The organism is Microbispora sp. H11081 (assembly GCF_012999535.1).
GTDB lineage: Bacteria > Actinomycetota > Actinomycetes > Streptosporangiales > Streptosporangiaceae > Microbispora.
Map to the genome: position 1 here is coordinate 57,672 of NZ_JABBWV010000016.1, position 56,905 is coordinate 114,576.

Annotated in this window: 48 protein-coding genes (2 of these 48 only partly in view); 23 read left to right on the forward strand and 25 right to left on the reverse strand. The window is 72.6% G+C overall.

Annotation, left to right across the window (positions count from 1 at the left end):
- Positions 1–385, reverse strand: partial view of a response regulator transcription factor gene (locus HHX31_RS28975; RefSeq protein ID WP_169952131.1) — the 5' portion only. It extends 305 nt beyond the left edge of the window; the window shows 385 of its 690 coding nt (coding positions 1–385); its start codon is at positions 383–385; the stop codon falls past the left edge of the window.
- Positions 386–618: 233 nt separating this feature from the next.
- On the opposite strand from HHX31_RS28975, the gene HHX31_RS28980 reads away from it, so the two are divergent.
- Entirely contained in the window at positions 619–1,212 is a 594-nt protein-coding gene (locus tag HHX31_RS28980; RefSeq protein ID WP_249346919.1) for a hemerythrin domain-containing protein, read from the forward strand.
- A gap of 113 nt (positions 1,213–1,325) precedes the next feature.
- Positions 1,326–1,520 (forward strand): hypothetical protein, encoded by a 195-nt coding sequence (locus HHX31_RS28985; RefSeq protein WP_169952133.1) that lies wholly within the window; start codon positions 1,326–1,328, stop codon positions 1,518–1,520.
- A 176-nt stretch (positions 1,521–1,696) separates the two neighbouring features.
- Here HHX31_RS28985 and HHX31_RS28990 read toward each other — a convergent pair whose 3' ends face one another.
- Positions 1,697–2,014: a DUF3817 domain-containing protein gene (locus HHX31_RS28990; protein ID WP_169952135.1), complete on the reverse strand. Its 318-nt coding sequence runs from the start codon at positions 2,012–2,014 to the stop codon at positions 1,697–1,699.
- 68 nt (positions 2,015–2,082) lie between these two features.
- A complete protein-coding gene (locus HHX31_RS28995; protein WP_169952137.1) occupies positions 2,083–2,886 on the reverse strand; it encodes an SURF1 family protein in 804 nt (267 codons plus the stop codon).
- A 150-nt stretch (positions 2,887–3,036) separates the two neighbouring features.
- Between HHX31_RS28995 and HHX31_RS29000 the strand changes: the two genes are divergently transcribed.
- Together HHX31_RS29000 and HHX31_RS29005 are read left to right on the forward strand one after the other, a co-directional pair.
- A complete protein-coding gene (locus HHX31_RS29000) occupies positions 3,037–3,210 on the forward strand; it encodes a hypothetical protein (RefSeq protein ID WP_169952139.1) in 174 nt (57 codons plus the stop codon).
- A gap of 155 nt (positions 3,211–3,365) precedes the next feature.
- Positions 3,366–4,829, forward strand: coding sequence for an NAD(P)/FAD-dependent oxidoreductase (locus HHX31_RS29005; RefSeq protein ID WP_169952141.1), 1,464 nt, complete (start codon positions 3,366–3,368; stop codon positions 4,827–4,829).
- A gap of 32 nt (positions 4,830–4,861) precedes the next feature.
- On the opposite strand, the gene ggt is transcribed toward HHX31_RS29005, so the two are convergent.
- On the reverse strand, positions 4,862–6,643 hold the full coding sequence (ggt, locus tag HHX31_RS29010; protein WP_169952143.1) for a gamma-glutamyltransferase: 1,782 nt from the start codon (positions 6,641–6,643) through the stop codon (positions 4,862–4,864).
- 173 nt (positions 6,644–6,816) lie between these two features.
- Here ggt and HHX31_RS29015 point away from each other — a divergent pair, with 173 nt between their 5' ends.
- Positions 6,817–7,974, forward strand: a complete 1,158-nt coding sequence (locus HHX31_RS29015) for a sensor histidine kinase (RefSeq protein ID WP_311932286.1) — start codon at positions 6,817–6,819, stop codon at positions 7,972–7,974.
- On the forward strand, positions 7,971–8,633 hold the full coding sequence (locus HHX31_RS29020) for a response regulator transcription factor (RefSeq protein WP_169952145.1): 663 nt from the start codon (positions 7,971–7,973) through the stop codon (positions 8,631–8,633). Before HHX31_RS29015 ends, HHX31_RS29020 begins: the two co-directional genes overlap by 4 nt.
- Here the strand turns inward: HHX31_RS29020 and HHX31_RS29025 are convergent.
- Positions 8,628–9,077 (reverse strand): MarR family winged helix-turn-helix transcriptional regulator, encoded by a 450-nt coding sequence (locus tag HHX31_RS29025; RefSeq protein ID WP_169952147.1) that lies wholly within the window; start codon positions 9,075–9,077, stop codon positions 8,628–8,630. The genes HHX31_RS29020 and HHX31_RS29025 overlap by 6 nt on opposite strands.
- A 115-nt stretch (positions 9,078–9,192) precedes the next feature.
- On the opposite strand from HHX31_RS29025, the gene HHX31_RS29030 reads away from it, so the two are divergent.
- Positions 9,193–10,098: an alpha/beta hydrolase gene (locus HHX31_RS29030; protein WP_169952149.1), complete on the forward strand. Its 906-nt coding sequence runs from the start codon at positions 9,193–9,195 to the stop codon at positions 10,096–10,098.
- Positions 10,099–10,155: 57 nt separating this feature from the next.
- Here the strand turns inward: HHX31_RS29030 and HHX31_RS29035 are convergent, their stop codons facing one another.
- From HHX31_RS29035 to HHX31_RS29055, 4 genes are all read right to left on the reverse strand, one after another.
- On the reverse strand, positions 10,156–10,971 hold the full coding sequence (locus tag HHX31_RS29035) for a MerR family transcriptional regulator (RefSeq protein WP_169952151.1): 816 nt from the start codon (positions 10,969–10,971) through the stop codon (positions 10,156–10,158).
- A gap of 20 nt (positions 10,972–10,991) precedes the next feature.
- Positions 10,992–12,164, reverse strand: coding sequence for an anhydro-N-acetylmuramic acid kinase (locus HHX31_RS29040; RefSeq protein WP_169952153.1), 1,173 nt, complete (start codon positions 12,162–12,164; stop codon positions 10,992–10,994).
- Positions 12,165–12,288: 124 nt separating this feature from the next.
- Entirely contained in the window at positions 12,289–15,279 is a 2,991-nt protein-coding gene (locus tag HHX31_RS33880; protein WP_211590476.1) for an MFS transporter, read from the reverse strand.
- Between the two features lie 91 nt (positions 15,280–15,370).
- Positions 15,371–15,934, reverse strand: a complete 564-nt coding sequence (locus HHX31_RS29055) for a TetR/AcrR family transcriptional regulator (RefSeq protein ID WP_169952155.1) — start codon at positions 15,932–15,934, stop codon at positions 15,371–15,373.
- Positions 15,935–16,230: 296 nt separating this feature from the next.
- Here HHX31_RS29055 and HHX31_RS29060 point away from each other — a divergent pair, with 296 nt between their 5' ends.
- From HHX31_RS29060 to HHX31_RS29075, 4 genes are all read left to right on the forward strand, one after another.
- Positions 16,231–17,130, forward strand: coding sequence for a MurR/RpiR family transcriptional regulator (locus HHX31_RS29060; protein WP_169952157.1), 900 nt, complete (start codon positions 16,231–16,233; stop codon positions 17,128–17,130).
- Positions 17,131–17,342: 212 nt separating this feature from the next.
- Complete coding sequence (locus HHX31_RS29065; protein ID WP_211590477.1) at positions 17,343–17,543, forward strand: hypothetical protein; 201 nt, start codon at positions 17,343–17,345, stop codon at positions 17,541–17,543.
- A gap of 3 nt (positions 17,544–17,546) precedes the next feature.
- A complete protein-coding gene (locus HHX31_RS29070; protein WP_169952159.1) occupies positions 17,547–18,683 on the forward strand; it encodes a sulfite exporter TauE/SafE family protein in 1,137 nt (378 codons plus the stop codon).
- Between the two features lie 59 nt (positions 18,684–18,742).
- Positions 18,743–20,200: a tetratricopeptide repeat protein gene (locus tag HHX31_RS29075; protein WP_169952160.1), complete on the forward strand. Its 1,458-nt coding sequence runs from the start codon at positions 18,743–18,745 to the stop codon at positions 20,198–20,200.
- Positions 20,201–20,301: 101 nt separating this feature from the next.
- On the opposite strand, the gene ald is transcribed toward HHX31_RS29075, so the two are convergent.
- Together ald and HHX31_RS29085 are read right to left on the reverse strand one after the other, a co-directional pair.
- Complete coding sequence (gene ald / locus HHX31_RS29080; protein WP_169952162.1) at positions 20,302–21,417, reverse strand: alanine dehydrogenase; 1,116 nt, start codon at positions 21,415–21,417, stop codon at positions 20,302–20,304.
- A 68-nt stretch (positions 21,418–21,485) separates the two neighbouring features.
- On the reverse strand, positions 21,486–22,868 hold the full coding sequence (locus HHX31_RS29085) for an aspartate aminotransferase family protein (RefSeq protein WP_169952164.1): 1,383 nt from the start codon (positions 22,866–22,868) through the stop codon (positions 21,486–21,488).
- Between the two features lie 247 nt (positions 22,869–23,115).
- On the opposite strand from HHX31_RS29085, the gene HHX31_RS29090 reads away from it, so the two are divergent.
- Positions 23,116–24,468, forward strand: coding sequence for a M20/M25/M40 family metallo-hydrolase (locus HHX31_RS29090; protein WP_169952166.1), 1,353 nt, complete (start codon positions 23,116–23,118; stop codon positions 24,466–24,468).
- Between the two features lie 114 nt (positions 24,469–24,582).
- Here the strand turns inward: HHX31_RS29090 and HHX31_RS29095 are convergent, their stop codons facing one another.
- Together HHX31_RS29095 and HHX31_RS29100 are read right to left on the reverse strand one after the other, a co-directional pair.
- A complete protein-coding gene (locus HHX31_RS29095; protein WP_211590478.1) occupies positions 24,583–25,950 on the reverse strand; it encodes a cellulose binding domain-containing protein in 1,368 nt (455 codons plus the stop codon).
- A gap of 398 nt (positions 25,951–26,348) precedes the next feature.
- Positions 26,349–27,290, reverse strand: a complete 942-nt coding sequence (locus HHX31_RS29100) for a hypothetical protein (protein WP_169952168.1) — start codon at positions 27,288–27,290, stop codon at positions 26,349–26,351.
- Positions 27,291–27,489: 199 nt separating this feature from the next.
- Between HHX31_RS29100 and HHX31_RS29105 the strand changes: the two genes are divergently transcribed.
- Together HHX31_RS29105 and HHX31_RS29110 are read left to right on the forward strand one after the other, a co-directional pair.
- On the forward strand, positions 27,490–29,274 hold the full coding sequence (locus HHX31_RS29105; RefSeq protein WP_169952170.1) for a substrate-binding and VWA domain-containing protein: 1,785 nt from the start codon (positions 27,490–27,492) through the stop codon (positions 29,272–29,274).
- 17 nt (positions 29,275–29,291) lie between these two features.
- Positions 29,292–30,044: a hypothetical protein gene (locus tag HHX31_RS29110; RefSeq protein ID WP_169952172.1), complete on the forward strand. Its 753-nt coding sequence runs from the start codon at positions 29,292–29,294 to the stop codon at positions 30,042–30,044.
- An 11-nt stretch (positions 30,045–30,055) separates the two neighbouring features.
- Here HHX31_RS29110 and HHX31_RS29115 read toward each other — a convergent pair whose 3' ends face one another.
- Genes HHX31_RS29115 through HHX31_RS29125 form a run of 3 tightly spaced genes read right to left on the reverse strand, consistent with a single transcriptional unit; the run spans position 30,056 to position 32,126 of the window.
- Positions 30,056–30,499, reverse strand: coding sequence for a thioesterase family protein (locus HHX31_RS29115; RefSeq protein ID WP_169952174.1), 444 nt, complete (start codon positions 30,497–30,499; stop codon positions 30,056–30,058).
- A 1-nt stretch (position 30,500) separates the two neighbouring features.
- Complete coding sequence (locus HHX31_RS29120) at positions 30,501–31,133, reverse strand: TetR/AcrR family transcriptional regulator (RefSeq protein ID WP_169952176.1); 633 nt, start codon at positions 31,131–31,133, stop codon at positions 30,501–30,503.
- 33 nt (positions 31,134–31,166) lie between these two features.
- Positions 31,167–32,126, reverse strand: a complete 960-nt coding sequence (locus tag HHX31_RS29125) for a threonine/serine dehydratase (RefSeq protein ID WP_169952178.1) — start codon at positions 32,124–32,126, stop codon at positions 31,167–31,169.
- 75 nt (positions 32,127–32,201) lie between these two features.
- Here HHX31_RS29125 and HHX31_RS29130 point away from each other — a divergent pair, with 75 nt between their 5' ends.
- Both HHX31_RS29130 and HHX31_RS29135 read left to right on the forward strand, forming a co-directional pair.
- Positions 32,202–33,080 carry a LysR family transcriptional regulator gene (locus HHX31_RS29130; RefSeq protein ID WP_169952180.1) on the forward strand — a complete coding sequence of 293 codons (879 nt, stop codon included), beginning with the start codon at positions 32,202–32,204 and terminating at the stop codon, positions 33,078–33,080.
- A gap of 88 nt (positions 33,081–33,168) precedes the next feature.
- Positions 33,169–34,275, forward strand: coding sequence for an ABC transporter substrate-binding protein (locus tag HHX31_RS29135; RefSeq protein ID WP_169952182.1), 1,107 nt, complete (start codon positions 33,169–33,171; stop codon positions 34,273–34,275).
- Positions 34,276–34,333: 58 nt separating this feature from the next.
- Here the strand turns inward: HHX31_RS29135 and HHX31_RS29140 are convergent, their stop codons facing one another.
- Together HHX31_RS29140 and HHX31_RS29145 are read right to left on the reverse strand one after the other, a co-directional pair.
- Positions 34,334–35,158 (reverse strand): cellulose binding domain-containing protein, encoded by an 825-nt coding sequence (locus tag HHX31_RS29140; RefSeq protein WP_169952183.1) that lies wholly within the window; start codon positions 35,156–35,158, stop codon positions 34,334–34,336.
- Between the two features lie 287 nt (positions 35,159–35,445).
- On the reverse strand, positions 35,446–35,721 hold the full coding sequence (locus HHX31_RS29145; protein WP_169952185.1) for a helix-turn-helix domain-containing protein: 276 nt from the start codon (positions 35,719–35,721) through the stop codon (positions 35,446–35,448).
- A 54-nt stretch (positions 35,722–35,775) separates the two neighbouring features.
- Here HHX31_RS29145 and map point away from each other — a divergent pair, with 54 nt between their 5' ends.
- The 3 genes from map to HHX31_RS29160 all read left to right on the forward strand — a co-directional run bounded on the left by map (position 35,776) and on the right by HHX31_RS29160 (position 38,043).
- Positions 35,776–36,543: a type I methionyl aminopeptidase gene (gene map / locus HHX31_RS29150; protein ID WP_169952187.1), complete on the forward strand. Its 768-nt coding sequence runs from the start codon at positions 35,776–35,778 to the stop codon at positions 36,541–36,543.
- 72 nt (positions 36,544–36,615) lie between these two features.
- Positions 36,616–37,254, forward strand: a complete 639-nt coding sequence (locus HHX31_RS29155; protein WP_169952189.1) for a LysE family translocator — start codon at positions 36,616–36,618, stop codon at positions 37,252–37,254.
- Between the two features lie 108 nt (positions 37,255–37,362).
- Positions 37,363–38,043, forward strand: a complete 681-nt coding sequence (locus tag HHX31_RS29160) for a VC0807 family protein (protein ID WP_211590480.1) — start codon at positions 37,363–37,365, stop codon at positions 38,041–38,043.
- A 19-nt stretch (positions 38,044–38,062) separates the two neighbouring features.
- On the opposite strand, the gene HHX31_RS29165 is transcribed toward HHX31_RS29160, so the two are convergent.
- Positions 38,063–39,262, reverse strand: a complete 1,200-nt coding sequence (locus tag HHX31_RS29165; RefSeq protein WP_169952191.1) for a damage-control phosphatase ARMT1 family protein — start codon at positions 39,260–39,262, stop codon at positions 38,063–38,065.
- 355 nt (positions 39,263–39,617) lie between these two features.
- Here HHX31_RS29165 and HHX31_RS29170 point away from each other — a divergent pair, with 355 nt between their 5' ends.
- Together HHX31_RS29170 and HHX31_RS29175 are read left to right on the forward strand one after the other, a co-directional pair.
- Positions 39,618–40,580, forward strand: a complete 963-nt coding sequence (locus HHX31_RS29170) for a LysR family transcriptional regulator (protein WP_169952193.1) — start codon at positions 39,618–39,620, stop codon at positions 40,578–40,580.
- 262 nt (positions 40,581–40,842) lie between these two features.
- Positions 40,843–41,997, forward strand: coding sequence for a S1 family peptidase (locus HHX31_RS29175; RefSeq protein ID WP_169952195.1), 1,155 nt, complete (start codon positions 40,843–40,845; stop codon positions 41,995–41,997).
- A gap of 271 nt (positions 41,998–42,268) precedes the next feature.
- On the opposite strand, the gene HHX31_RS29180 is transcribed toward HHX31_RS29175, so the two are convergent.
- The 4 genes from HHX31_RS29180 to HHX31_RS29195 form a co-directional block, all read right to left on the reverse strand.
- Entirely contained in the window at positions 42,269–43,018 is a 750-nt protein-coding gene (locus HHX31_RS29180; RefSeq protein WP_169952197.1) for a decaprenylphospho-beta-D-erythro-pentofuranosid-2-ulose 2-reductase, read from the reverse strand.
- Positions 43,019–43,028: 10 nt separating this feature from the next.
- On the reverse strand, positions 43,029–44,366 hold the full coding sequence (locus HHX31_RS29185; RefSeq protein WP_169952199.1) for an FAD-binding oxidoreductase: 1,338 nt from the start codon (positions 44,364–44,366) through the stop codon (positions 43,029–43,031).
- Positions 44,363–45,259, reverse strand: a complete 897-nt coding sequence (locus tag HHX31_RS29190) for a decaprenyl-phosphate phosphoribosyltransferase (protein ID WP_169952280.1) — start codon at positions 45,257–45,259, stop codon at positions 44,363–44,365. Before HHX31_RS29190 ends, HHX31_RS29185 begins: the two co-directional genes overlap by 4 nt.
- A gap of 70 nt (positions 45,260–45,329) precedes the next feature.
- Positions 45,330–46,250 carry a DUF3068 domain-containing protein gene (locus HHX31_RS29195; protein ID WP_311932287.1) on the reverse strand — a complete coding sequence of 307 codons (921 nt, stop codon included), beginning with the start codon at positions 46,248–46,250 and terminating at the stop codon, positions 45,330–45,332.
- A 200-nt stretch (positions 46,251–46,450) separates the two neighbouring features.
- Between HHX31_RS29195 and HHX31_RS29200 the strand changes: the two genes are divergently transcribed.
- A complete protein-coding gene (locus HHX31_RS29200) occupies positions 46,451–47,686 on the forward strand; it encodes an acyltransferase (RefSeq protein ID WP_311932288.1) in 1,236 nt (411 codons plus the stop codon).
- Positions 47,687–49,666: 1,980 nt separating this feature from the next.
- Positions 49,667–50,437, forward strand: coding sequence for a class I SAM-dependent methyltransferase (locus tag HHX31_RS29205; RefSeq protein WP_169952204.1), 771 nt, complete (start codon positions 49,667–49,669; stop codon positions 50,435–50,437).
- On the opposite strand, the gene HHX31_RS29210 is transcribed toward HHX31_RS29205, so the two are convergent.
- Positions 50,378–55,636: a porin PorA family protein gene (locus HHX31_RS29210; protein WP_169952206.1), complete on the reverse strand. Its 5,259-nt coding sequence runs from the start codon at positions 55,634–55,636 to the stop codon at positions 50,378–50,380. The genes HHX31_RS29205 and HHX31_RS29210 overlap by 60 nt on opposite strands.
- On the reverse strand, positions 55,626–56,905 hold the 3' portion of the coding sequence (locus HHX31_RS29215; RefSeq protein WP_311932289.1) for a glycosyltransferase family 4 protein. The gene runs 7 nt beyond the window's last position; the window shows 1,280 of its 1,287 coding nt (coding positions 8–1,287); its start codon lies off the right edge, out of view; it ends in the stop codon at positions 55,626–55,628. The genes HHX31_RS29210 and HHX31_RS29215 overlap by 11 nt, the downstream gene beginning before the upstream one ends.

The window sequence follows — 56,905 nt, forward strand, 5'->3', positions numbered from 1 at the left end:
GGTTGGCCCGATCCACCCGCCGCAGCAGCGCGTGGATCCTCGCGACGAGTTCTCTCATGCTGAACGGCTTGGTGAGGTAGTCGTCGGCCCCCACGGCCAGGCCGACCAGCACGTCGGTCTCCTCGCCGAGCGCGGTGAGCATGAGCACCGGCACCGGCCGGGCCGCCTGCATCCTGCGGCACACCTCGAGCCCGTCCAGGCCGGGCAGCAGCCGGTCGAGGACGACGATGTCGGGCTCCGCCTTGGCGTACGCCGCGAGCGCCCCCTCACCGTCGACGGCGACACGGACGTCGAAGCCCTCCGCCACGAGCCGGAGCCGTACGGCGTTGGCGATGGTGGCGTCGTCCTCCACCACGAGGACACGACGTTGCTGCGGAGTTGCCATGCACGGAAGCGTAAATCCCCGCTGTGCAGAGCTGTCGTCCCGGAATGTGCAGATCCCGTGCACCGGGAGAATCCCGCGGCCCGCGGGCCGCGCGCCACCCGGGCCGCCACGGCGTCCGCGCATCGCCCGGGAAGCGCGCCGGGCGGGAAGCGCACCGGGCGCCGAATCCGCTGGTCAGGGGGTTTCGCCCCCCGGTTGCGGGTAGCCACGATATGACCACGAAGGAGGCTCTGATGGACCGCCACTCAAGGCCGGAGACCATGCGGGAGAACGACGTGATCGATCTCCTGACGCACCAGCACGCCCACATCCGTGAGTTGTTCGACGAGGTCGACCGATGCCAGGGGGAGGAACGCAAGGAGGCGTTCAGCCGCCTCGTCCGCCTGCTAGCCGTCCACGAGACGGCGGAGGAGGAGATCGTCCACCCCTACGCGCGGCGCAAGCTGGTCGGCGGCGACGCGATCGTGGACAACCGTCTGCAGGAGGAGGAAGAGGCGAAGGAACTGCTCAGCCGTCTCGACGACATGGACGTGACGACTCCGGAGTTCTCCCATGAGCTCGACAGGCTGCGGGCCGCCGTGTTCGCCCACGCCGCCGCCGAGGAGCGCTACGAGTTCTCCGAGCTCAAGGCGTGCACGTCCGACGCGGAACGCAAGGCCATGGCCGTGGGCGTCAAGGCCGCGGAGGCGATCGCGCCCACGCATCCGCACCCCGGGATCGAGTCGGCGACCGGGAACATCCTGATGGGCCCGCCGATCGCGATCATGGACAGGGCCCGCGACGTGATCCGCAAGGCGATGGGCAAGCAGGAGTCCGGCGAGGGCTGAGTCTCCCGCGTTTCCGCCGCTGGGGGCGCGGCGGAACTCGGCCGGGACTTCGGACGTTCTCCCAGCGACGCGCGACGACGTTCCGCGCGGGACCCGACACGAAAGGCCTGACGATGTCGCCACTGGGCAAGTATTACGTTGGCGCGGCGGTGGTGGCCGTGCTGGTCTTCATCCTTCCGGTGCCGACGCTCCTGGCCTGGCTAATCACGATCGGCGCGCTGGGAGCGCCGGTCGTCGCCTATTTCATGCTCGACGAGTCGCAGCGCGCGCGGCTGCGGCGCATCCGCCGGCGCCAGATCGGCGGCTGAGCCGGCCTCACCGGCCGCGCGGCCTGTCCACAGCTCGCCCATAACGCACTCCGGCCGGGCGCCGTCATGGCGCCCGGCCGGAGTGCGTTCACGTGACGGCGCTCACCGGGCGGCCCTCACGAGCGGAGCGGCGCCTCACGAGCGGAGCGGCGCCTCACGAGCGGAGCGGCGCCTCACTAGGCGGCGGCGAGCCTCCTGCGGACCCGCTCGGTGACGTTCCGCTCCAGGACGAACGACAGGAACGGAATCGTGCCCGCGATGAGCACGAGCAGCAGGTAGCCGATCGGCCAGCGGGACTTGAGCAGGCCCAGGTTGATCGCGGTCACCAGATAGACCATGTACAGGAAGCCGTGGATCGGCCCGACGATCGCGACCATGGTGCTGTTGTCGAAGCCATACTTGACGATCATGCCGGCACACAGCAAGAGCAGCATCACGCCCACGATGTAGGCCACGACGCGGTAGTAGTTGAGCGCGGATTCCACGGCGATCATTACCTCTGCTGGGGAAACGGTCACCACACCATATCCGCGTGAGGAGGTGGTCCGGGCCGCAGGGCCCGTCAGACCTCCGCGCGCGCGGCGGGCTCGGCCGGCTCGGAATCCGGCCGCTCCTCTCCCTTGCGCCGCCTGCGCAGGTCGTCGCGGACGAAGTGGAACCACATGTACACGGCGAACAGCGCGAAGATCCACCACTGGAGTGCGTAGGCCAGGTTCTTCCAGTTGAATCCGCTGCCTATGGTCGGCGGGGGCGCGGCCACCGGCGTGACGCGAGACGGCGGCTCCTGCGCGCTCATGACGACGAACCCGTCCCGCAGCCGCGCGTCCGGCCACGTGTTGATCAGCTCCGCCGTCGACACGGTCGCCACCTGCCCGCGCGGCAGGTTGCCGTTGCGCATCACGTCGTCGGTCTGCTCGGCGGGCCGGAGCCGCCCGGTCACGGTGACGGAGCCCTCCGGCACGGCCGCGGCGGCGTCGGCCGCTGTCGCGACCCAGCCGCGTACGACGGGGATGGTCGTGCCGTCCGCGAGCCGCAGCGGGGTGAGCAGCCAGAAGCCGCTCCCCTTGGCCGCCCTGCCGCCGGGGGCGGCGACGTCCGCGACGCGGTCGGCCACCAGCAACTGGTTCGCGGCGTCGTAGGTCCCCGTGGCCGTCACTTGGCGGCTGATCGCGGCGCCGGTGAGGTGGCGGCCCACCTGGGCCAGCTCGGTGACGGAGACGGGCGCGGGGTCGGGGGCCCGTCGTGGGGCGCCCGACGCCTCGAAGACGCCGAGCTGCCAGCGGCCGAGGAAGGTGAAGGACACGAGCACCCCGATGACCAGCAGGTGCAGGACCACCAGCCGGGGAGCCAGGAGGGTGCGGAGCATGGACACAACGCTATCCGCAGGCCACGCCGGTCCGGTACTCGCGCCCGGGTCGCGGGCGGCGGCGAGGAGGAGCCCTCACGTCAGCGCCGCCGGAGGGTAAAATCCGACAAATCGCAGCCGGGGCACAGCCCGGGTCGCTAGAGTCGTGCCATGTCCGACCCTCAGATCGACCCGGCCGGAAACACTCAGGCTTTCCGTGCCTTCGCCCAGCAGCAGGACGCCACGGCTTCCAACGAGCAGCCGTCCCGCCTGCCGATTTGGATCGCCGTCGGCGCGGCGGTCGTCGTGGTCCTCGCTGTGGTGGCGTACCTCCTGGTTCGCTGACATACCCGTGCCAGCCGCCGACGACCGCGCCCGTCGGCGGCTTTGTCATGCCCGCGGCCCGTCCGGGCGGGCTCCGGATGACCGGACTTCGGCTCCTGGACCCGGCTGGGACGCGCGAATACGTTGGACTCGACTCCAATAGGACGGGAGGCCGCATGCCCGGTCCGGGCATCACGATCATCGGCTCCGGGTTCGCCGGACTCTGCATGGCCATCAAGCTCAAGGAAGCCGGCTACCACGACTTCGTGATCCTGGAGAAGGCCGGCGACCTCGGCGGCACCTGGCGCGACAACACCTATCCCGGCTGCGCCTGCGACGTCCCCTCGCCGCTGTACTCCTTCTCGTTCGAGCTCAACCCCGGATGGTCGCGGCTGTTCTCCCCCCAGGAGGAGATCTGGGACTACCTGCGGGCCTGCGCCCGGACGTACGGCCTGGAGCCCCACCTGCGGTTCGGCACGGAGGTCCGCGGGCTGGAGTACGACGACGAGCGCGCCGTGTGGCGCGTGTCGACCGGCGACGGGGAGACGTTCGAGACCCACGCCGTCGTGTCCGGCATCGGCGCCCTGCACGTGCCGTCGTTGCCCGAGATCCCCGGCCGCGACCGGTTCGCCGGCCCGGCGTTCCACTCCGCCCGGTGGGACCACTCCGCGGACCTGACCGGCAGGCGCGTCGCGGTCGTCGGCACCGGCGCGTCCGCCGTCCAGTTCGTCCCGGTCGTCGCCGAGCAGGCGAGCCGGCTCACCGTGTTCCAGCGCACCCCTCCGTGGATCCAGCCGAAGCCCGACGTGCCGATCGAGGGGCGGCTGAAGCGGGCGCTGGAGAAACCGGGAGCGGCCCGCCTGCTGCGTGACGCCGTCTACCTGCTGCTGGAGACCCGGGCCGTGGGCTTCACGATCGACCCGCGGCTGATGAGCGTCCACCGGGCCATGGCCGAGCGGCACCTCGCGCGGCAGGTGCCCGATCCCGGACTGCGCGCCAGGCTGACCCCGGACTACACGATCGGCTGCAAGCGCATCCTGCTGTCCAGCGACTACTATCCCGCTCTCACCAGGGACAACGTCGAGCTGGTGACCGACCGGATCACCGAGATCACGGAACACTCCGTCGTGGACGCCACGGGCCGCGAGCACGAGGCCGACGTGATCGTCTACGGCACGGGCTTCCGCGTGGCCGACTCCCTCGCCGAGCTGCCCATCACCGGCAGGAACGGCCTCAAGATCCAGGACGCGTGGCGCGACGGCATCGAGGCCTACCACGGCGTCACCACCGCGGGCTTCCCCAACCTGTTCTTCCTGCTCGGCCCCAACACCGGTCTCGGGCACAGCTCGGTCGTCTTCATGATCGAGTCGCAGGTCCGGTACGTCATGGAGTGCCTGCGGCTGCTGTCCAGGACCGGGGCGAGGGCCCTGGACGTACGGCCGTCGGCGCAGCGGGCCTACAACGACCGCCTGCAGCGGCGGCTCGAACGGCTGGTGTGGAGCGAGGGCGGCTGCACCAGCTGGTATCTGGACGAGCACGGCACGAACCGCACGCTCTGGCCCGGCTTCACCTTCGAATACTGGGCCCGCACCCGGAAGGTGAAGCCGGAGGCCTACGAGCTCATCGGCGCCCGATGCTGACCAGAGGGGCTGACCAGAGGGGCTGACCGGGGTCAGCGGCGGGTGCTGACCACGAGGGCGCTGCCGCCGCCCCGCCTGGCCGGCTCGGCGACCGCCTGGACGCGGCCGTCCCGCAGGAACTCCAGGCCGGTCGCCGCGCCGATCTCGCCCGCCGGCGGCCCGGGGACGTCCGTCAGCGTGTGACCGAGCGCGGTCAGCTCCGCGCCGTACCGCTCGACGAACCCGGGCTCGGCCTGGGTGGCGGCGGTGTTGCGCTGCGAGGCGCGCGGCGCGGCCACCGCCTCGGGCAGCGACATGCCGAAGTCGAGCCGGTTCAGCAGGATCTGCAGCACGGTCGTGATGATCGTCGCGCCGCCGGGAGAGCCGACGGCGAGCAGCGGCTTGCCGCCCTTGAGCACGATGGTGGGGGCCATGGACGACCTCGGGCGCTTGCCGGGCGCGGGCAGGTTCGGGTCGCCGGGCGCCGGGCCGAAGGTGAAGTCGGTCAGCTCGTTGTTGAGCAGGATGCCCCGGCCGGGCACCACGATCCCGCTGCCGCCGGTCTGCTCGATCGTGATGTTGTAGGCCGCCACGTCGCCCCAGCGGTCGGTGACCACGAGGTGGGTGGTCTCCGGCCCCTCGCTCTTCTCCTCGGGTACTGAGGCGGGGGCGGGCGATGAGCACGCGGAGTAGGACCCGTCGGGCGACCCGGGCGCGGCCGGATGCGCCATCGCCCGCGGGCCGATCAGGCAGGCGCGCTCCTTGGCGAACCCGTCGGACAGCAGCGCGCCGAGCGGCACGTCCGCGTGCGCCGGGTCGCCGACGTAGGCGTTGCGGTCGGCGAAGGCGAGCCTGGACGCCTCCAGGTATTCGTGTGTCCCGATCTTCGGCAGGGCCTCCAGGATGTTCAGCGCCTCCCCCACGGTCGAGCCGCCCGACGACGGCGGCGCCATGCCGTACACGTCGAGGCCCTTGTACGTGACCTTGGTGGGCGGCCGTTCCAGCGCCCGGTAGGCGGTGAGGTCGGACACCTCCATGAGCCCTGGCCTGACGTTCCTGGTGGCGCCCGCGCGCACCGGCGGCTTCTTCACGGTGGCGACGATCTCCCGGCCGAGCGCGCCACCGTACAACCAGGATGGGCCGCGGACGCCCAGTTCGCGGTACGTGCGCGCGAGGTCGGGGTTGCGGAAGACCGAGCCGACCGGCGGCGGCTGCCCGCCCGGCAGGTAGAGCGCGGCGGTCGAGGGGAAGTCGGCGAACCGGTCGGCGTTCTGCAGCGTCTGGTCGTGGAACGTCTGGTCGACGACGAAGCCCTTCTCGGCGATCTGGACGGCGGGGCGCAGCACCTCGCGCAGCGGCATGGTGCCGTACTTGCGCAGCGCCGTGTCCCAGTGGGCGACGCTGCCGGGCACGCCGACCGACAGCCCGCTGGTGACGGCCTCCGCGAACGGGATGCCCTCCAGCGTCGTCGGGGTCATCGCCTGCGGGGCGGTCTCCCGCCCGTCGATCGTGGTCACCTTTCGCTTGCGGGCGTCGTAGTAGACGATGAAGCCGCCTCCGGCGAGCCCGGCCGAGTAGGGCTCGGTCACGCCCAGCGCGGCCGCCGCCGCCACCGCCGCGTCCATGGCGTTGCCGCCCCGGCGCAGCACCGTGAGCGCGGCCTTGCTCGCGTCCAGGTCCACGGTCGCCACGGCCCCGCCGTAGCCCTCCGCGACCGGCCGCTTGACCTCATGCGGAGGCGGAGGTGGAGGAGGATGCACGCCCGCCCAGGCGGGCGGGACGAGGAACCCCGCCAGCGTGACCAGTCCCAGCGACGTCACGACGACATTCCTCATGCCCGGCACCTCCATCACATGCGCGATCGCTCCAGCATGACTCACGCGAGTCAGAATCGCTGCGGAAATGTCCGCATTCGGACGTGGGTCCTGCCGCTACTCCTCCCGGCGTACGGCGGACTGCGGCGGCGGAGGGATGCGGCGACCGGCGGCGATGGCCTAGCGTGCGGGATGTGCGCCCCGGTTCCACGTTGTATCGCCGCATTGATCCCGTTCTGCCGGTCGTCGTCGGGATCCTCGAGGTGTTCCTGTCGATGGGCGCCCAGTACGGTCAACTGCGTAACCCCGACCTCGGGCGGGTGCCGCTGACCTGGTGGGGTTACACGCTGCTGCTGGTCGGGGCGTTCTCGATCGCGCTGCGCCGCCGGTCCCCCGTCGGCGCGCTGGCCCTCACGCTGACGGCGACCTCGGTCTACATGCTGTTCGACTACGCGTACGGGCCCGTGTTCCTCAGCCCGATAATCGTGATCGTCAACGCGGTGCTGTCCGGGCACCGCCGCGCGGCGTGGCTGTCGACGGCGGCGTTCTTCCTGTTCGTGGTCGTCTACGCCACCTGGCTCATCCCCCACGGCGCGAGCCTCTTCCACCACACCGCCGTCGCGGCGTACCTGCTGCTCACGCTGACCGCCGCCGAGTTCTACCGCGTGCGCCGCGAGCGCCTCGCCGAGCGCAAGCGGGTCGAGCGGGAGGAGGCCAGGCGGCAGGCGAGCGAGGAACGGCTGACCATGGCCCAGGAACTGCACGACGTGCTCGCCCACAACATCTCGCTGATCCACGTCCAGGCGTCCACCGCGCTGCACCTGCTCGACGGCCACCCCGAGCAGGCCCGCACCGCGCTGAGCACGATCAAGCAGGCGTCCAAGAACGTGCTGACCGAGATGCGCGGCGTGCTCGACCTGCTCAGGGACGGCGCGCCGCGCTCCCCCACGGCCGGGATGGCCCACCTGGCCGACCTGACCGGGCGCAGCGGCCTGCCGGTCAGGCTGGAGGTCGCCGGACGGGAACGCCCGCTGCCCGCGAGCACCGACCGGGCCGGCTACCGGATCGTCCAGGAGTCGCTCACGAACGTCTCGCGGCACGCGCCCGGTTCGCGGGTGACCGTCCGCGTCGCGTACGCGCCGGAGGAACTGGTCGTGGCGGTCGAGGACGACGGCGCGGGCGCGGCGCGGGCCGAGACGGGCCTGGGCGGCGGCAACGGCATCCCGGGCATGCGGGAGCGCGCCGCCGCGCTCGGCGGGTCGCTGACGGCCGGTCCCCGGCCGGGCGGCGGCTTCCGGGTCGAGGCCCGGCTCCCTCTTCCCCTGTCCGACGGCCAGAAGGAGCCGATGTGATACGTGTCCTGCTCGCCGACGACCAGGCACTGGTCAGGGCCGGGTTCCGCGCCCTGCTCGACGCGCAGGAGGGCATGACCGTCGTGGGCGAGGCGGCGGACGGCGAGCAGGCCGTCCTGCTCTCCCGGGACCTGCGCCCCGACGTGGTGCTGATGGACATCCGCATGCCCGGCACCGACGGCCTGACGGCCACCCGCCGCATCGGGGAGGATCCCGCCCTCTCCGACGTCAAGATCATCATGCTGACGACGTTCGAGCTGGACGAGTACGTCTTCGCGGCCCTGCGCGGGGGCGCGAGCGGCTTCCTGGTCAAGGACACCGAGCCGGCCGAGCTGATCCAGGCTGTGCGGGTGGTGGCCTCCGGCGACGCCCTGCTGTCCCCCGGCGTGACGCGCAGGCTCATCGCCGAGTACGTCGCCCGCGCCAAGGAGCCGGGCATCACGACCAGCCTCGACGCGCTGACCGAGCGGGAGCGGGAGGTGCTCGCGCTCGTGGGCGCCGGCCTGACCAACGACGAGATCGCCACGCGGCTCTACATGTCCCCTGCGACGGCCAAGACCCACGTGAGCCGCACGATGACCAAGCTCCACGCTCGCGACCGGGCCCAACTCGTCGTCATCGCGTACGAGTCCGGCCTGGTCAGGCCCGGCTGGCTATGAGGCCGCCTCGTCCCGGCGGCACTCCTCCAGCTCCGCGCGCAGGGCGGCGAGCGTCGCGGCGGTCCTGGCGAGGTCCTCGGCGGGGAGGCGTGCCGTACGGGCGGCCAGTTCGTTCGCGACGGTGGGACGCGCGGCCTCCAGGATCCGCGAGCCCTCCGGCGTGAGGCTGAGCACGGAGGACCGCCGGTCCTCCGGATGTGCCGTGCGCACGCACAAGCCCGCCCCCTCCAGCCGGTCGACGGCCTTGCTCACGGCGCCGACCGTGATCCCCACCTCGCGCACGATGTCGAGCACGCGGCACCCGGGAATGCGGTCGATGATCTCCAGGAACTCGAACTGGCCCAGGCCGACTCCGTGCTCGGCGCGCAGCCGGTCGCTCACCGCGTTGTAAAGCCGGGTCTCGGCACGCACGAGGTCGACGAACAGGCGAGTGACGTCCGTCACAGTTTCCGCTCCTATAGATTCGGAGGAATCATCTTCCTTGGAATCGGGTTGAGGCTCACATAAGCGCATTCCAAGTAATACATTCTCGCATCCTCGATCCCATGGGAGGTCACCGATGACCCGCCTGCAGCGCGAGGCCGTCGACGCCCTGCACCGCAACGCCCCCGTTCACCCGAACCCGACGCTCGCACAGCAGCGCGCCGGGTTCGCCGCCGCCCTCACCCGGCCCGCCCCCGACGACGTCGCGGTGCGCGAGACGGCGCTCGGCGGTCTTCCCGCGCTCGATCTCACCCCGGACACCGCCACCGGCCGGGGGCAGCTGCTCTACCTCCACGGCGGCGGCTACGTCCTGGGGTCACCCGCCACGCACACGGGGATCGCGGGCCAACTGGCGTCCCGGGCCCGGCTGCGCACGATCTCGCCGGACTACCGGCTGGCCCCCGAGCACCCCTTCCCCGCCGCGGTGGACGACGGTCTCGCCGCCTACCGGGCACTGCTCGGCGAGGGCGTACGCCCGGACGAACTGGTGCTCGCCGGCGACTCCGCCGGTGGCGGGCTCGCCATCGCCACTCTCGTCGCGGCCCGCGACGCCGGGCTGCCACAGCCGGCCGGCGTCGTCGTCTTCTCCCCGTGGGTCGATCTGACACTCGCCGGGCAGAGCATGACCACCAAGAAGGACGCCGACCCGATCTTCACGCGCGAGGCGATCCAGGCGTTCGCCACCCCCTACCTGGCCGGCCAGGACCCCGCCCATCCACTGGCGAGCCCGATGTTCGCCGACCTGCGGGGCCTGCCGCCCTTACTGGTGCAGGCCGGCTCGAACGAACTCCTGCTGGACGACGCCGTCCGGCTCGCCGCACGCGCCGCGGCGGACGACGTCGACGTCACGCTGCGGGTCTGGGCGCAGGTGCCGCACGTGTTCCAGAACCACTTCGGCCATCTCGACGAGGCCGACGAGGCGCTCGACGAGGCCGCCCGCTTCCTGTCCGTACGGCTCCGGAGCGGGCTGATGTCCGGCTGACGGCATCCCCCGGCAGGGCCGGCGGCCGGCCCTGCCGGGGCGAGGAAGGCGACCCCTCTAGTCGGCGAGCGGCTCCTGGAGCTCGGTCACCCACCCGGCGGGGTCTCCCCCGGCCTCCAGGTAGAGCTCCCTCGCGTACCCGGCGGACCGGTGACCGCCGTCGGCGATCCACCGCGCCAGCGTCTGCGCGGTCGGCAGGACGTCGTCCATCGAACCCCGGTGCACGATCGTGGCCGCCCGTTCGATCGCGGGCAGGTCCACGACCGTGAGGGCGTCGTCCGCGGGCGCCACCGCGACCGGCATGGCGGCGTGCGCGAGGACGCCGTCGCCGCCCGGGGCGTCCTCGTAGTAGGCGATCCCCGGCCCCACGGGAGTCACCCCGGCATCGGCCAGCCTGCGGCACAGCTCGTCGAACAGCGGGCCGAGGACCGGGCTGATGTCCTCCGGCCCGTAGCTGCGCACCACGGCGCTCATCTCGGCCACCCGGACGGCCGGCACGCGCTTGACCACCACGTCGTCGGTTCTCATTCGTCCCTCACTCTCGATCGTCCGGAGCCTCGCCTCGACCTGGGCCAGCCGTGCCGTCGCCGCGGCCATCGCCGCCTCCAGCTCCGCCTGCCGCAGCCGCAGCATCCCGCGCAGTTCCTCCGCGCTCACCTGCTCGTCCAGGACCTCACGCACCTGCCTGAGGGTGAAGCCCAGGTCCTTGAGCGCGGTGATCCGGTTGAGCCGGGCGAGCTGGCCCGCCTCGTAGAAGCGGTAGCCGCTCGCGGGATCGACGTGGGCCGGGCGCAGCAGCCCGATCGCGTCGTAGTGGCGCAGCATGCGGACCGACACGCGGCCGTGCCTGGCGAAGTCTCCGATGGTGAACATGATGGGCCGATTCCAGCGCCTCACACGGTGTCAGGGTCAACGGCGCCCATGCGGACGCTCCGGGGCGGCGCGCCCAGCGGTTCTGGCAGCCGTAGCGGGCCGCGGCCGGGGGTGATCGTGCCGAGCACCCGAGGCCCGGCCGCGCCGGTGCAGGCGGGCACCGTGCCGGGCAGGCCGTGCGCGGTCAGCCAGCCGAGATAGGAGAACGCGATCGCCTCCTTGGCATCCGAGGGCACGCCGAGGTCGTCGCTCGGCAGCAGCCGCAACCCCGCGGCCCGCACGTGCAGGGCGCGCATCAGGGCCGGGTTGCGCACCCCGCCGCCGGACACGACCACCGTGCCGAGCCGGTGCCGCCGGATCTCGGCCGCGACCGTCTCGGCGGTGAGCGCCGCGAGCGTCGCCAGCAGGTCCGGGAGCCCCAGCGCGTACGGCACGGCCACCCGCTCCAGGTAGCCCGCGTGGAACAGCTCCTTGCCCGTCGTCTTGGGCGGCGGCCGGTGATAGTAGGGCTCGGCGAGCAGCTCGGCCAGCAGGCCCTCGTGGACCTTCCCCGCCGCGGCCAGCCTGCCGTCCTCGTCGTACGGCCTGCCGGTGGCGGCGAGCACGGCCGCGTCCAGCAGCGCCGAGGCCGGGCCGGTGTCGTAGGCGAGCGGCGGCTCGCCCACCGTGGAAGCCACGGTGAGGTTGGCGATGCCGCCGAGGTTGAGGGCGCCGGCCCGCCCCGCCGACGCGGGCAGCCGGGACAGCAGCGGCAGGTCGAAGGCGGACACGAGCGGCGCGCCCTGCCCTCCGGCCGCCACGTCGCGCACCCGCAGGTCCGACACGACCGGGACGCCGAGCCGTTCGGCGATCCAGGCGGACTGGCCGAGCTGGAGCGTCCCGCGCACACGCCCCTCCTCGACCCAGTGATACACCGTCTGCCCGTGTGAGCAGACGAGGTCGGCGGCCGGGCAGCGCGCCGCCGCATCGGCGAACGCCTGCCCGACGAGCGTGTCGAGACGGCAGACCTCGCCCATGTCCGTGCTGTTCGGCGGCAGCGCGGCGACGATCGCGGCCCTCAGGCCGGGCGGGTACGGCACCGTGCCGGTGTGCTCCACGACCCCGCTGAGCACGTCGCCGTCCGCCGACCAGCGGACGAGAGCGCAGTCGATCCCGTCGTGTGAGGTCCCCGAGATCAGTCCCAGCACGCGCATGGCCACCTCGCGAGAACCCGCTAGCCGGCGGGGACCATTGTACGAAGAGGTCACGTAGCGAACGGCGAAGATCGTGACCTACGCGAGGGGGGCGGCCCGGCGAGGGGCCGCCCCGCAGGATCGGCTACTGGTCGGTGTCGGGGATCCAGGAGCCGTGGATGCCGCCGGTGACGCGACGGGGCAGGTGGACGGTGGCGATCCGGCCGAGGCCGGTGGCGTCCAGGACCAGGAGCTGGGAGGCGTCCTGCTTGAGGTCGGAGACGACGGTGAGGAGATAGCCGTCGTCCTCGTTCACGGCGCCTTCTGCGGGGACGAAGACGGCCTCGCTGGGCAGGCGGGCGTCACCGGCCTGGTGGACGCGGCGAGCGCCGGTCGCGCGGTCGTACTTGACGACTCCGTAGCCGCCGAAGCCGTCCTGGTCGGGGAAGGAGACGGCGTAGGTGTAGCGGTTCTCGGTCCCGAGGTAGTCCTCGTTGAGAGTGGGAAACTCCACGGCGAGGTCGTCGATGGTCTGCTCGTCGACGCTGCCCTGGGCGAGGTCGACGACCCAGCGGCGGGTGTAGGAGCGGGTGACGGGTTCGGTGGAGCGGCCGGGCGCGCCGACCCACCAGTTCCAGGACAGCTGGAAGCCCTGGCGGTCGACGGTGGGGCCTTCCAGGACGATCCGGCCCCGGGCGTCCTCGTAGGCGTTGGCGGCGTGCAGCATGTTGCCGGGCTCGATGTCGAACCAGCGGATCTCGGCGGCGCCGTCGTCGGTTCTGGGCATGACGCCGATGCGGGAGGGCTGGGCGTCGCTCCAGCCGTAGGGGATGCCGGAGTGCTCGGCCGGGTCGAAGGTGACCGAGCCTTCGACGAAGACCACGTGGTGGCGGGTGATCGCGAAGTCGTGCTTGAGGGAGGCGGTCGCGCCGGGGATCTCGGCGCTGTGGACGATCCGGCCCTTGGCGTCGGCGATGTAGTAAAGGAGGTAGGGCGGGAACGGTGAGGAGCCGAAGAAGTGCAGCTCCCCGGTGACGGGGTCGGTCTTTGGGTGGGCGGTCATCGCGCTGCGCAGCTTGCCGTCGAAGTCGTAGGCGCCGACGGTCTCCAGCTCGGCGTCCAGCTCGAACGGGAAGTTCGCCTCGCACAGGGCGAGCAGGCGTCCGGCGTGCTCGATGACGTGGGTGCCGGCGGTGCTGGCGGTCATGTCCGGGCCGTGCTCGGTCATGTAGGGGGCGCCGTCCAGGGCGGGGGTGCGGACCCAGCGGTTGCGGTACCACTCGGCCCGGCCGTCCCCCAGCCGGATCCCGTGGACCATGCCGCTGCCCTTGAACCAGTGCGTCGGGGTGACGCCCGGCTTGGGGTTGTGGCTGTTGCGGATCAGCCGGCCGTTCAGCTCGGGCGGCAGGTGGCCCTCGACGGTCAGGCCGGTCGCGGTGATCTCGTCGACGGCGGGGGTGTAGTGGCCGATCAGGTAGGGCTTGGTGGCCATGGCGAATTCCTCTCCCTTGATGTGGTTCGGGTGTCCTGCGGCGAAGGGGGTCGTCATCAGGCGGTCTGCTCGGCGCGGGTCTTCAGGGCCGCGAGCCAGGATTGGAGCGAGGCGTGCAGGGCCTGGCCGAGTTGCTCGGCGGCGGCCTCGACAGGCGCCCCGGCCCACGACTCCTCGGTGCGCACGGTCACGCGGGGCGTCGATGGTGGTGGACAGGCGGACGATCACCGGGGCGGTCTCGTCGATGGTGCGCATCTCGGGGTTCCTCTCGGTCGGACGCGTCAGGCAGGCGGCCAGGACGGCCGTGGCGAGCAGGACGACGGCCGAGGCGGCGAACGCCGCGCGGTAGCCGTCGGTAAGGCCTTGGAGGTGAGGCTGGGAGGAACCGGCGGTGAGCGATCCGGCGAGGGTCGCCAGGACGGCCAGGCCCGCGGCCCCGCCGACCTGCCGGGTGGTGTTGATCAAGCCGCCCGCCGTGCCGGCGTCGGCCTTGGCGACGCCGTCCATGGACAGGGCGGTGAGCTGGACGAACGCGACGCTGAGACCGAACCCGACAGGGACGCTCGGGCCGAGCACGTCGGCGAGGTAGGAGCCGTCGGCGCTGATCCGCGACAGCCACAGCAGTCCGGCGGCTTCGACGACCAGGGCGGCGAGCAGCGCTCGGGACGCGCCGATCCGGGCGGTGATCCGGGGCGACAGGGCGGAGCCGAGCATGATCGCGCCGGCGAGGGGGAGTTGCCCGAGCCCGGTGAGCAGCGGCCCTTCCCCAAGGACCTCCTGCTGGTAGAGCGGCAGGAAGAAGAACAGCGCGATCCACACCGAACCGAACAGGGCCATCAGCGCGTTGGCCGCGGCCACCCGGCCGCCCTGGAACAGCCGCGGCGGGACCAGTGGGTCGGCGTGGCGGCGCTCGGCGAGGACGAACAGCGTGCCGAAGACGAGGGCGCCGGCGAGCGCGCCCAGGACGCGCGCGTCGGTCCAGCCCTGTTCACGTGCGGTGGCCAGCCCCCACACCAGACCCGTCAGGGACAGGGTGATCATGGCCGTGCCGAGCAGGTCGAAACGCCCGCCACCGCGCTCGGCGGACCGGGGAGCCGAGACCGCGACTGCTGCCAGCACGGCGAAGGCCCCCGCGGCGACGGCGAAGAACAGCGCCCGCCAGCCCCACGCCTGGGCGAGGAGCCCGCCCAGCAGGACTCCGGCCGCGCCTCCCGCGCCCGAGACCGCGCCCCACACCCCCAGCGCCCTGCCGCGCCCGGGGCCCGGCGGGAACAGGCCCATGACCACGGCCAGCGCCGCCGGGGCGACGGCCGCCGCGCCCACGCCCTGCACCGCTCGCGCGGCGATCAGCAGGCCCGCCGACGACGTCACCCCCGCCACCGCCGACGCGCCACCGAACACCGCCAGACCGCCCATCAGCACACGGCGGTGCCCCAGCAGGTCAGCGGCCCGGCCGCCGGCCAGCAGCAGCGCCCCGAAGGCCAGCCCATAGGCGTTGACGACCCACGTCGTGCCGCCGTCGGTCAGCCCGGCCCCCTCTCGGATCTGCGGTAGCGCCACATTGACGATCGAGTTGCCGAGCACGACGAGGAACTGTGCCGCCGCCAGGGCCGTGAGCACTGTGCCCGTGGCTGTCTTACGCATCTCCGACTCCAAGTGTGTGTGGTTGACCACTCAATTTCGTGGTGGAAAGAAAGGCGGGGCACGAGCCCCGCCGATGTCGCCCAGGAGGGGCTCAGTAGTGCGTGATGCCCGCCGAGAGGGTCCGCGCCCAAGGCGCCTCCACCTCGCCGGCGCCCGTGGACACCAGCAGGTGGCACAGCATGCCCCGAGCGAAGAAGTCCTGGACCTGGGCCTCGCCGCCGCCGGAGGCGCCGCGCACGTACTCCACCAGCCGGGCGTACCCCTGCCGGACCGCCTCGCGCACGGCCGGCTCGGACACCGCCGCCGCCTGGGCGTGCAACTGGATCAGCATCAGGTCGTTGTCGGTGATCAGGCGCGCATAGGCGTCGCCCATCGCGCGCAGGACCATCTCGGCCGAACCGCCGCCGTGGGTGGCCACAGCCTGCTCCAGCGCGCCGCGCACTTTCACGAAGCAGTGCTCGACGACGGCCACGAACAGGGACTCCTTGCTCGGGAACAGCCGGTAGACATAGGCCTGGGAGATCCCCGCGGCCTTGGCCACCTCCGTCGTGGTCGTGCCCCAGTAGCCGCGGGCCGCGAAGGCGCCGATGGCGGTGGCGAGGACCGTCTCCCGTCGTTCCTCGGCAGTGGACAGCCGCCGCGCTCGATTCGTCATGTGAGTAATAAACCACTCACACTGTTCGGTGTCAAAGTGGCCGCCCGCTCGCCGCGCAGCACGGGACCCGGGAATATGCGGTGATCACGTCACTGGCGGAAACTTACTTCCAGATCAATGCCGATAAAAGAAAGTGCCATAGACGTGTAATCTGCCCCAGGAGGTTCTCGCGTGAGACGGATGGTGCGTGCAGGTCACGTCGCACCTGTCTCGACATGTGGACTTCTGGTCCCCTTGCCCAACACCGGCGGGCGAGTGGATCAAAGCTGATCGCGCCACAGGAGAGGCTGCAGGTGATGAACGAGAACGAGGGCGCCGCACCGGTCAACCCGATCGCGACCGTGCGTGCGGTGCTGCCCTCGCTCACCCCCGCCGCCCGGACCATCGCGCGTCTCATCCTCGACGACCCCGCCATGGTGGCCCGCAGCACGATCACGGAGATCAGCGCGGTCTCGGGGATCAGCGAGGCGACGATCGTGCGGACCGCACGGGCGCTGGGCTTCGCCGGCTACTCGCAACTGCGGTTCGCGCTGGCCGCGGCCGTGGCCAGGGACGAGCCGGAACGGCTGGTGCCTGGCGACCTCGCGCCGGACGACCCCCTGACCGACGTCATCGCCAAGGTGACGCGGGCCGAGTCGCAGGCGCTCGCGGACACCGCGGCCCAGCTCGATCCCGCGGAGCTCGGCGCGGTGGTGGGCGCCGTCACCGCCGCCCGCCGCGTGGACGTCTACGGCGTGGGCGCCTCCGGCCTCGTCGCTGCCGACATGGCGCAGAAGCTCATGCGGATCGGGCTGCCCGGTCACTACTTCACCGACCCGCATCTCGCGCTCACCAGCGCCGCGCTGCTGCGCGAGGGGGACGTCGCCGTCGGGGTGAGCTGCACCGGCGAGACGCCCGACGTGCTCGGTCCGGCACGGGTCGCCCGCAAGGCCGGCGCGACGGTCGTGGCGATCACCAACAACCCGCGCTCGCCGCTGGCCGGGCTCGCCGACCACGTCCTGGTCTCCGCCGGGCGCGAGACGGCGTTCCGGCCCGGCGCGCTGGCCAGCCGGATCAGCCAGCTCCTCATCGTCGACTGCGTGTTCGTCGGCGTCGCGCAGCGCACGTTCGACACCTCGGACGCCGCCCTGCGCGCGACCCGCGACGCGCTCTCCGACTACATCGGCGACGCCCACCGCCGAGCCCGCAGCGCCTGACCACTCCCCGGGGCCTGTCCGTGAAGTCCCCCGCGCCGTAGCCGCCTCGATCGGACGCCCGGCCCGCTCCGGCGACGGCGACCCCGGGTCCCCCTCGACCCCCACCGGGAGTGTCGGTCTTCTCTCCGGCCGGTCAGCGAACTGTTACTGGCCGCCTCCACGCGATCACATTACGTTGCGAGCAAAGGCCCCGGCGTACGAGGAGGACCGGCGTGAAGTCCATCGCCCGATTCTGTGGCAACTGCGGCTGCGGCTGCCCCGAGCTGTTCGTGGACGCCGCCGCCCCGGCCGAGCGTCAGGTCGTCATCACCGACGACTTCGGCCAGAAGGTGGAGATGAGCCTCGACCAGCTCGGCTCGCTCGTGGAGGCGGCGAAGACCGGCGCACTGGACGACCTCGCGCTCACCGGCTGACCCGTGAACCCGGCCGCCCTATTCGCCGGGGGCCTCGCCGCCGGCCTGGCCGCGGGCACGGCGTCGTGCGCCGCCGTACAGGGCGGCCTCCTCATCGGCCTTGTCTCCCGAAAGGCCCCGGGGAACGCCACTGCGAACACCTCTGCGAACGCCTTTGAGAACGCATCCGGGAACGCGGGCCGCCCGTCCCGCGCCCTCCCGCCGGTGGTCGCGTTCCTGACCGGCAGGCTGGCCGCCCACACCGCACTCGGAGCGCTGCTCGGTCTGGCGGGCGCGGCCGTACGAATCGGCCCTGGCACCCGGGCGGCCTTGCTCGTCGCCGCGGGGACCGTCGTGGTCGTGCTCGCCGTACGGATGCTCCGCAGGCGTCGCGAGACGGGCTGCTCACCGGCGGGAGAAGGGCCCGCACGCGTCCCGATCGTCGGAGCCTTGCCAGGACGCGCCACCACAGACCTCGGGCGTGATCGCCCTCCGGCATGCGGCGCGGCCGGCGCGAAGGCCACGCGGGCCGGTGCGCGCTCCCCCACCGTCGTGCGGGCTGCCGGGCTGGGCATGGCCACGATCCTCGTTCCCTGTGGCGTCACGGTCGGCATGGAGGTCGTGGCCGTCTCCACGGGTTCGGCGGCCGGGGGCGCCGCCGCGCTCGCGGGGCTCGCCACCGGGACTACTCCCGCCCTCGCCGCCCTCGGACTGCTGGTGCGCAGGCTCGCCTCGACCAGGCTGGCCGCCCTGGCGGGGGTCGCGGCCCTGGCCGCCGGGCTCTTCACCATCGGCTCGGGACTGCGGCTCGGCGGCTGGCTGCCGGACCTCTCGCAGGCGCGGTTCGGCTCTCCCGCCGCCGCGGCGGGTCGCGCGCTCACCGGGGCCGACGGCGTACAGCGGCTCACGGTCTGGGCGACCGGACGGGGTTTCCGGCCAGGCGTCGCGGTCGCCGCCGCCGGCCGGCCCGTCGAGATCGTCTTCAGGACGAGGGACAACGGGGGCTGCACCCGCACGGTCGCGATCGACGACCACGACGTCGTGCTCCCCGTGAACGGCGAGCGCGTGGTGCGGCTCGCGGCCCGTCCCGAGGGGCGGCTGCGCTACGCCTGCGGCATGGGAATGTACGTGGGCTTCGTCAGGTTCGAGCGCGTCCCATGACCCCAACGTCTTGCCAATAACCCTCCGTGACAACTCGGTTACGTGCCACCCTGTCTCCCATGACACTAGTGGGAGCGACGGAGGCGGCGGCCTGGCCTGGGATACCGGTCCCGCGTGCCTCTGAACCCCTGGATCCGGCCGAGGCGAACCTGCTCGACAGGGCACGCGACGGCGACCGTGACGCGGCGCACCGGCTGGGCCGGCTGTGCGCGGAGCGCGACGACCGACTGGGCGCCCGGCACTGGTGGGAAAGGGCGGCGCGGGCTGGCAACGTCGACAGCGCCTACAACCTCGGGCTGTGGCACCGCACGCACGGCACGACCGAGGAGGCCATCGGCTGGTTCGAACTGGCCGCGGCCACCGGCGACGCGGACGCCGCGACGAACCTGGCCTCGCTGCTGCTCGAAAGGCGCGGCGACGCCGACGCGGCGCGTCAGTGGTTCGAGCGGGCGGCCGAGGACGGCTCGCGCCACGCGGCCCGGCGGCTTGCCCTGCTGTGCGAGGACCAGGGCGACGGCATGGGCGCCCGGCGCTGGCACTTCAGGGCGGCCCTGGACGGCGACCTGCGCTCGGCCCACGATCTGGGCTTCCTCGGCTACGCCGCGGGCGACGAGGCCGAGGCGCTGCACTGGTGGGAGTACGCGGCCCGCGGCGGACACGCCGAGGCCGCCTATCACATGGCCCTGCTCCTGCACACGGCCCGCGACGAGAAGGGCGCGGAGGCCTTCTACCGGCTGGCGGCCCGCACCGACCACCCCGGGGCGGCCTTCCGCCTCGGGGACCTCGCGCTGCGCCGGGGCGACTTACCCACCGCGCGCGCCTGCTTCGAACGCGCGGCGCGCACCGGGCGGCCAGACGCGCGGCGGATGGCCGGCCTCGTCAGCGCCCGGATGGACGACAAGCAGGCGGCGGCCTACTGGTACGGGCGAGCCGCCGCCGACGACCCCGAGGCCGCCTTCCGCCTGGCGCTGCTGCTCGTCGCGGAGCACAACGACCTGAGGGGCGGGCGCCAGTGGTTCAGGCGCGCGGCCGAGTTCGGGCACCACGGCGCGATGGTCGAACTGCGGACGCTGCTGCCCCTGCTCGGCGCGTCCCCGGAGGCCGAGGACTGCCTGCTCGACCCGCCCCCGCCCCACTGGAGCCGGCCCGCCGAACCCGGCCAGGCCGCGCGCGCCGAACTGGCCGTGGCGGCGGCGCGCAGGCGCGGCGACTCCGCGGCGGAGCCGGCGGACCTGGTCGAGATCCTCGGCACGTGGGATCTGGTCATCACGGAGATGGCGACCGGGAGCCTGGCCGCGGACGGCCTGCCGGGCGCGGACGAGACCGGTCCCGCGGACACCGTGGGACGGCTCGCCAGGGCGAGCGGACTGCACAGGGCCGCTGTCGAGCACCTCGCTCTGGTGCGCGCCACGCTGCTGCGGCCGGGCACCGCCCCCTTGCCCACCCCCGCCGAGGTCGATCACGTGCTCGGCACCGCGAGAGACCTGCGCAGACGCCTCGCGATCGGGCTCACCTGACCGATCACGCCCCCTGCCGCGCGGGCGCGGGCGGCGCGTCGCCGCCCCGCCCGCCGTCCATCCCCCCAGGTGCCCGATCAGGTGCCCGATCAGGTGCCCGATCAGGCGGCGAGGATCTCCGCGACCGGCGTGTACGACAGGTCGTGGGCCACCGCGACAGGCTCGTTGGTGAGCACGCCGGCGTGGGTGTTGAGGCCGAGGCCGAGCGCCTGGTCGGCGCGCAGCGCGTCCTTCCAGCCCTTGTCGGCGATCTTAACGACGTAGGGCAGGGTGGCGTTCGTCAGGGCGAAGGTGGAGGTGTTGGCCACCGAGCCCGGCATGTTGGCCACGCAGTAGAACACCGACTCGTGCACCAGGAACGTCGGGTCGTCGTGCGTGGTCGGGCGGGAGTCCTCGAAGCAGCCGCCCTGGTCGATGGCGATGTCGACCAGCACCGAGCCCGGCTTCATCCGGGAGACCAGGTCGTTGCCGACGAGCTTCGGGGCCTTGGCGCCCGGGATGAGCACCGCGCCGACGACCAGGTCGGCTTCCAGCACGGCCCGCTCGATCGCGTACGACGTGGAGACCAGCGTCTTCAGCCGGCCCTGGTAGATGGCGTCGATGGAGCGCAGCCGGTCGATGTTGACGTCGAGGATCGTCACGTCCGCGCCCATGCCGACGGCGATCTGCGCCGCGTTGAGGCCGGCGACGCCGCCGCCGATCACGACGATCTTGGCGGGGGCCACGCCGGGCACGCCGCCCGGGAGCACGCCGCGGCCACCGTTGAAGCGCATCAGGTTGTACGCCCCGACCTGGGGGGCGAGCCGCCCGGCGACCTCAGACATCGGGGCCAGCAGCGGCAGCCCGTTGCCGGCCTGGACGGTCTCGTACGCGATGGCGGTGGTGCCGGCGGCGAGCAGGGCGTCGGTGCACGGCCGGGACGCGGCCAGGTGGAGGTAGGTGAACAGGATCTGGTCCGCGCGGAGACGGTCGTACTCCTCGGCGACCGGCTCCTTGACCTTGAGGATCATCTCGGACTCGGCCCACACCTCGTCGGCGCTCTCGACGATCTTGGCGCCGGCCGCGAGGTACTCCTCGTCGGTGATGGAGGAGCCGAGGCCGGCGCCGCGCTGGACGTCGACCTCGTGACCGTGACGGACAAGCTCGTGGACGCCGGCCGGGGTGGCGGCGACACGGTATTCATGGTTTTTGACCTCGGCGGGCACGCCGATCTTCATGAGTGGTGTCCTTTCAGGTGGTCACTCGTCACGGTCGCCCCCTACCCCGGCCGCACGAGCGCCACGGTCTACAGGCGTGCCCACGCCTCCGTGAGCACCGCGCGGAGAATCGACTCGATCTCGTCGAACTCCTTCGGGCCGCAGATCAGCGGCGGGGCGAGCTGCACGACCGGGTCCCCACGGTCGTCCGCCCGGCAGTACAGGCCGGCGTCGTACAACGCCTTGGAGAGGAATCCGCGCAGCAGGCGCTCCGACTCCTCCTCGTTGAAGGTCTGCTTGGTGGACTTGTCCTTGACCAGCTCGATGCCGTAGAAGTAGCCCGAGCCGCGGACGTCGCCGACGATCGGCAGGTCACGCAGCCGGTCGAGAGTGGCCTTGAAGACCGGCTCGTTGGCCGTGACGTGCTCCAGCAGGCCCTCCCTCTCGAAGATGTCGAGGTTGGCCAGGGCGACGGCGGCCGACACCGGGTGGCCGCCGAAGGTGTAGCCGTGCGCGAAGGTCTCGGTGCTGCTCTTGAACGGCTCGAACAGCCGCTCCGATGCGATCATCGCCCCGATCGGCGAGTAACCGCTGGTCAGGCCCTTGGCGCAGGTGATGATGTCCGGCACGAAGTCGAACTTCTGGCCGCCGAACATCGTGCCGAGGCGGCCGAAGGCGCAGATGACCTCGTCCGACACGAGCAGCACGTCGTGGGCGTCGCAGATCTCACGCAGCCGCTGGAAGTATCCGGGGGGCGGCGGGAAGCAGCCGCCGGCGTTCTGCACCGGCTCGACGAAGACGGCGGCCACGGTCTCCGGGCCCTCCATCTCGATGGCCTTGCCGATCTGGTCGGCGGCCCAGCGGCCGAACGCCTCCGGGTCCTTCTCCAGGCCGGGGAACCCGGAGATCTCGTCGGCGCGGTAGAGGTTCGTGTTGGGAGCCTTGATCGCACCGGGCACCAGCGGCTCGAACACCTGCTTGAGCGCCGGGATGCCGGTGATCGACAGCGCGCCCTGCGGGGTGCCGTGGTAGGCGATGGACCGGCTGACGACCTTGGTCTTCAGCGGCTTGCCCTTGAGCTTGTAGTACTGCTTGGCCAGCTTCCAGGCCGACTCGACGGCCTCGCCGCCGCCGGTGGTGAAGAAGACGCGGTTGAGGTCGCCGGGGGTGAGCGACGCGAGCCGCGCGGCCAGCTCGGCCGCCTTGGGGTGCGCGTACGACCACAGCGGGAAGAACGCGAGCTCCTGGGCCTGCTTGGCGGCGGCCTCGGCCAGCTCGGCGCGGCCGTGGCCGACCTGGACCACGAACAGTCCGGCGAGTCCGTCGAGGTATCGCTTGCCGTGGATGTCGTAGATGTAGGCGCCCTCGCCGCGCACGATCATGGGCACCTCCCCTCCCGCGTAGGAGGAGTGGCGCGTGAAGTGCATCCAGAGATTGTCCTGTGCGGCCTTGAGACTGTCGGGGCGCGTCATCGCAACCTTCCCTCAGGTGATCCGTCGCTGGGGACAGTCTGCACGTCACTTCCACGGTTTGCCAAGTGATTACGTGGCTTCAGTGTGGAAGAAGTTCGAATTCCGCTACATCGACATGCCACAGCAACGAAATCCGTCAAGGTAGATTGGGGCCGTCCAGACGCGCGAGACGGGCCTCGCGGGCCGTGTGGTCAAATTGGGTCCACCGAACACCGGGAAGACCCACGCACATCCGGGGGAGAACGCCGTGACACCTGAGGAGATCGAGCGCGTCGTCGAAGAGGGCATGCCGCAGACGGTCGAGGATCTCAAGCGTCTGGCCGCCATCCCCTCCGTCGCGTTCCCCGGCCACCCCGAGGCCCCGGTGCTTGAGGCCGCGGCGCTCGTGGAGGGACTGCTGCGCGCCGCCGGCCTTCCCCACGTCCGGCAGATCCCCATCGAGGGCAGTTTCCCCGCCGTGTTCGCCGAGGCGCCCGCTCCCGAGGGAGCGCCGACCGTACTGCTCTACGCGCACTACGACGTGCAGCCCGCCGGCGACCTCGCCCTGTGGCGCACCCCGCCGTTCGACCCCACGGTCGTCGACGGGGTCATGTACGGCCGGGGCGCGGCCGACGACAAGAGCGGCGTCATCACCCACGTGGCCGCGCTGCGCGCCTTCGACGGCCGGTTCCCGGTCGGCGTCAAGGTCATCATCGAGGGCCAGGAGGAGTACGCGGGCGAGCGCCTGGAGTCGTTCGTCGAGGCCAACCCCGAACTGCTGCGCGCCGACGCCATGGTCATCGCCGACGTCGGCAACCCCCAGGTGGGCGACGCCTCGCTCACCACGTCGCTGCGCGGCATGGCCGCGTTCACCGTGGAGGTCCGCACGCTCGCCGAGGCCGTGCACAGCGGCGCGTTCGGCGGCGCCGCGCCCGACGCGCTGACCGCGCTCATGCGCATGCTGGCCTCCCTGCACGACGACCAGGGGAACGTACGGGTGCCCGGCCTCGAACCGGGGACCTTCCCCGGCGCGGCGCCGCCGGAGGAGGAGTTCCGCTCGCTCGCCGGGGTGCTCGACAACGTGTCGCTGGTCGGGACCGGCTCGCTCGCCGACCGGCTCTGGGCGTCGTACTCGATCACGGTGACCGGGCTGGACGTGCCGACCGTGAGCGGCGCGATCAACGCGGTCCAGGCGGTGGCCCGGGCCCGCGTCACCATCCGCGTCCCCGCGAGCGGGAACGCCAGGCAGGCGCTGGACGACGTGACGGCCTTCCTGGAGAAGGTCGCTCCGTGGGGAGCCGAGGTCTCGTTCAGCGACTTCGTCAGCGGCTCCGGCTTCCAGATCGAGCCGGGCGGCCCCGCCATGAACGCGGCCGAGCGGGCGATGGAACGCGCCTTCGGCCGGGCGCCGCGCCAGGTCGGCCAGGGCGGCTCGATCCCGCTGGTGGCGGCCCTCGCCCGGCAGTTCCCCGAGGCCGAGATCCTGCTGTACGGCGCCGAGGACGACGGCGCCTCGATCCACGCCCCGAACGAGCGGGTCGTCCTGGAGGAGTTGCGCCGCGTCATCACGACCGAGGCCCTCTTCCTCGCCGACTACGGCGGCTGGCACGGCGCGGCCTGACGCCGGTCGTGCGACGGGGAAGGGCCTGAGGCTCATCACGGCCCTCCCCCGCCGGCCGCCGCCGCGAGAGCGCGACGGCGGCCGGGGATCGTACGCCTGGCCGGACAGGGGTGCTCAGCGCGCGCCGGCGCCGCCAATGACGATCGACTTCACGCTCGACGGGGTGTCGAGGGCGTAGGAGTACGGAATGGACGCCACGCTGCCGCCGGTGTCGCCGCCTCCCGACCCGACCTTGTAGTTGTCGCGTGCCACGAGGTTGCCCGGAGGCGACGATCCCTCGCCCCGGTGGTAGGGGTCGCCGACGTTCTCGAAGTAGTTGCCCTCGACCAGCACGCCCGCCTCCTGCGTGGAGGCCACGCCGTACCCGCGGTTGTTGTTGTAGTAGTTGTTGAACACGTGCACGGGGTTGCCGAAGCGCACACGTGGATTGCGCTGGACGGTGCCGTCGAACCAGTTGTGGTGGTAGGTCACCCGCAGGTGCCCGCGGTCCTCCGCGCCGTTGTCGTCGCTGTGGCCGAGCAGCATCGTCTTGTCGTGGCTGAAGACCCGGTTCCACGACACGGTCACGTAGTCGCTCGCCCGCTTGACGTCGATCGCGCCGTCGTACCCGTTGGAGAGCGTGTTGTGGTCGATCCACACGTTGGTCGAGTACTGCACGTTGATGGCGTCGTCGTCCCAGTTCCGGAAGGTCAGGTTCCGGATGATCACGTTCTTCGCGTTGGACACGTTCAGGCCGCAGCCGACGAGCGCGGCGCCGGACGCGCCGACGATCGTCTTGTTCGAGCCGACCCTGAGCATTCCCGAGCACGAGATCGTGCCGGACACCCGGACCACCGAGGCGGTCGTCCCCTGGATCGCGCTGGTCAGGGCAGAGGCACTGCTCACCGAGACCGTGGCCGCGTTGCCGCCGCCGCTGGTGCCGCCGTTCATCGCGGCCCAGCCGACCAGGCCGCCGGTGTTACCACCGGGCGTCGGGGTCGGGCTGGGCGACGGACTACGCGTCGGGCTCGGGCTGGGCGACGGACTGCGTGGCGGGGATGGCGTGGCGGACGGGGACCCGCCGACCGAGCCCGTGCAGGCGGTCCCGTTCAGGACGAACGACGAGGGCACGGGATTCGACGACCCGAAGGTCCCCTGGAAGCCGATCGAGGTCGTGCCGCCGGTGCCGATCGAGCCGTTGTAGGAGACATTCGTGGCGGTCACCGCGGTGCCGCTCTGCGAGTACGTGGCGCCCCAGCCGCCGGTGATCTGCTGGTCGGCGCCGAACGACCACTTGAGGGTCCAGTCCGACAGCGGATCGCCGAGATTGGTGATCGCGATATCGGCGACGAAGCCGCCCTGCCACTGAGAGGCGATCGTGTAGGTCACACGGCACCCCTGGGCCGCGTTGGCCGCCGGCGCCAGGGCGGCGAACCCCGCCGACGCGACCGCCACCGCGGTGGCCGCCCCCAGCATCAGCTGGGGACGTCTGCGTAAGGACATCGCTTTCTCCCTTTCGTTGCATGGCTGATGAACACACCGGTCCGGGCGACCGGCGTACGAGCGGACAGCGGGGAGGCACGCACAGGAAGGAGCGGAGGCGTTCAGAAAGGTGAACAGCGTCCATGCCACTGACTGTTAGCGCAAACATACGAGCGCGCGCGATGGCGGTCAACGAAGCGGTTCGACGCCCCCGCCTTCACGCAGGTGAACCGGTATCGCCGCTGGCAGGGCGGCGGAGTTCGCTGAATGTTTCACTATCAAGGCGGCCGGGACGAGCGGCGCACGCCACGCCCGCGTCCGCCGCGGAGCACCAAGAATGCGTCGCCTGGGAGCATCACGGCCGCGCCCGCGCGGAACGGGCGCGACGCGTTCAGGTGGAGGGGAAGGGCCCGCGAGCCTCAGGAGAAAAGGTCGTCGACGGAGTTCACCGTGACCGCCCGGCGGATCCACTTACCCAGCATGTTGAGGTCGGAGCAGCGGCTGATCCGCTCACGCGCCTCGGAGGGGATCTCCAAGCCCCGGGCGTCGAGCACGGCGAGGATCGCCTCGATCTCACCCTCCGCACGGCCCTCTTCCCGGCCTTCTTCCCGCCCCTCTTCCCGGCCCTCTTCTCGTCCCTGCTGACGGCCCAACTCCCGGCCCTTGTTCACCCATTCGGCGAAGTAGCGGTCACCGATGACCTTCTCGTAGTCGGCTGACGCTGTCATCAGGAGCTCCTTAAGTCGCTCGCCCGCTACCGTGGGTATCTGGCCGAACACGTAGTTCAAATATAACGGGAAGCCCTCCTGGCTCGTCGCCTTGAGACCTTCCAGCATGGCTTCCAGCCCCTTGTCGATGTCGGGATGGTCGCCGTTCATGGCCACAGACAGCACGGCCAATTCGGGATGCGTGCGTGCCTCCTCCGGATCCGTGACCAGAGGCAGCCGGCCCGAATGAATCGCCACCGGTGTGACGATCCCGCTCGGGCCCATGGAGATGGGCTGCTCGCACCAGCGGCCCACCGCCCGGTCCAGGCAGATCACCAGCAGGGCGGTGTCGCACTTCAGCCGGGCGCGCAGCGCGGCGACGTACACGGGCCAGCTGAAGCGTTTCTGCGCGTCGCGGCGCGACTGCACCTCGACGATCACCGCGAGGCACGCCGCACCCGTGTCATCGCGGAGCACCACGACCGCGTCCGCGCGGTACTCCACGGGGGTCAGTTGCGTGGCGTCCGCCGCCTCCGCCGTGGCCATGGCGTACCGGGGCGGGTCGATGCCGCCGACCGCGCGCAGCAACTCCACGGCGGCGACGGGGCGGTCGTGGAAGAAGTCGACGGTCTGCTGGTGGACGAGCTTCGGCATGGAGCGGACTTTACTCAGCGTGACCGACAGATTACGGAGGATCATCGAACCATGTGATGAGGGAAAAGGGGTGGATGCGTTAGCGAGACGAGATGATCCGCAACTAAGGTGAACCGCCATTCGTCGGGATGAATGCAGGCATCCCGGAGCAATGGAGGAGACCGTGTACCCCCCACCGCAGCAGAAGCGCCGTCGCAGCATGGCTCCGTTCATCGTCGCGGTCGTCTTCGCGGGAGCGCTCATCGTCGGGTTGAGGCTGCTGTTCGGCGGGGCGTCCGGCGATGGGAAGGCCGTCGGGGGCGGGACGGCGGACGTACGCGCCTGCGGCGGCGACGGGATCACGCTGAACATCGCCGCCTCCAGCGAGAAGGCCGAACTGCTGCGCACGATGGCCAAGGACTACAACGGCCGCGAGGTGGACGGGCGCTGCGTCGACGTGGTCGTCACCTCCAAGGCGTCCGGCGGGGCGATGCAGGCGCTGGCGCGCGGCTGGGACGAGCGGCAGGACGGCCCGAAGCCCGACGTGTGGACGCCGGCGAGCACCGGCTGGATCACCCTCCTGCGGCAGCGCGTCGAGGGCGGCGATCAGGCGTCCCCTGTTTCCGCGGAAAATCCGACGGTCGCCACGTCTCCCCTGGTCATCGCGATGCCCAAGCCCATGGCCCAGGCGCTCGGCTGGCCGTCCAAGGAGATCGGCTGGTCCGACATCCTGGACCTGGCCAACGACCCGAAGGGCTGGGCGAGGTACGACCACCCGGAATGGGGGCGGTTCCGGCTCGGCAAGACCAACCCGAACTTCTCCACCTCGGGCCTGAACGCGACCGTGGGGGCCTACTTCGCGGCCACCGGCCTGTCGGGCGACCTGACGGAGCGGGACGTGGCCGCGGCGAAGACGCGTGACTTCGTGAAGGGAGTCGAGCGGTCCATCGTCCACTACGGCGACACCACGCTGACCTTCCTGTCCAACCTCCAGCACGCCGACGACTCGGGGACGGCCATGTCGTACATCTCCGCCGTCACGGTGGAGGAGAAGTCGGTGTGGGACTACAACCAGGGCAATCCGACGGGCGACCCGAAGACGCTCGGTGACCACGCCAAGCCGAAGGTGCCGCTGGTCGCGATCTACCCCAAGGAGGGCACGCTCCTCTCCGACCACCCGTACGCCGTGCTGTCCTGGGCGGACGCCGCGAAGCAGGCCGCGGCGGCGGACTTCCTGAAGTACCTCCAGGCGCCCGAGCGGCAGCAGGTGTTCGAGAAGTACGCCTTCCGGTCCTTCGACGGCAAGCCGGGCAACCTCATCACGACCGCCAACGGCCTCGACCCCAAGCAACCGGCCACCACGCTCAGCGCGCCGGCTCCACGGGTTCTCGACCGGATCCTCGGCAGCTGGGCCGAACTGCGCAAGCCCGCCAACGTCCTGATGGTCATGGACGTCTCCGGCTCGATGGGCGCCGACGTCGCGGGCACCGGCAAGACCAAGCTCGACCTCGCCAAGCAGGCCGCGATCAACGCGCTGCCGCAGTTCGGCCCGAACGACCGCGTCGGCCTCTGGCTGTTCAGCCTCAAGCAGGACGGCGACAAGGACTACCGTGAGCTCGTCCCCTTGGGCACGGGCAACCAGTCGCGGCTCAAGAACCGCATCAACGGCCTGATCCCCAGCGGCGGCACGGGCCTGTACGACACGGCCCTCGCGTCGTACGAGCACGTGACGCGGCACCAGAGCGACGACGCGATCAACGCGGTCGTGTTCCTGACCGACGGCAAGAACGAGGACAACAACTCCATCTCGCTCGACAATCTGCTGCCCGAACTGCGCAAGGAGGCGGGGCAGGAGACCGTGCGGATGTTCACCATCGCCTACGGCGCCGACGCCGACCTCGACGTCCTGCGGCGGATCTCGCAGACCACCGACGCCGCGGCCTACGATTCACGCAAGCCGGGGAGCATCGACGAGGTGTTCACCGCTGTGATCTCCAACTTCTGACCGGGAGCCCCCTGCCTGTGTCCCGCTTCACCGACGAACTGCGCGACCCCTGGGCGCTGCTCCTCGGCGCCACTGCCGCCGGCGCGGCCTGGGCCGTCGCCCTCCCCCCGGCGGGCGTGGCCGTCGCCGGGGTGGGGGTGTGGCTCATCAAGGCGTTCGCCTCCGCCTGGCAGTCCACGAAGGGTGAGAGCCGTACGCGGCCGGAGGCCCCGCCTGTCGCACGCGGCAGCGTGGAGGAGGCGTGGCTGCGGCGGGCGGAGCAGGCCGCCGCGTCCTTCGCCGATCTGGCCGCCTCGATGCGCGGGCAGATCCTGCTCGACCGGATCGCCGCCATGCGCCCGCAGGTGGACGACACCGTGGAGACCCTGCGCCGGCTGGCCGGGCACGCCTCGGTCACCGGCGCGGCGCTGGCCCGCTTCGACCCCCGGTTCCTCGAGCAGGAGCGCGCGCGGCTCACGCAGGCCAGGCGGACGGCCCGGCAGGAGGTCGCGGGCGAGCTCGACCGTTCGATCGCCGCCCTGGACGCCCAGCGCGGGGTGTACGACCGGTTGTCGGGCGCGCGCGAGCGGGTGCTGGCCCGGCTGCAGTCGGGCGCCATCAGCCTGGACGGCCTGGTCGCCCGGGCCGTCGAGATCTCCGCCATGACCGCGACCGCCGACGCCGGGGGCGGCGGCGCCCGGGCGCTCGACGACCTGACCTCGGAGCTCGAGCTCACCCGGCAGAGCCTGCACGAGGTCGAGGAGGCCACCCGCCTCGACCTCGGCCCCTGAATCCGGCGCTGCTATGGGAGCGCCGTGAGCGCCGGGAGACACAGCGGCGCGGCGGCCGCGCGGATCTCGTCGCTGAACGGCACCGGCCGGAACGTGGCCGGATCCAGGTTGACGTTGACGCGGTAGCCCTCCGCGTGCACTGTGGCGCGGTCCGCGGACAGCACGCGAAAGCCGTACACCCCGCTGGTGCGGCCCATCCGCTCCAGCCAGAAGTGCACCGAATGCTCGCCCGGCTCCGCGATGGGCACGTGGTAGGTCACCTTGAACTCGCGGACGGCCATGAGCACGTCCCTGAACGCCGACCTGGCGGGGTCCGACGCCCAGCCGAGCCGGTGCCAGAACGCGCCGATCGCCCGCTCGACCAGCACGGCGTAGCGCGAGTTGTGCAGCAGCCCCATCGCGTCGAGGTCGTCGAAGTGCACCTGGACGGTCTCGTGGACGCCACCTGCGGTCATGTCAGTCCTCCGGGAGAAGTTCGGGGTCGGGGCAGAGCGCACGCAGCCGCGCGAGCACGGCACGGCGGGAATGGACGAGGGCCTGCGCCCCGTCGTACAGCCGGGAATGGACGATCACCATCTCGCCGAGCGCCTCGATCTCGAAGGCCAGTTGGGCCGGATCGGCGTCGTCGACGAGTTCGCCGAGCGTCACGGCCTCCGCGACCATGCCGCGGATGAGCCCCTGCCACTCGCGCATGGACCGCGAGAGGCGGTCGCGGACGGCGCCGGGACGGTCGTCGAACTCGGCCTGGACGGCGAAGAAGAAGCATCCGCCGGGCAGCACACCGTCGCGGTAGAAGGTGAGCCGCGCCTCGTGCAGCGCGAACAGGCGGCGTACGCCGGCGGGGGCGCGCATAGCGGGCCCAACCACCTGCTCGGTCCACTGCCGGACGGCCCATTCCACGGCGTCGAGCTGCAGGTGCTCCTTGTCGGGCCAGTGCGCGAAAAGCCCGGATTTGCTGACCCCGGTCGCCGTCGCGAGCCGCCCGAGGGAGAGCCCGTCGAGCCCTTCGACGGAGGACAGCTCCACCGCCTGCCGCAGGATCGTCTCGCGGCTGCGCAGTCCGCGTAGCCGCCGGCCGTCGTGTGTCACCCCCGCACAATATACGACCGACCGATCGGTCGTCTATTCTGCCGCCTCCAGCAGGCGGCCCAGCTCGGCCGGGCCGGCGTTGCCGCCCGTGCAGACGACGGCGACCTTCCGCCCGGCGAACTCCTCCCGCCTGGCTAGCAGCCCCGCGAGGGCGGCCGCTCCCGCGCCCTCGGCCAGGGTGTGGGCCTCGGCGAGCAGGAGGCGCTGTGCCCGCAGGATGTCGTCATCGTCCACCAGCACGAAACCGGCCAGCCTCTCCCGCATCACCGCCTGCGGCGTCGCGAACGCCGAGCCGGTCGCGAGCCCCTCCACCACGGTCTTGACCGGCCGGGTCACGAGCTCCCCCAGCCGCCAGGAGTCGTACGCGGCCGGGGCTTGGGCCGACTGAACGGCGATCACCTGGCAGCCCGGCGCGAGCGCGGCGGCGGCGAGGCACGCGGCGGCGGCCCCGCTGCCGCTACCCACGGGCACGAACACCGCCTCCAGGTCCGGCCGGGCGGTGAACATCTCGACATAAAGCGTGCCCACCCCGGCCAGGATGTCCGGCTCGTCGGCCGGGCTGATCAGCCTGCGTCCGGTGCGCTCCGCGAGGTCGCGCGCGTGCCCGGCGGCCTCCACCATCGTCGCGCCCCGGACCTCGACGGCCGCCCCCAGCGCCTGGACCGCCGCGACCTTGGCCGGGTTCGGGTTCTCCGGCATGAGGACCGCGCACGGCACGCCGTACAGGCGGCAGGCGTACGCGACGGACTGGGCGTGGTTGCCGGTCGAGTACGCGACGACCCCGCGGGCCCTGTCGTTCATTCGGGCCAGCAGCGTGATGCCGCCGCGGACCTTGAACGCCCCCGTGGGCTGGACGTTCTCGTGTTTGACGTGCACCTCGGCGCCCACGGCCCGGTCGAGCACGGGATAGGACCACATGGGGGTCTCGGGCAGGTGGGGGGCGATGAGCCGCCGGGCGTCCAGGATGTCGCGGATGTCGCGGATGTTCGTCATGGCCCCAGCCTGGCCCGGTGCCGGACAATAGGTCCAACTGAACTTCTGAGGCGAATCCATAGACGGGATCGATGAATGCCGCTCGACGTCGTACGGCTGCGGGTGCTGGTGGCTGTGGCCAGGACCGGCACGGTGACCGCGGCGGCGCGGGAACTGCACTACTCGCAGCCGTCGGTGAGCCACCACCTCGCCCGCCTGGAGGCGGAGACCGGCGCGCGACTGGTGCAGCGGGTGGGCCGCGGCATCCGCCTCACCGAGGCGGGCCACCTGCTCGCCGAGCGGGGCGCGGAGATCCTCGGCCGCCTCGACGCGGCGTCCGAGGAGCTGTCCGCGCACGTCGGGCTGCGGGCCGGGCGCGTGCGGCTGGCCGCGTTCCCTTCCGCCCTCGGCACGTTCATCCCGGCCGCCGCCGCGCGGCTCGCCCGGGACCACCCCGGGCTGGATCTGCGGCTGATGGAGGCCGAGCCGCCCGAGGCGCTGCGGCTGCTGCGGGCGGGTGGGGCCGACGTCGCCGTGATCTTCCGGTACGGCGAGAGCGGCCCTGAGGACGACGGTGTCCGGCTGGTCCACCTGCTCGACGACCCCAGCCTCCTCGTCACCTCCGCCGCGCACGACGGCGCGGCGGACCTGGCGGCGTACGCGGACGAGGCGTGGATCGCGGGCTGCGAGCGGTGCCGGGCCCACCTGCTCGCGCTGTGCGCCGAGGCGGGTTTCGAGCCGCGGATCTCGTTCACCACCGACGACTACGTGGCCGTGCAGGCGATGGTCGCGGCAGGGCTGGGCGTGACGGTCCTCCCCCGGCTGGCGCTGTCGGCCCACCGGCATCCGGACATGCGGGTGTCCGAGCTGTCCGGCCCGCCCCGCCGCGTCTACGCGGCCACGTACGGCGAGCCGCCCGACCCGCCTGCCACCGCGGCCCTGATCGCCGCGCTCCTGTCCCGGAAAGACGCGTGACAGGTCCGCGGACGCGGGCCGATGTCCCGCACCACTACCACGGTGAACCGGTCGATCGCCCGACCCGCCATGAAGGAGACGCCGACGCATGACCACGCCACCATCGCCGCCCGGGCCGGAGCGGACCGGCGGATCCTCCGTGCGGATCGGCGTTCTCGCGCCGTTGACCCGGCCCGGCTGGGTCGAGGCGGGCCGGCACCTGCTCGCCGGGATGGAACTGGCCGCCGGCGACGTCAACGACGCCGGCGGGATCGCGGGAAGTCCGCTGGAGCTGGTGGTCCGGGACACGGCGGCCGATCCGCACCGGGCCACGGCGGCCGTGGACGAACTGGCCCACCTGGGCGTGGCCGCCCTTGCGGGGGAGTATCACAGCGTCGTCGCCCGTGCCGCCGCCGCCAGGGCCGACGCCCTCGGCCTGCCGTTCCTCTGCTCGTCGGCGGTTCTCGACGCGCTCACCGAGCGGCCGGCGAAATGGGTCGCGCGCCTGGCCCCTGCGCAGTCCCACGGCTGGCGGATCTACGCGGACTTCCTCCTCGGCGCGGGCCACAGCCGGATCGCCGTGGCCGCCGACCAGAGTGTCTACTGGGCGTCCGGCACCCGCATCCTGCGCGACCACCTCGCTCCACGCGGCGGCACCGTCGTCGAACTCGACGTGCGCGCGCTCACCCCCACCGCCGTGTGCGACGAACTCGCCGCCAGTGGCGCTACGGCCCTCCTTCTTCTGGCCGGCCACCCGGAGCCGGCCGTGCCGATCGTCAGGTCGGTCCGCCGCGACCGGCGCCTGACCGAGATCATGATCGGCGCCCCGGCCGGGCAGCCGGAGTTCGCCGAATGGGCGAGGTCGCTGGGCGGCGACGGCGCCGGGGTCCCGTTCCTGCGTTACCTGCCCGAGCGTCTTGGCCCACTCGGCGCGCGAGTCGAGACGGCCCTGCGCGAGCGGCTGGCCCAAGCGCCCTCCTTCGTCGCCTTCGAGGGCTACGACACGATCGCCGTCCTCGCCGGCGTGCTGCGCTCCGGCGGCATGGACCGGGCGCGCGTCGCCGCGTCCTGGCCACATGTGGCGGTCGAGGGCACCCGCGGGCTGATCCGGTTCTCCCGCGTGCCGGGTATCGGCGTGTGGCAATGGGCGTGGCCGCCGGTCCAGGTCGCCGACAGGGATCCGGCGGACCCCGCTCGCTTCCGCGTCCTGGCCTGAACAGGCGCCGCACCGCAAAGGTGCGACCGATCTCTTTCCGCGCTACTTCTGACGACGGTCAGCTCGGGCTCGGCGCGGGCGACGGTGTCGCGGCGTCGTTGTCCACCTCCCGGACGTTCCACAGGGCGACGCCGCTGCCCGGGAGCTGGCTGATCCGGGACATGAACGTGGCGGTGCCGTCCTCCGCGTCGCCGTCCTCCTCCGCGAAGACGGTGAGGGGCTGCCAGGTGGCCCACTCGTCGGCGGGGAAGAGCAGCCGTGGGCCGATGGACAGGTCGGAATCGCCCAGCAGCCGCTCGCTGTCGACCGTCACCCATCCGTACGACGGGCGCTGGCTGAGCCGCACGTAGATGACGGCCGAGCCGCCCTCGGGCACGGCGATGGACTCGGGCGAGACGACGACGCTCGGCGTGGCGCTCGGGCTCGGCGAAGGAACGGGAGTGGGGGCCGGGCTGGGCTGCGGGCCGGCCACGCACGGCACGCCGTTGACGGCGAAGTTCGTCGGCGGCGGGTTGCTCCCGCTCCAGGTGCCGTTGAATCCGACGGTGGCCGACGCGCCGGGCGAGATCGAGCCGGCCGGGACCGAGGCGGCGACCAGGTTGCCGGTCTGCGCCCACTGCGCCGACCAGCCGTACGAGAGCCGCTGCGAGCCGGGGAAGGTGAACGTCAGCGTCCAGCCCGCGATGTGGTCGCCGGTGTTGGCGACGTCCACACTGGCCGTGAAGCCGCCTCCGCCCACTCCCCACTGCGAGGTCACGTACGTGACCCGGCAGGAGACGGCGGCGCCGGCCGTGCCCGGGACGAGCCCGGCCGTGGTGGCCGCCGTGGCCAGTACGGCCGCGAGGACTGCCGAGCGACGTAACCGGCCGTGGGGGAATCGCATCGGCACCTCCGTGGTGAGCTGACCACACCGTCCGGCCGGCTGCCGCTGATCGCCGGCGATGCTCCCAGCGTCGGTTCTCCCTCGCCCGCTGTACAGGAATTCCGGCGGGCGGCCGTCGCCGGTACGTGGCCGGGCACGGGCCGGCCCGTGCCTTCCCACCTCGGGGAACACCGGCGCACGGTGGCCGGGGGCGGAAGGCCGCCGCGCCCGCGGACCGGTGAAAGATTCAGAAAGAACGGCCCCCCGGGGCCGCTTCCTCATGCGCCGGGGTGGCAGGCGCCCGAGCGTCAGCCGGCTTGGCGCAGGCCGCCGGCAGGCGGGCCCTCGGCGCAGGCGGCGGCCAGTTCGTCCAGCGACAGCCCCAGCGCGGCGGCGAGTGCGGCGACGGTGAAGAAGGCCGGGGTCGGGGCGCGGCCGGTCTCGATCTTGCGCAGTGTCTCGGCCGACAGCCCGGCCGCCGCCGCGACCTCGACCATGCTGCGCTCGCCGCGCGCCTGCCGGAGCAGGGCGCCGAACTTCTCCCCCCGCAGCCGCTCCTCGGGGGTCAGGGGCACTCTCACCATGACCGTGATACTAATACCGGTATTGTTATTGGCGCCACTCGGAAGGGCCATGTCATGGTGGAGATCAAGACCGACGCCGCGCTGGACGCGATGCGGGAGTCGGGCCGTGTGGTCGCCCGCGTCCTCGACGCCGTACGGAAGACCGCGGCCATCGGGGTGCGGCTCACGGACCTGGACGAGACGGCGCGGGCGGTGCTGCGCGAGGCCGGGGCGAGCTCGCCGTTCCTCGGCTACCGGCCGCGGTTCGCGCCGACACCGTTTCCCGCCGTGATCTGCGCGTCCGTCAACGACGCGATCGTGCACGGCATCCCGACGGACTACCGGCTGCGTGACGGTGACGTCGTCGGCGTCGACTGCGGCGCGGAACTCGACGGCTGGACGGCCGATGCCGCCGTCACGTTCATCGTGGGCGCCCCGCGCCCCGAGGACCTGGCGCTCGTCGACACCACGCGCCGGGCCCTGGACGCCGGGATCGCCGCCGCCACCGTGGGCAACCGCATCGGGGACATCTCGGCGGCGATCGGCGCGGTCGCCGAGGAGGCCGGGTACGGCATGCCCAGGGACTTCGGCGGCCACGGCATCGGACGTCGCATGCACGAGGACCCGTCGGTGCCCAACCACGGCAGGCCAGGCCGGGGCTACCCCCTGCGGCACGGCCTCGCACTGGCCATCGAGCCGATGTTCATCGCCGGAGGCCGGGACGGTTACCGCACGGCGGGCGACGGCTGGACGCTGCACACCGTGGACGGCAGCAGGGCCGCGCACATGGAGCACACGATCGCGGTCACCGAGGACGGCCCACGCGTGCTGACCATGCTCTGACCGGATTCCGGCCGGACCACCGGCCCGAAATAGGAGTGCCCGGGCAGGCACGGTGTCCGTAACATCGGAGCCATGCCGACGCTGACAACACTCGCCCTGTTCGCCGCCGCCACGCTGGCGCTGCTCGTGGTCCCGGGACCCGCCGTGCTCTACATCGTCACCCGCAGCGTCGCCCAGGGCCGTTCCGCGGGGCTGGTCTCGGTGCTCGGCGTCCACGCCGGCTCTCTGGTGCACATCGCCGCCGCGGCGTTCGGCATCACCGCGCTGCTCGCCGCCTCGGCAACGGCGTTCGCCGTCGTGAAGTACCTCGGCGCGGCCTACCTCGTCTACCTGGGGATCCGCAAGCTCGTGCGGCGGACGGAGGCGGAGGACGCGGCGGTCACGACGGCTTCCAACCCCCGGCTGTTCACCGAAGGGCTGGTGGTCAACGTGCTGAACCCGAAGACCGCCATGTTCTTCCTGGCGTTCCTGCCGCAGTTCGTCGATCCGGCGCGCGGCCCGGTGGCGCCGCAGGTGCTCGTGCTCGGGGCCGTGTGGGTCGCGCTCGGCATGGCCAGCGACGGCACGTACGCGCTGCTGGCGTCGGTGCTCGCCGGCCGGTTGCGCTCCTCGGCCCGCGCCCGGCGGCGGCTCGACCGGGGCAGTGGCGTCGCCTACCTGGGTCTCGGCGCGGTGGCCGCCCTGGCCACCGAGGGCGCCAGGAAGCTCTGACCACCACCCAGGACATTCGTACTGCCGCGATCGGGATTTCGGGATCTGCCCGGCTCCTCCGGTTTCCGGGACGCTTGACGCGTGCGTAGAGACGACCAGGAGGAGCCGATGACGCAGACCCTGACCACGCCGCCGCAAGCGGTGCGGCCTCGGCGGAACAACCTCAGCACGTCGCTCACGCCGCTGGCGCTGGACGTCGCCGCGCCACTGGTCTGCTACTACGTCCTGCACGGCGCGTTCGGCGTGGGCGAGGTCGCCGCGCTGACCGCGAGCGCCGTGATCCCGGCCGTACGGGTGGCCTGGGGGGTCGTCCGCGACCGGACCTTGAACGGGCTGGCCGGGCTGACGCTGGCGGTCAACGCGGCCGGTGTCGCGCTGAGCTTCGTCACCGGCGACGGCCGCATGATGATCGCCAAGGACTCCGGTCTCAGCGGCGTGCTGAGCCTGGTGATCATGCTGTCGGCGTTCACCCGGCAGCCGGTGATGACGGCGGGCATGCGCCCGTTCATCACCAGGGGGAACGCGGCGAGGGAGGCCGCGTGGGACCGGCTCGCGGAGCGGTCCCCCCGGTTCCGCCGGGCCGTACGGAACTTCAGCGGCATCTGGGGCGGGGTGCTGCTCGCCGAGTGCGTGGCCCGGCTGGTCGGCGCGTTCACGCTGCCGGTGTCCACCATGGTCTGGCTGTCCAACGTGATGCTGATCGCCGCGATCATGCTGGGGCTCGTGCTCGCGGGGGCGTTCGCCTCCGGACCGATCATGGCGATGGTCAGGGCCGAGGCCGCGCGCTAGCGCGGACCGTCCGGGCCGATCAGGGGCGGGCCTGGACCATGGCGTGGGTGCCGCCGGTACGCCAGCCCCGGGAGTGGCCGGCCGCGTCCAGCTCCGCCAGCGTGCGCTCCGGCACGCCGACGAGCGCGTCCGACTTCAGCGTGCGCAGCGCGACGACAGGCCCGGGGAAGTAGCCGGTGACCGTCGCGAACGGTGTGGTCGCCGGCCATGTCCGGTCGCCGACGAGCCGCCGGTAGTTGAGATCGCCCTTCAGGACGGTCAGCGAGGCCGCCGCGAACTCCTCCCCCAGGTCGTCCGGCATGTCCGAGTAGGGCAGCGGGGCGCAGGCGAAGGGATGCGCCCGCAGCCTGAGACGCCCCTCCTCCATCGCGGCCCACAGGCGCGCGCCGGCCTCCCCCGCCCGGCCGGGCGCCGCGGCGAGCCGCCGCAGGCACGCCAGCACGTCGGCCGGGGTGGCGTCGGACACGAAGTAGGGGACGGGCTTGACGTGGAGGACGACCTCGCCCGCGAGCCCGCGGGCGAGCAGATGGTCGACGAGCACCAGGTCGGGCAGGAGTTCGCGGCCCGCGTTGTCGGCGACCAGGCAGATCCTGCCCGGTGCGGCGGCCTCGATGAGCGACCACAGCAGCGGGGAGTCGTCCACCACCAGGTCCGCCGCCCTCTCGCGGTCTCCGTCGAGGGTGACGCCGAAGGACAGGTCGGCGCGGTTGCCCCAGAGCGAGCCGAGCAGCAGCGCCTCGGCCCGATCGGCCGGGGAGAGCGTCTCCGTCTCGTCGAGCGCCGCCAGTTCCCCGTCCACGACCGGGCCGTCGAGTTCGGCCTGCTTCATGGGGCCGAACGGATCGACCCCGCGCCACGGGCCGTCGCCGAAGTATCCGGTCGCTTCGAGCAGCTTGCGGTAGAAGTAGCTCTCGGCCCACAGGAACGGCACGTCGACGTAGCGTCCGCCGATCTTGCCGCGTCCCCACTCGGCCCATTCGGCGCCGTCGTGCGCCGACGGCTCAAGCGGCGCCATGACGTCGCGTACGACCTCGTCGAGCAGCCGGTCGAGCGCGCGTCGCCGGTCCGGGTCGTACGGCAGAGCCTCCGCGACCTGGCGGACGAGGACCGGATGCCGCTCCCTGAAGACGCTCAGGGCGTACGAGCCGGGGACGTTCCCCATGATCGGCGGTGGGATGGGCGGGGCGTCCTCCACCGTCTCGTCGCGGGCGCCATTCATCCCCGCCATCCTCCCTCGGCTCGCGGAACGACACCGCCAGTAAACCGCAGCGGCCGAGCGACCGGGGGCGGCGGGGGCGCGAAGGACCGATACCGAACGTGTCGGGTGACCCTGGCCCGCATGCCTACTGACACATGATGGCGCCGAAGCGAACTGAAACGCGTTCTAATTGTTTCGTTCCCATGGATTCCTACCAGCGGGTAACCCGATCGACGGAGGCGCGACCGGAGGCCTGACAAGAACGCGTTTCATTGGGGATGAACCGCCCGTCGGGCGACCCATCCAGAACCGTTACAGTCAAATTTCATGACAATACGGGATTGCAGCCATACCACGGGAGTCGTACCTTCCCCCTATGGATCTGGAGATCCGCCATCTGAGAATCGTTCACGCGGTCGCCGAAGCCGGAAGCGTCACGAAAGCGGCCACCCGGCTCGGCCTCGCCCAACCGTCGCTCACCGCCCAACTCAAGCGCATCGAGCGCTCACTCGGAGGCCCTCTGTTCGAACGCGACCGCAACGGCGCCCGTCCCACTCCTCTCGGTGAAATGGTGCTGTCCCGCGCCCGGGTGCTGCTGCCCGCCGTACGGGACCTTCAGGAGGACGCGGTGCGGTTCGCCAACACCTCGGTCAAACTGCCCGGCTATCGCATCGGCGCGACGAACGGGCCCATACTCGGCGGGCTGGTGGAGCGCCTGACCGCCGACCAGCCCGGCGTCCCGGTCACCACCCGCACATCGTGGTCGGCCAGTGAGCTGACCGCGCTCGCCGTGGCGGGCCGGCTCGACTTCGTCCTGCTCGGAACGTGCGGCGACAGCCCGCCTCCCCCGGCCGAGGCGATGAACTGGACCGCGGTCGGCACCGACCCGGTCTTCGTGCTGCTGTCGGAGGACCACCCACTGGCCGGGGAACGCGAGCTCGAGCTGTCCAGCCTCGCCGACGAGCGCTGGACCGCCGCCCCCGGCGACGGCTGTTTCGCCGACTGCTTCGCCGCCGCCTGCTCCAGGGCCGGATTCGTCCCCGAGTCCATCTACGAGACCGACGTGGGCACCTGCCTGCACCTGGTGGGGGTGGGCAAGACGGTCGCCCTGTGCCAGGCGACCTTCCGGCTCACCGCCGGGCTGGTCATGATGCCGCTGGCCGGCGCGCCGCTGCGCTGGCGGCACCTGCTCGGCTGGCACGCCGACTCGATGGGGGCGCGGGCCGCCGCGCCCATCGTCGCCGCACACGCCAGGGCCGCGTACGCCGACGCGGTCCGCCGCAGCGCCCGCTACGCGGACTGGCTCGTCACCAACCCCGACTACGGCACCGTCCCCTGACATGGCGGCGGGCGCGCCCAGGTCCGCCGTCTTGAATCCGGCTTAAATGTTCCGGCCATGCCTAATGGCCGGCGTACGTCGCGGCACCTCTCATTTCCGCGCTTCCGCGCGCCCGCAGGTTCTCGCGCGGTTATTTCCGGGCCAGCGAATCCCCAGAGGAGGGCGGTTCCATAACTCGGCGATAGGGGCTAATTGATAGATCCATAGAGCGGCGCAGGTCGGTTACGTTGACGGCACCCCCCAAAGACAAGGAGAGCCACACATGCTCCACAGACGCACCGTACTCGCCGGATGCGCTCTGGCCGTCACGGCCCTCGCCACTGTCGCCACCCCCGCCATGGCCGAGCCGAACAACTCTCCCGCCTCCTCCGCCGTCAAGCCTCCGCCCGCGATGGTGGACGCCATGCAGCGCGACCTCGGGCTCACCCCCGCCCAGATCGACGCCCGCCTGGCGAACGAGGCGAAGGCGATGGCCACCGAGGCCAAGGTGCGCGCCGCCATCGGGGACGCCTACGCCGGATCCTGGGTCACCGGCACCACCGCCGAGAGCTTCATCGTCGCCACCGCCGACGCGTCCAAGGCCGGCGCGATCCTGTCCGCGGGCGCGCAGCCGAAGATCGTCGGCCGGAGCCTCTCCGCGCTCGAGTCCGCAGGGGCCGCGCTGGACCGGGCCGCCGCCAGCGCGCCCGCCTCCACGACCGTCTGGTACGTCGACGTGCTCAGCAACAGCGTCGTCGTGCTGTCCTCCAACACCGCCGAGGCCGAGGCGTTCGTGGCCGCGAGCGGCGCCGACAAGTCGGCCGTACGCGTCGAGCGGTCCGACGAGCAGCCGCAGACCTACTACGACGTGCGCGGCGGCGACGCCTACTACATCAACAGCTCGGCCCGCTGCTCGATCGGCTTCTCCGTACGCAAGGGCACCACGAACGGCTTCGTCAGCGCCGGCCACTGCGGCCGTGCGGGCAACAGCACGACCGGCTACAACCGGGTCGCCCAGGGTACCTTCCAGGGCTCCTCGTTCCCCGGCAACGACTACTCCTGGATCTCGGTCAACAGCAACTGGACGCCCAGGGGCTGGGTCAACAACTACAGCGGCGGCAACGTGGCCGTGAAGGGCTCGACCGCGGCGACCGTCGGTTCGTCGATCTGCCGGTCCGGTTCGACCACCGGCTGGCGCTGCGGCACCGTCCAGCAGCTCAACGCCAGCGTCCGCTACTCCCAGGGCACGGTGAGCGGCCTGACCCGGACCAACGTCTGCGCCGAGCCCGGTGACTCCGGCGGTTCGTTCATCTCGGGCAGTCAGGCCCAGGGCATGACGTCCGGCGGCTCGGGCAACTGCTCCTCCGGCGGCACCACCTACTTCCAGCCCGTCAACGAGGCCCTCTCGGCGTACGGCCTCACCCTCGTCACCGGCTAACCCCCACCCACCACCGTGATCTTGTAGTTTGTCGCAGTCATGGGCCCTGACCAGCACCATCACGGCCCGTGATCTTGCACAAAACCACAGCCTGGCCGCACGACCAGCAACGACGCCCTCCGTGATCATGCAATTGCTAGATCACGGAGGGCGTTTTCGCAGGTGGAGCACACAACGGGCGGCCCGACTGCAAGATTACGAAAGGGAACGCCGCAGGTCAGAGACTTCTGTGCGACAAACTACAAGATCACGGCCGGGGTGGGGGGTGGGGTTAGCGGGGGAGGCGGCGCCATAGGGGGCGGGGAAGCAGCCGCATGACGGCGAACGCCGGCCGCAGCCGAGCGGGGACCCACACGGTCCCCTTTCTTGTGTCCAGGGCCGCCACGACCGCGTCCGCGACCTCGGCCGCCGTCACCGACATCGGGGCCGGGGTCATCCCCCGCGTCATCCGGCCGATCACGAAACCCGGGCGGACGACCACCACGCGGGCCCCGGAGCCGTGCAGCGCGTCGCCCAGTCCCTGGGCGAAGCCATCCAGCCCGGCCTTGGCCGAGCCGTACACGAAGTTGGCCTTCCGCACCCGCACCCCGGCCACCGACGACAGCACGACGAGCGTCCCGTGGCCCTGTTCGCGCAGCCGCCGGGCGGCGGCCAGCCCGACCGAGACATGCCCCCCGAAGTTGACCGCGACGTCGCGGGCGGCGGCCACCGGGTCGGCGTCGTAGACCGCCTGGCTGCCGAGCACGCCGAACGCCGGGATCACCACGTCGAGGTCTCCGACCCGGGCGACGGCCTCCTCGATCAGGGCCGTGTGCGTCTCGGGGCGGGCGGCGTCGAAGTCCAGCACGTGGACCTCGGCGCCGAGCCGTTCCACGTCCTCCACCGGCACGACGGCGCCGCGGGCGGCGAGCACGACCCGGCGGGCGCCACGCCTGACCAGCCGTTCCACGATCGCGAGACCGATCTCGCTGCGCCCGCCGAGCAGCAGGACGGTGTCGACCGAGCCCAGCGCGTTCCTCATCGGCACTCCTTCAGCACAGGCGCAGCCTACGGGCGAGATCGGAGACGAAGACACCGTCGGGGTCGGCCCGGCGCCGGATCTCCCGCCACTCCGGCAGCCGTGGGTACGTCGCGGCCGCCGTGGCGGCGGACATGCGGGAGTCCTTGGCCAGGTAGACGCGCCCCCCGGCGCCGGCGACCCATTCGTCGAACTCGGTCAGCATCGCGGCCAGGCCGCTCCGCCCGGCCGGGATGTCCAGGGCCAGCGTCCATCCCGGCATCGGGAACGACAGCATGCCGGGCGTCCCCTCCCCGAACCGCTTCAGCACCGCCAGGAACGAGACGACTCCATCACCGGACAGCCGCTCGACCACCCGGCGCAGCGTGTCCACCGCTTCGAACGGCACCACGAACTGGTACTGCACGAAGCCGCGCGGGCCGTACATCCGGTTCCAGCCGTCCACGCCGTCGAGCGGGTGGAAGAACGGCGCGATGCCCTGGACGATCCGGCGCGGCGCGGCGGGAGCCTTGCCGAACCAGGCGGCGTTGAAGGCCCGTACGGTGGCCCGGTTGAGCAGGCCGCCCGGCACCCGCGGCGGGGCGGCCAGCAGGGGCCGCGGCGCGAAGGCGAGCGGGTCGCGGCGCGCGCGGGCGGGCAGGTCGCCGGGCGCGGCGTGGTCGCCGCGGGTGAGCACGCCCCGGCCCATCCGCCCGCCCCGCGCGAGCAGGTCGATCCACGCGACCGTGTAGCGGTGACCGGCGTCGGAGGCGGTCATGGTGTCCAGGGTCTCGTCGAGGTCGCGGGTGCGTTCGACGTCGACCCGCATCCACGCGGTCTCGACCGGCACGCACTGGAACGTCGCCTCGGTGATCACCCCGGTCAGTCCCATGCCGCCCACGGTGGCCCAGAACAGGTCGTCGCGGGGGCCGAGCGCGCGTGTGCTCCCGTCGGCGGTGAGCAGGCGCAGCGAGCGCAGGTGGGCGCCGAGTGAGGAGTCCACGTGGTGGTTCTTGCCGTGCACGTCGGCCGCGACGGCCCCGCCGACCGTGACGTACCGGGTGCCCGGGGTCACCGGTACGAACCACCCGCGCGGGACGAGCGCGGTCATGAGGTCGTGCAGGCTCGTCCCCGCCGACGCGGTGACGAGCCCTCCGGGTTCGAGGCGCCACCACGGCTCCAGGGCCGTGCAGTCGAGCACGAGCCCGCCCGCGTTCTGCGCGGCGTCGCCGTACGCGCGGCCGAGGCCGCGGGCGACGACCCCACGGCCCCCCGCCTTCGCCACGAGCGCGGCGGCCTCCTCGGCGGTGCGCGGGCGGGCCACGGTCGCGCGCGTGGGCGCCGTGCGCCCCCATCCCGTCAGCAGAGTCATGCGAGTTGGATACCGCACGCGAGGAACACCAGCATCAGCGCGAGGAAGACCTGCAGCGGCCGGTCGCGCAGCACCAGTTCCTCGGGCTCCTCCCCCACGCCGCGGTCGACCAGCAGCGCGTGCCGCAGCACGACCAGCACGAACGGCACGATGCTGAGCGCGCAGAACACCCTGGCCGGCCCGGTGTGCTCCTGGAACGCCCACAGGCAGTAGGTGACGATCATGGCCCCCGACGCCATGACGCGCACCTGGGCGAGGTAGGTCGCGGTGTACGCCGCCAGCGTGGCGCGTGCGGCCGGGCCGTCCCCGGGCAGGGCGCGGAGTTCGGCCTCGCGTTTGCCCGCGACCAGCAGCAGCGAGCCGAGCGAGACGACGACCAGAAACCAGCTCGTCACCGGCACGGCGACGGCGACCGCCCCCGCGTACGCGCGCGCGACGTGGCAGCCGGCCACCGCGACCAGGTCCACCACGGGCTGGTCCCTGAGCCAGAGGGTGTAGGCGGTGGTGAGCGCGAGATAGGCGGCGACGACGGCGGCGAGCGGCCATCCGCCCGCGAGCCCGGCGAGCAGGCCGGCCGCCAGCAGTGCCGCGCCCACGGTCCGCGCGAGCCGTACGGACACGGTCCCGGCGGCGACCGGGCGCAGCCGCTTGCGGGGGTGGCGGCGGTCGGCGGCCACGTCGGCCGCGTCGTTGAGGAGATAGGAGCCGCTGGCGGCGAGGCAGAAGGCGGCGAACGCGACGAGCGAGCCGCGCAGGCCCGCCCCGGTGGTCAGCACCCCCGCGGCGGCGGGGGCGGCGAGGACGAGCGCGTTCTTGAGCCACTGCCGGGGCCGGCAGGCCCGCACCAGCCCCGCCGCGCGGGCGCGCAGGGAGAGCGTGCCCGCCGCGGGCACGGCGACCGGCGGGCACGCCTCCGGCGGGCGCAGGGCGGTCTCCCGCTTCACGGACAGGTCCGATTCCGGGTCAGTCCACGCGGCGGGGCCGCGACAGCAGCAGCCACGCCCCGACGACGGTGAGCGCGAGCCCGAGGATGAGCGCCACCAGCGGGAGCGTCGTCTTGATCAGCGTGATCTGGGCCATGTTGTCGCGGGCCGTCCGCACCATGTCGCTGACGGTCTCCGGCGTGAACGTCGCGGTGGCGACGAGGGCGGGCAGGCGCTCGACGCCGTCGGACGTCCTCAGCATCTCGTTGCGCCGCTGCTCCTGCTTGACCGCCACGCCCGTGTTGGGCTCCACCCAGAACGTGATGGTGCCGTCGTAGACGCGCTCGACCTCGACGTCTCCTGTGCCCTTCATGCCGAGAACCGAGGCGGGCGCGCTGAGCGTGTCGGTGACGGTCGGGGGGATCTTCTGGGTGAACTTGTACACCGGAAGCCCGTTGACCGTGTCCTCACCGGCGAAGACCGCGTCGTGCGCCTCGCGGACGTCGGCGTTGAACACCGGGTAGGTCTTCTTCTCGACGCCGAAGGGGAACAGGAAGATCTGGCCGCGCAACCGCACGGGCTGCGCTCCGTCCCCGCTGTCTACGCTGGCGCCGCAGCAGGTGACGCCCTGGCCGTTGTACTTGTTGAACGCGCTGCGGAACTGCGTCATCGAGATCCGCGGGTTGGCGTTGGTGACGTCGCTCGCGGCGGTGAACTGGTCCCACACCACGTGGTCGTCCTTGGACTCCTTCACGTCGCCGCGTACGGTGACCGTGATGTTGAGGTCGCCGGTGAGGACCTTCAGGTCGCGCATGCTGAAGTAGCGCGCACCGGGGGCGGTGAACTTCAAGACGCTGTACTGGTTCGCCGGCGCCTGCACGAGCTTGTCCGCCACCTGGAACCGCAGCAGTGGCGCGAAGGCGACGAGGAACGCCCCCATCGCCACCAGAACAACTCCCACTCCGCGGCGCATGGCTCCTCCTGGGGGGCAGGCCAGTCAGTTCCTAGCAATTCTGAAACAGGTTCCTGTTTTCGCTGTATGTTAGACGGGGCGATGACCGACGTCACGAGGGATATGAAAAAGTGACCGAAACAGGTTCTAGCTCGTCGGTGACTCGTGACATGTTACCCACCGGTTCTCGACCCGTTCGTGATCCTGTCGTGCCCACCGGTCACGTCGGCGCCCTCGACGGCGTGCGGGCGCTCGCCGCCGTCGCCGTCCTCGTCTACCACGTCGCGATCGAGTCGGCGGCGGGGCTGCGCGATGACTTCTTCAGCAGCCTGCTCGCCCGCGGCGACGTCGCCGTCCCCGTCTTCTTCGCGTTGTCCGGGTTGCTCCTCTACCGGCCGTACGCGCGTGCCGCGCTGCTCGGCGGGCGTCCCCCGGCCACCCGCGGCTACCTGATCAAGCGCGCCCTGCGCATCCTCCCGGCGTACTGGCTGGTCGTGGTCGTCGCGATGGCCCTGTGGTCCCGGCCGCACCTCGGCGACGTCACGACGTGGCTGCGACTGCTGCTGCTCGCCCAGACCTACGAGATCGACCCCTGGTGGTACGGCCTCGGGCCGCGCGGGCTCGGCCAGATGTGGAGCCTGTGCGTCGAGGCCGCCTTCTACGTGCTGCTGCCGCTGGTCGCCGCCGTGCTCGCGGCGTACGCGCGGCGCGCGGGCCCCGGCCTCGACGCCCGCGCGCGGCGACTGCTGGCCGGCCTCGCGGTGCTCGCCGCCTCGTCGTTCGCGTGGGCGCTGCTCACCTACTATCCGGTCTACCGGCCCTATCTGAACGCCTGGCTCCCCCGGGCCTGGGTGTTCTTCGCGGTCGGCATGGCGCTGGCCGTCGTGTCCGAGTGGGCGCGGGAGGAAAGCGATCCCGACGGCCCCGCGCGCCGGTTCGTCCGGGCGGTGGGCGCGTCCGCGGGTTCTTTCCTGCTCGTCGCCGCACTCGCGTACGCCGTGGCGGCCTCGCCGCTGACCGGCGCGCGCTTCGCCGGCGTCGACGGCGTCTGGGCCGACCTGTCCGAACTGGTCCTGTACGCCATCGTGGCGGCCGGGCTGGTGACCCCGGCCGCGCTGTCTCCGGCCGGGGGGTCGCCGTACGGCCGCTTCCTGGGCAGCCGGGTGATGCGCTTCCTCGGCCGGGTGTCGTACGGCCTGTTCCTGTGGCAGTTCGTGGCCCTCTATCTCTGGTACGACTTCACCGAGCAGCAGCCGTGGAGCGGCAACTTCGCCGGCAACCTGGTCGCGGTCGGCGCGCTCACACTGCTGCTCGCCACGCTCACCCACCGGTATGTCGAGGAGCCGGCGAGGCGCCTGGCGACCTCGGCGCGGAAACGGAAGGCGAAGCAGCCGGAGCACCAGACGGAGCACCAGGAGACCCCGACGGAGACGGCTCCGCTGTAGGAGTGGCCGCGCCCGGCACGGGATCGCCGTAGGCGAAGCCCTTGAGGCAGACCGCCTGCGGGTCGTCCAGCCGGATCAGCAGCCCCTTGCCGACGGCCGTCACCGGGAACCGCACCAGCGCGCCGCCGGAGCCGGTGGCGTTGAACCGCAGCTCACCCCGCCGGCCGCTCATCTCGTAGCCGCCGGTGCCCGCGCGCTCGGCGGTGTAGGCCAGCCCCGCGATCGGCCCGGGCCCGCCGAAGGACACGACGTCGGGGAAGAAGATCGCGTCGCCGAGCAGCGGGAGGCACGGGCGGCCCTCCGGCGGCAGCACCCCCATCGACGCCTTGACCTCGACCGGCGCGAGGCCGCCCCTGTCGTCGAAGACGAGCGCGTGCTCCGACGGCTCCGGCACCCGCATCCGGGCGCGGAGCGCGGGCCTGGCCAGCGGGGCCAGCAGGTGGTGGCTGAGCCTGCGGTCGCCGTTCCAGGGGAGCACGATGTCCTCGGGCAGCGGGCTGGAGTAGATCACCGCCGTGTCCGGCACCCGGGTGAGCGAGGCGCGTACGGCCTCCAGGTATGCCCGCACCCGGTCGCCCGACAGGGTGTCGCGGTAGCTCTGGATCGAGGCGACCGACATCGCGAGGTAGCCGCCCGTGAGGAGTGCGGCCGCCGCCGTCAGCCCTCGCCCGGCGGGAACGGGCCGCCGGTACGGCTCCCGCTCGTCCCGCAGGGGCAGCAGCGCGAGCGCCAGGCAGACCGCCAGCACGATCGCCGCGTCGGCGACGTACCGGGTCTCGGACCCGACCACCTGGGCGAGGCCGGTGCCCCGCGCGATCGCCGTGGGCACGCCGTCCGCGGCGACGAGGTAGCCCGCCAGGATCAGCCAGGCGCGCGCGGCCCGCCGCCGCCACAGGAGGGTGAGGGCGATCAGGGCGGCGAGCACGGCCCATCCCGCGGCCACCAGCGTCGGGGCCGGGTCGGCGAGCCCGCCGTTGGGCAGCACCGGGCCCCATGACAGCGGCCCGCCGGCCACCCCGGCGGGGAAGACCTCGCCGAGCAGGCGGCCCAGCAGTTCAGCCGCGTCGCCCGGCGCGGGGACGGCCGCGCCCTCGCCGGGCGCGGTGCCACGGCGGGCCAGGTACAGCGCCGCGTAACCGCCCATGAGCAGCGCGTACGCCCCCCACGGCCGCCAGTGGGCACGCAGCTCGCGCAGCATGACCGCTACCCACGACCCCGCCGACGGCCGCAGGTGCGACGTGGTGAGCGCGAACAGCAGGAACGGGACGAAGACCCCCTTCGTGCTGAACGCCATGCCGGCGAGTACCCACAGGAAGGCCCGGCGGGCATGCGCCGCCCCGCCCTCCCTGACGTGCCGCACCTGGGCGGCGAGCGCCATGACCATGGCGAGCTGGAGCGGCACCGCGTTGACGGCGGCCGACCACCAGCCGAAGGCCGGGATGGTCAGCGGCGAGAAGAGCGCGAGGGCGAGCGGCGGCAGGATGCCGGGCCGCGTGCCGAAGAGCCGCACGAGCAGCCGCAGCAGCATGACCGCCACCACCGCCTGGAGCGCGAACGTGACCCCCGCGACCAGCGCCCAGTCGTACGGCGACAGCCGCGACAGCACCCAGGTGAGCGCGAGCGCCCCCGGCATCAGGTGGCCCTTGTGCACCCGGAACAGGAAGTCGAACGTCAGGGCGTGCTCGTAGGCGTCGCCCACGAACAGGAAGTCGTCCTCGATGAAGAAGGACGAGGCGAGGACGGGGATCCGCACCGCCAGCGACGCCACGACCAGCAGGACCGCCGTGACCGTCACTGGACCGGCCGCGCCCGTCCACCGGCGCGGCGGCGTCCCGCCCGGCCGTCCGGTGCGCGTCGTCGTCCGCGTCGTCCGGGTCATCCCCGCCATCCCCGTCTCCACGGGATCAGCGTCATCGGGACCCGCGTGAGGTCTGTTCTGCAATCAGGACTCTCCCCGCATTGCGCACCAAAAGGGGTGTTATGCTCCGGCGCACCCGACAGGAGAGTGACGTCGTGCACGCCGAGCCGTTCCGCGCCGACCTGGCCCGTTCCATTCGCCTCTTCGGCGCCTTCCGGCGGGAGCAGACCGACCCCGAATTCTTCTACGGCCTGCTCGCCCGCGACACCGTCGCCCAGCTCGCGACGTACGCCGACCTCGACGGCGCGCTCGTCGCGGACGTCGGCGGCGGTCCCGGCTACTTCACCGACGCACTGCGCGACGTGGGCGCGCGGCCGGTGTGCGTGGACTGCGACGCCGGGGAGATGAGCGCGCGCACCGGCGCGATCCCGGACGGCGCGGTGCTCGGCAGCGCCCTCGACCTGCCGCTGCGGACCGGCTCCGTGGATGTGTGCTTCTCCTCCAACGTGCTGGAGCACGTGCCCGACCCGTGGCGGATGGGCGACGAGATGGTGCGGGTGACGCGGCCGGGCGGCCTGGTCTACCTGTCGTTCACCAACTGGCTGTCGCCCTGGGGCGGCCACGAGACCTCGCCCTGGCACTACCTGGGCGGGCACCACGCCGCGCGCCGCTACACGCGCCGCCACGGCCGCTCCCCCAAGAACGTGTACGGCACGAGCATGTACGCCGTCTCGGTGGCCAGGGCGCTCGCGTGGGCCCGGCGGCATCCCGGCGCCGACCTGGTCGACGCGCTGCCGCGCTATCACCCTCGGTGGGCGACCCCGGTGATCCATCTACCCGGCGTCCGCGAGATCGTGACGTGGAACCTCCTGCTGGTGCTGCGCCGCCGCTGACCTCCCCCTCCGGGAGCCGAGCCGGTGGACCCCGGCGAGCGCCGCCGCGAGCACGGTGGCGAGCAGGCCGCACGCCAGCGGGATCCAGTCGCGCGTCAGCAGGATCCACCTGCGGAAACGGGCCGCCTCGTCCGCGAACGCCCGCACCTCGGCGGGGCTCGTCACCAGGTCGGCGTCGAACGCCACCAGCCGCTCGACCTGGTCGGGCGTGCGCAGGGTGTCGCGCCGCCGCTCCTGCGTGCGCACGGTCAGCCCGCTCTCCGGTTCGACCCAGATCGTGCGGGTGATCTCGGTGTACCTCGCGACGGCGACCCGCGGCTCGCCGGGCATGCCGATCGACTCGCCGGGCACCGGGCCCGGCAGGTCGGCCGTACGCACCGGCCCGGCCGCGTAGGTGTAGCGGTAGGTCCGCAGGCCCTCGACGGTCTCCTCGCGCTCGAACCGTATCGGCGCCTCCCGCCGCAGCACCGGGTCGAACATGCCGTACGAGCGCGGCTCCGCCCCCGGGGGCAGGCGGAAGGCCAGCCCGGTCTGCCGTACGCCGGGATCCTCGTCGACGTATCCCCCGCAGCAGTCGACGGCCAGGCCGGTGCGCCGGTCGAAGGCGGTGCGGCGCTCGTGGTAGTCGACGCGCTCGCCGTCCCGGGTGTCGAGCGCGGAGAACTCCACCCACACGGCCGTGCGGTCGTCCCCGGCCTGCGGGTCGCCGTACAAGGCCACCGTGTTCTGCACGGGCACGCCCCGGTGGAGGCGGAAGCTGGCGGTGTCGAGATAGGTGGCCGAGGGCGACAGGAGCCGCTGGATCCTCGTCTGCTCCAGCGGCAGCACCGTGGCCCTCGGGGAGACCTCGAAGCGGAACAGCACCCCCACCGTGACCAGGAAGGCGATGCCCGCCAGCAACAGCGTGCGCGGCCACCCACCCCCACTGCCGTGATCTTGTAGTTTGTCGCAGGTATCCCCCGTGACCTGCGCCCCCTCCGTCCGTGATCTTGCACTCGGCCGGGAGAAAACGCCGCTGCCTGCGGCGACGTCGTACGTGACCTTGCGATCGGCCGGGTCACGGTCCTCCGCGTACGGCCCACTGGGCGACCGGCCGCCGACGGCGGCCAGCAGCCGGGCGAGTACGACGAGGCAGAGCGCGTCGGCGGCCAGTCCCTGCCCGGCGGCCTGGGCGACACCGGCGAGGCCGAGCGCGACGAGCACCGCCCACGCGGAGGCGGCGCGCCTGGCGAAGGCCAACGGGCGGCTCGCATCCGCCTGCCGGGCGTCGCCGATCCTGCCCAGCCACACGAACGCCGCCAGCGCGGCCACGACGACGGCCGCGCCCACCGCGCCCCCGGTCCACAACCCGGCGAGCGGCGCCGCGAGCCACACCCACAGCGGGCGGACGCGGCCCGGCCCCGTCGCGCGTAGCCGCGACCTGCCGCGCGGGAGTGCCAGGGCCACCACGACTAGGGCGAGACCGAGCCCGGCGAGCAGCGCCGTGCGGTAGGCAGGGTCGGGCTCGTAGCGCAGGACCACCTCTCCCCCGCCGGCCGGCAACTCCCACGCCTGCCGCCAGCCGTCCAGCCGCGCCGGGTTCAGCCGCGCGCCGCCGAGGTACGCCTGCCAGCCGGCGTTGTGGTTCTCGTTGACCACCAGATAGGACGGCTCGGCGGCGGCGACCCGGAGGCGGCGCTCCTGGGGCCCCCACGCCGTCACCGTGGCCGGGACGGCCTTGACCGCCGCGCGCGCCCGCCCGGTCTGGTCATCCGACACGGTGCCATCGGCCAGCATCACCGAGCGCACCAGGAAGGCGTCGCCCGGCACCACGCTGACCCTGCTGTGGCCCTCGGCCAGGCGCACGGGCGCGCAGCCCTCGTAGGTCAGCGCGCGACCGTCGAGCACGTCGTCGAGCGTGCCGCCGACCACGCGGGTCGGCACGTCGGCGCCGTCCACCCGGAGGGCCGGGCCATACCCGCAGGGCAGTCGCGCGGGGACGTCGCCGAGGCCGCCGAGGGGCGCCACCCCGGGGACGGCGATCTCGGCGACCTCGATCGGGCGGGAGGCGGGCGCGGTGAACTCGACGGAGAACGTACGCGTCCGCAGCGCGGGGAAGGCGAACACGCCGTCGCGGTCAACCCAGCCCTGCACCGCGCGGTCGCCGGCGCGCACGGTGAGCTTCACCGGCGGGACGCCCTGAGCGGAGTCGGGGAACAGCACCCGGATCCGCGAGAAGCTCCGCGTCGTCCCCAGGTCGATCGACAGCGTCGGATGCCGGTCGTACGGCTGGGCGAACCACACCGTCGCGGGATCGCCGTCCATCGCGTGGCGGCCGAGCGTGGCGCCGTGCTCGGCCGCCACCGAGGACGCGCTGACGTGCGGATACCGCTTCGGCAGCGTGGTGAGCACTTCGGCCGCCTTCGGATCGGTGAGTACGGCACGCCCGCGCACCGTGCGCGGGCCGTCGCGCGTCACCGGGACGAGCCGGTCGAATCCGTCGCCGTCCTCGCCCACGATCCGCAGCCGCGAGGAGCACGTCCAGGTGACGGAGCCCCGCATGCACGCGCCGGCGTCCCCCTGCCTGGTCAGCAGCGTCGTGCCGGGGTCGCCCGCGCCGGTGTCCGGCACCGAGATCGTGCGTGCCGCCCGCACGCCCGGCACGCGCAGGTCGGTGATGCCGACCCGGCTGCCGAGCGCCGTCCGCGGCTCGTACGCGAGCCTGGTCACCCGGATCCGCAGCCACGTGCTGGCCCCGGGGACCGGGCGCAGCGGCTGGAGTTCGCCGGTCCGCGCCACCGGGACGCGCCGCACGCCGCGCTCGGTCTCCAGCGCGACCTCGGCCACCGGCGGCCCGCCGGCCTCCTGCTCGAACGCCATCGAGATCTCGGTCAGGTCGACCGGGCCGGCGAAGCGGACCTTCAGCCACTCCCCGACCGCGCCCTGCCAGCCGTCCGACCGCCACGCCGTGCGCGGGTCGTCGTCGAGCGCGGCGTACGGCTGCGTCCCGGGGTCGCGCCGGCCCACGGCGGCCGTGACGCCGGATTCCGCCGATGAGGCGGTGACGTCCTCGATGCCGAGGTAGCGCGCCGTCGAGGTGGCCGCCGACCAGGCCGGATCGGTGAGGTCGGTGGTCACGGGCTCCTGGTCGTCCGTCAGCGTGGCCGACGCGATGCGCCGTACGTCGCCGAACACGATGTCCCGTTTCCGCAGCGTGTCGGTGCGGATCGTGTCGCGGGACGGGATCGCCGCGGCGCCGGGCTCGTCGCCGACGAGCACCGGCCTGTCGCCGGTGAGCAGGCCCTCCTCGGCCAGGTCGAGCACGGCCTCCGGGGCGCCCTCGACGTGCAGCGTGCCCGCGCGGGGCACGGTCGAGGCGAGCGGGGCCGCCCCCGGGATCGTGTAGACCTCCAGCGCCGGGTACGGCTGGTCGAGCCAGCCAGAGGCGGTGCCGCTCGCGGCCAGGCCGACCACCGGCCCGAACTCCGCGGTCCTGGACAGCCCGGAGTCGCGCAGGGTCTGGTGCACCCGGGCGGGCCAGGCGGTGCCGAGCGCCTCCCTGACCAGGTCGTTGCGGATGAGCAGGTGGCTCACCCCGGCACGGCGCAGGGCCTCGGCCAGGCCGGGCGAGCCGCGCCCGGTGGCGAAGCGCTCGTCGACCGCCTGCACGAGCCGGGCCAGGCCGGGTGAGCCCCACGGCACGTTGGCGTGGGTGGCCCAGCGCACGGTCAGCAGCGACTGCATGGGCTCGTCGAGCGGCCGCCCCCACAGGTAGTCGCCCCGGGCGGAGCCGGGCATCGCGAGCACCATGCCGTCGCCCGCGGCGCGGTTCAGCCAGGCGGCGGCCTCCCGCCAGTAGGCGGGGATGTCCACGAAGGAGCCGCGTGGGTTCACCCCCGCGGTCCCGACCGGCACCAGCGTGAGCGCGAGCAGGCCGGCCGTCACGGCCGTGACCGGCACGCGCGGACGGGCCGGACCCGTGGACGGCACCGCGGCGGGCAGCGCGGCCAGGCCGAGCGCCACCGGCAGCCGGATCAGCGCGTCGAACTTGTGCAGGTTGCGGAACGGCGCGAGCGGCCCGTCGAACAGCTCCCTGACCTGGCCGGTCCAGGGATGCGCGAGATCACCCGCGTGGCCCGCGGTGACGATCACCAGGCCCGCGACCACGCACAGGACCAGGAACGTACGCTCCGGGGTCGCCCGGCATACGACGCCGGCCAGCCCGAGCCCGGCCACCAGTGCCGTCGCGGCGACCAGCCACGGCACGGTCGCCTGGTCGTAGGCGGCCGGCAGCCACGGCTGCCCGTCCACCGGCAGGAACGCGATCCAGCTCGACGTGCCGCGCAGGGCGTTCAGCGGTGACGTGACACCGGCGACGGCCGACGCCGTCTCGATGAACGGCAGGAACGAGAAGATGTAGCGCCCGAGCAGCAGCAGCGGGACGAGCCACCACATCGACACGAGGCCGATGAACAGCAGCCACCAGCCGAGCAGGGCCCGTCTGCGCCCGCCACGGCGGCGGCTGAGCAGGTAGAGGAGCGGGACGACGAGCACGGCCAGTTCGGCCGCCGCGTTGACGCCACCCGCGAACAGGAACGCGACGGCCGACAGCGCGGCGGCGCGACGCGGGCTCGTCCCCTCCCCGGCACCGCGGACCAGCGGCAGCAGCACCCACGGCAGCACGGCGCTCGGCTGGAACTCCGAGGAGTTGATCCCGATCAGGGCGAGCGCGTGCGGGGCCAGGGCGTAGGCGAGCGCGCCCACGATCCGGGTCGCGGGCGAGCCGATCCCCATCGCGCGGGCCAGCCGCTCGGTCCCGAGGAACGCCGCGCACAGCACGAGCGACATCCAGAGCCGCTGGATGGCCCAGGCGGGCATGTCCACGGCCTGGAAGAGCGCGTAGAACGGCCCCATCGGGAAGAGATAGCCGTACGCCTGGTTCTGCAGGTGGCCGAAGTAGGCCGGATCCCACAGGTGCAGCGCGCGCGACAGGAACCCCAGCGGGTTCACCGCCATGTCGAGCTTGGTCTCGGAGATCACCGCGCCCGGGGCGGTGTTGAAGGCGACGGCCGCCAGCAGCAGGCAGCCCGCGAGCAGCCGGAGCCGGTGCCGCAGCGTCCCGCCCGGCGGCGCGGGACGCGCGGCGGGGGCCCGCTCCGGGGCTTCCGCGCTCCCGTCGCGCGCGGGCTCCCGCGGCTCGACCGGGACGTCAACGGACACGGGCGCGCTCGGGCTCCTTCTCGTGGCCGTCCTGCGGCGACGGTGCGGGAACCCGGCCGAGTTCGCCCGCGACCAGCCCGGTCATGGCGGCCCCCGTCCTCCCCCAGGTGAACTCGCCCGCCCAGCGCCGGCACTCCCGGGCCATCCTGGCCCTCGTCAGGGGGTCGTCCAGCTCCCGCAGGGCGTGGCCGACCACGTCCGCGAGCCGCTCGCCGTCACGGACCAGCCAGCCCGTCACGCCGTGCCGTACGGAATCGCGCAGGCCGGCCACGTCGTAGGCGACAGTCGGCACGCCGAGGGCCGCCGCCTCGATCACGGTCAGTCCCCAGCCCTCGAACTCGGAGGCGGTGACGTTGAGCCTGGCACGGCTCAGCACGGCGTTCTTCTCCGGCTCGGGCAGGAAACCGTGCAGGTGGACCCGCCCGGCCACGTCGGACCTCACCGCCCGCGCGGCCAGCCGGTCGCGCTCCGGGCCCCTGCCGACGACGTGCACGTGCAGCCCGGGACGGCCGGGCGCCAGGTCGGCGGCGAGCTCGACCACCCGCTCGACGCGCTTGTGCCCGACCAGGCGTCCGAGGTAGACGACGGCGGGATCGCCCGGCACCGGGTCGTCCGCGACGGGTCTGGCCGTGGGGCCGCCGTTGGGCACCACCTCGATCGGGGCCAGCCAGCGGAGGCGTTCGCGCAACTCGTGGCGGGAGGACTCGGAGACCGTCACCGTCGTGCGCCGCCGATACAGCAGCCGGGCCACCGGCCCCTCGACGAAGCAGCCGATCCTGGCCAGCCAGCGGGGGAAGAAGGCGTGGAACTGCCGGTCGTGCACGTGGTGGACCACACAGATCACCCGCGTACGGCGGCGCACCACGAGCGGGGAGAAGAACGGGATGCCGTTCATGCAGTCGAGGACGACGTCGAAGCGGCGGCGGTGCAGCAGCAGCCAGAGCGGGACGAGGAGATAGACCAGGTATTTGTTGCCCATCCTGCGCAGCCGGATGCCGTCTCGCGACTCCGCGCGGGTCTGGTGCCGCTCCCGGCTGGTGAGGAAGTCGACGCTCGCGCCCTGGCCGACGAAGTAGGCGGAGACCCGCCACGCGTACTCCTCCGCGCCGCCCGCGACCGTCTGGCCGGGTTCCCGGAAGTTCAGCACGGCCACGCGCACACCGTCGAGCAGGGGCGCGGCGGCGGGAGCGGCGCCGGCGGCGGCCAGACGCGGCCTGTCCGGCGGCTCGGGGAAGGGGGCCGGGCACCCCGAGGCGTTCGCACCCTGTG

What these genes read in the sequence shown, in the direction of transcription:
- HHX31_RS28980 (WP_249346919.1), top strand. Translation starts at nt 619, where the DNA reads ATGGACCGCCACTCAAGGCCGGAGACCATGCGGGAGAACGACGTGATC.
- HHX31_RS28985 (WP_169952133.1), top strand. Translation starts at nt 1,326, where the DNA reads ATGTCGCCACTGGGCAAGTATTACGTTGGCGCGGCGGTGGTGGCCGTG.
- HHX31_RS28990 (WP_169952135.1), bottom strand. Translation starts at nt 2,014, where the DNA reads ATGATCGCCGTGGAATCCGCGCTCAACTACTACCGCGTCGTGGCCTAC.
- HHX31_RS28995 (WP_169952137.1), bottom strand. Translation starts at nt 2,886, where the DNA reads ATGCTCCGCACCCTCCTGGCTCCCCGGCTGGTGGTCCTGCACCTGCTG.
- HHX31_RS29000 (WP_169952139.1), top strand. Translation starts at nt 3,037, where the DNA reads ATGTCCGACCCTCAGATCGACCCGGCCGGAAACACTCAGGCTTTCCGT.
- HHX31_RS29005 (WP_169952141.1), top strand. Translation starts at nt 3,366, where the DNA reads ATGCCCGGTCCGGGCATCACGATCATCGGCTCCGGGTTCGCCGGACTC.
- ggt (WP_169952143.1), bottom strand. Translation starts at nt 6,643, where the DNA reads ATGAGGAATGTCGTCGTGACGTCGCTGGGACTGGTCACGCTGGCGGGG.
- HHX31_RS29030 (WP_169952149.1), top strand. Translation starts at nt 9,193, where the DNA reads ATGACCCGCCTGCAGCGCGAGGCCGTCGACGCCCTGCACCGCAACGCC.
- HHX31_RS29035 (WP_169952151.1), bottom strand. Translation starts at nt 10,971, where the DNA reads ATGTTCACCATCGGAGACTTCGCCAGGCACGGCCGCGTGTCGGTCCGC.
- HHX31_RS29040 (WP_169952153.1), bottom strand. Translation starts at nt 12,164, where the DNA reads ATGCGCGTGCTGGGACTGATCTCGGGGACCTCACACGACGGGATCGAC.
- HHX31_RS33880 (WP_211590476.1), bottom strand. Translation starts at nt 15,279, where the DNA reads ATGCGTAAGACAGCCACGGGCACAGTGCTCACGGCCCTGGCGGCGGCA.
- HHX31_RS29055 (WP_169952155.1), bottom strand. Translation starts at nt 15,934, where the DNA reads ATGACGAATCGAGCGCGGCGGCTGTCCACTGCCGAGGAACGACGGGAG.
- HHX31_RS29060 (WP_169952157.1), top strand. Translation starts at nt 16,231, where the DNA reads ATGAACGAGAACGAGGGCGCCGCACCGGTCAACCCGATCGCGACCGTG.
- HHX31_RS29075 (WP_169952160.1), top strand. Translation starts at nt 18,743, where the DNA reads ATGACACTAGTGGGAGCGACGGAGGCGGCGGCCTGGCCTGGGATACCG.
- ald (WP_169952162.1), bottom strand. Translation starts at nt 21,417, where the DNA reads ATGAAGATCGGCGTGCCCGCCGAGGTCAAAAACCATGAATACCGTGTC.
- HHX31_RS29085 (WP_169952164.1), bottom strand. Translation starts at nt 22,868, where the DNA reads ATGACGCGCCCCGACAGTCTCAAGGCCGCACAGGACAATCTCTGGATG.
- HHX31_RS29095 (WP_211590478.1), bottom strand. Translation starts at nt 25,950, where the DNA reads ATGTCCTTACGCAGACGTCCCCAGCTGATGCTGGGGGCGGCCACCGCG.
- HHX31_RS29100 (WP_169952168.1), bottom strand. Translation starts at nt 27,290, where the DNA reads ATGCCGAAGCTCGTCCACCAGCAGACCGTCGACTTCTTCCACGACCGC.
- HHX31_RS29105 (WP_169952170.1), top strand. Translation starts at nt 27,490, where the DNA reads ATGGCTCCGTTCATCGTCGCGGTCGTCTTCGCGGGAGCGCTCATCGTC.
- HHX31_RS29115 (WP_169952174.1), bottom strand. Translation starts at nt 30,499, where the DNA reads ATGACCGCAGGTGGCGTCCACGAGACCGTCCAGGTGCACTTCGACGAC.
- HHX31_RS29125 (WP_169952178.1), bottom strand. Translation starts at nt 32,126, where the DNA reads ATGACGAACATCCGCGACATCCGCGACATCCTGGACGCCCGGCGGCTC.
- HHX31_RS29130 (WP_169952180.1), top strand. Translation starts at nt 32,202, where the DNA reads ATGCCGCTCGACGTCGTACGGCTGCGGGTGCTGGTGGCTGTGGCCAGG.
- HHX31_RS29135 (WP_169952182.1), top strand. Translation starts at nt 33,169, where the DNA reads ATGACCACGCCACCATCGCCGCCCGGGCCGGAGCGGACCGGCGGATCC.
- HHX31_RS29140 (WP_169952183.1), bottom strand. Translation starts at nt 35,158, where the DNA reads ATGCGATTCCCCCACGGCCGGTTACGTCGCTCGGCAGTCCTCGCGGCC.
- HHX31_RS29145 (WP_169952185.1), bottom strand. Translation starts at nt 35,721, where the DNA reads ATGGTGAGAGTGCCCCTGACCCCCGAGGAGCGGCTGCGGGGGGAGAAG.
- map (WP_169952187.1), top strand. Translation starts at nt 35,776, where the DNA reads ATGGTGGAGATCAAGACCGACGCCGCGCTGGACGCGATGCGGGAGTCG.
- HHX31_RS29155 (WP_169952189.1), top strand. Translation starts at nt 36,616, where the DNA reads ATGCCGACGCTGACAACACTCGCCCTGTTCGCCGCCGCCACGCTGGCG.
- HHX31_RS29160 (WP_211590480.1), top strand. Translation starts at nt 37,363, where the DNA reads ATGACGCAGACCCTGACCACGCCGCCGCAAGCGGTGCGGCCTCGGCGG.
- HHX31_RS29165 (WP_169952191.1), bottom strand. Translation starts at nt 39,262, where the DNA reads ATGAATGGCGCCCGCGACGAGACGGTGGAGGACGCCCCGCCCATCCCA.
- HHX31_RS29170 (WP_169952193.1), top strand. Translation starts at nt 39,618, where the DNA reads ATGGATCTGGAGATCCGCCATCTGAGAATCGTTCACGCGGTCGCCGAA.
- HHX31_RS29175 (WP_169952195.1), top strand. Translation starts at nt 40,843, where the DNA reads ATGCTCCACAGACGCACCGTACTCGCCGGATGCGCTCTGGCCGTCACG.
- HHX31_RS29180 (WP_169952197.1), bottom strand. Translation starts at nt 43,018, where the DNA reads ATGAGGAACGCGCTGGGCTCGGTCGACACCGTCCTGCTGCTCGGCGGG.
- HHX31_RS29185 (WP_169952199.1), bottom strand. Translation starts at nt 44,366, where the DNA reads ATGACTCTGCTGACGGGATGGGGGCGCACGGCGCCCACGCGCGCGACC.
- HHX31_RS29205 (WP_169952204.1), top strand. Translation starts at nt 49,667, where the DNA reads ATGCTCCGGCGCACCCGACAGGAGAGTGACGTCGTGCACGCCGAGCCG.